A 40,814-nucleotide genomic window follows, 5' to 3' on the forward strand; every position below is an offset into this window, starting at 1 on the left:
TCCGACAGGAGGCCGTCCACACCCTCCCGGTCCGTGGTGTGGTCGTCCGCGAAACGACGGTCACCCGTCGCATCCGGCACGTACTTCACACAGACGACGATCCTCAAGCTCATGAGCGGTTTCTCCTGTCACGGGTGCACGGATGCACTGGATCCATGGCCTCAGGTCAGGCCGAGGGTACTGAGTGCCAACCCCGGCCCGGCAGCGGCCCGCGTGCCGCAAGCGCCACCTGGACCGGCATGCCGGGTCGGCTGTCTGCGACTGGCATCAGAGGCTCCACCGAGAGAATACGGCACTCAGTACCCCTGGTAAAGGCACTCAGTACCCTACCCGGTGTCCGGGACCGTGCCGGAGTGCACCAGAATGCCCGAGCGTGCCGCCCGCAGTGCCGAACCGGGGCCCGGGGCGGCTGATCGGCACCCCGGAGGAGGCGGAGGAGATGACGTCGGTGGACGTGCTGGTGGTCGTGCACACCACGGTCTACGGCCAGCGGCTGCGCAGCGTCCACGCCCTCCTCGACGCCGACCCGCGGGTGCGGGTCCGGTTCACGGTGGCGCCGCACACGTTCAACCGGGGTGCGGCCGCCCACGTCCGACGGCTCGGCGCCACCGTGCTGCCCTGGGCGGAGGCCGTCCGCCGGAGTTTCGACCTGGTGCTCGCCGCGGGTTCGCGAGGGCTGGAGCGGCTGCACGGCCCGACGGTCCGGCTGACGCACGGCGTCGGACACAACAAGCTGTCGCCGACCGGCGTCGGGGCCGGGCGGACCGTCGCCGGGCTCGGGCCCGAGTACGTCGTCTGGCAGGGACGGCTGGTACCCGCCGCGTACGCGCTCGCGCACCGGGACGACCGCACCGAGCTCGGTCGCGGCTGCCCGGAGGCGCTGTCGATCGCCGAGGTCGTGGGCGACGCCGACCACGACCGGATCGCCGCCGCGCTGCCCGACCGGGAGCGGTACCGGACCGCACTCGGACTGGCGCCCGATGAACGGCTGGTGCTGCTCTGCTCCACCTGGGGCAGCGGCTCGCTGTTCGCGCGGCTCGACACCGTCCTGCCGCGGCTGGCCGCCGAGCTGCCCCGCCACGGCCACCGCGCCGCACTGCTGGTCCATCCCAACGTGGCCGCCGCGCACGGCCCCCGGGCCGTCCGCGCACGGGTGGCCGCCACCGCACCCGGGGCGGTCAGCGTGCCCGGGCCGGAGGAGGACTGGCGCCCCCTGCTGGTCGCCGCCGACTTCGTCATCGGCGACCACGGCTCGGTCACCCTCTACGGCACCATGACCGACGCCCCGATCCTGCTCGCCGCCTACCCGCAGCACGGCATCAACCCGCGCTCGCCCGGCGCGCGACTCGCCCGCACCGCGCCGGCACTCAGCCCGTCCCGCTCGCTCACCGCCCAGCTCGACCGCGCCGCCGAGCGGTACCGGCGCGAGGACTACGCCGCTGTCGCGGCCCGGATCAGCTCGGAGCCCGGCCGGTTCGACCTCAGGATGCGTCAGCTGCTCTACCGCGTCCTCGGCCTGGCCGAACCCGCTCCTCCGCCCGTACCGCCCGTGCTGCCGCTGCCCTCGCCGTTGTGGTCCGCGGCCGACGACGGGGTCGGTGCACCGGCAGCCATCACGGCGGCGACACGGGCGGCATCGGGGGCGCCCAGCGCCCGATAGAGGTCGAGGGATTCCTGCCAGCGGGCGTCCGCCCCGGCGAGGTCGCCGCAGGCCAGGGCGAGGTTTCCGGTGAGTTCGAGGACCCGGGCCTCCCAGCGTCTCGCCCGGCCTTCCCGGAAGACCCCGAGCGCCTCCGCGAAGCACCGCCCCGCCTCCTCGTGGGCCCCGAGGACCGTGTGCGCCCGGCCGAGGAAGGCCAGCGCACGGGCGGCCTCGTACGCCGTGGGGAGGGTGGCGAGCTCCCGGTGGGCTCCGATGAGGACCGGAACGGCCTCGGCGGCCCGACCCTCCTCCAGCAGGATGCCGCCGAGGGCGAGTCGGGCCAGCGCCGTACCCCGTCGGTAGCCTCGGGCCGCCCGGATCGCGGCCGTCCTGCGCAGGCAGTCCGCCGCCTGGGCGAACCGGCCCTCCGCGTGGTGGGTCTGGCCGAGGCCGTAGAGGGCGTCGGCCTCGGCGAGTGCGTTGCCGGCGCCACGGGCCAGGTGGAGCGCCTCGGTGTACCACGAGGCGGCCTCCGCGCCCCGGCCGACGTTGCGCAGACCGGCGCCGCCGGAGGTGAGCATGCGTAGCTCGCCGTCGCGGTGGCCCGCCGAGCGGGCGGCGATCAGGCCGATCCGGTGGGCCTCGACCCACAGCGGGACGGGACGCAGCTGGAGGAAGAGCGGCCACATGGCGTCGACCAGCTGCCAGGCGGTGGCGGAACGACCGGTGTCGGCGGCCCAGCGGACGGCGTCGGCCAGCCGCCCGGTCTCCGCGTCGAGCCAGTCGACCGCCGCCGCTTCTCCGGCGAAATCCCCGGGCACCGGTCCGGTCACGAAGTCACGACGCAGGGTTCGATGACTCGGGGTCAGCAGGGCCTCCGCGGCCGTGGCAGTGGCCAGGTACCAGTCGAGGAGACGGTCGACGGCAGCCCGCCCCTCGGGGTGGTCGCGGATCTCCTCCCCGCACGCCGACGCGTGCAGCTTCACCAGGCCGTGGAACCGGAAGCCGTCCGCCGCCGCCTCCAGCAGGTGGACGTCGATCAACCGGTCGAGCAGCGGCTCGGCCTCGGCCCGTCCCAGATCGCCGAGCACCCGGACGACGTCCAGGGTGAAGACCGGGAACGGCAGGAGCCCCAGCAGCCGGTACAGCCGGACAGTCCCCGGGCCCAGTCCGGCCAGGGAGGCGTCCAGTGGCTGCCGCACGCCCTCTCCGTCGATGTCGAGTGCGACGAGCCGCCGGGCCTCGTCGACGACGGGTCCGGCGGCACCCAGGAGCGACTGCGCGGGCCGGGCGGCGACGCGGGCGGCGGCAAGACAGACGGCCAGCGGGAGCCCGGCGCAGCACCCCACCACCAGCTCCGCGACCGCCTGCTCCCGCGCCACCCGCTCCTCGCCGACCAGCTGGGCGAACAGTCGCGCCGAGGCCTCGTCCGACAACAGGTCGACCGGCCGGAGAACGGCACCGTCCGTGCCGAGCCGGGTGAGCCGACGACGGCTGGTGACCACGACCACGGCGTGCTCCGCGCCGGGCAGCAGCGGGCGGACCTGGGCGGCGCTGGAGGCGTCGTCGAGCAGGACGGCGATCCGGCGTTCGGCGGCGAGCGAGCGCCAGAGCGCGGCACCCTCGGCGGGGTCGCGTGGCACCGGCGAGACGCCGAGGGCGCGCAGGAAGCCCGCCAGCACCTCGGCAGGATCCGCCGGACCGCCGGGGGCGTGGGCCCGCAGGTCGGCGAAGAGCCGACCGTCCGGGAAGCGCTCGGAATGGCCGCGCAGCCAGTGGACGCCGAGGGCGGTCTTCCCCACCCCGGCGGGCCCGGTGAGCACCACGGTCAGGTCGACCGGACCGCCCGCCCCGCCCAACTCTCGGTCCAGGCGGGCGAGGTCGGCATCCCGTCCGACCAGCCGACGCGGCACGGCGGGAAGCTGCCGAGGTACCGGGGGCGAGGACCCGGCGGGCGAGGCGTAGACGGTCAGGTCACGGATCCGGCCCGCCTGGACGACCGCACCGGCGACCTCGCTCCCGGCAAGGGAGTTGCGCACCGTGGAACTCGGCTCACGGGTGGAGTCCGCCGCGGTCACCGGCCGCCGCCGCCGGACCGGCAAGGACGTCGAACTCGCGGCGCCCCGCACGAATCCGGTTCCATCGGCTCCCCTACCCGTCAGGCACGGCACGAACGAAGGACGGAGACGGCCGGAGAAGGCGCCGGAATCGTCCGGGCATCACTGATACCACGAGACATGACGGATCGTCAGCCTAATCGCCCCACGCCATCCGGCACCACTGGCCACGAGGTCAGGCAGCGGTCAATGGGACGGCTGCCTCTCCCGTGTAGACGCTGAAGGTCAACGACTCCTGCAGGTAGAGCCGTACCGAGTCGCCGTCGTGGGAGAGGTAGCCGACGGAAACGTCCTGGCCGAGATGGAGTTCGAAGTCGCCGCCGCGGGTGGAGAGCAGGAAGGCGCCGTCGATGGCGGGGGCCCAGATGATGTCCCCGTCGAGGAGGCGGGCGATGTGGCTGGCGACGGGGTAGCCGTGGTCGGAGGTCTCGTTGACGGCGGTGTAGGCGTCGGCGCCGAGGAGGAGGGCGTAGGGGCCGCCGACGCCGGCGAGGCGGAGAGCGGTGAGGGCCTGGCTGACCGCTTCGGGGTATTCGCGGACGTCGGGCGGGAGTTGGACCGGCGGGTTGGTGGAGTCGGCGCGGATGCCCTCGATGTGGGCGGCGGGGTAGCCGTCGAAGACGGTGCGGTCCTCGGCGCGGGCGAGGGTGCGGGCGGCGTCCTTGACGGGTTGCCAGTCGGAGTCGCGGGAGCCGCGTTCGACGTCGTCGACGGCGGAGCGGCTGACGGTGAAGGGGACGCGCAGTTCGACCACCGGGCGGCTGGTGCGGGCGTGGGCCTGGACGCCGTCGAGGGGTGGGTCGATGGTGGTGAGGTGGCCGGTGCCGACGGCGGCGAGGGTGGGGCCGTCGGGGCCGTCGAGGTCGACCACGCGGCGGCCGGCGACGTGCAGTTTGAAGGTCTGCCGGGCCTCCTCCTCGATCTCCTCCCAGGCGGCGGCGGAGACGGGGGCGAGTTCTCGGTGCAGGTTGCTCATGGTGCGGGTCCTGTTCAGGAGGTCGGCTGTTCAGGAGGTCTGCGGTTCAGGAGGTCGGTTTGAGGCTGCCGATGCCGAGTGAGCCGTCCGGGCGGGCCGCGGGCGCGGCCGGGGGTGGGGTGTCCAGGAGGTCGGCGGTCGGGACGAAGAACAGCGAACCGGTGACGGCGGTGGAGAAGTCGAGCAGCCGGTCGGTGGTGCCGGGCGGGCGGCCGAGGAACATGTTGCGCAGCATCTCCTCGGTGACCCCGGGGTCGCGCGCGTAGCCGATGAAGTAGGTGCCGAACTCGCCGCTGCGGTCGAAGGAACCGAAGGGCATGTTGAACCGGAGGATCTTCCGCTCGGCGCCGTCCGGGCCGGTGATCACGGTGAGGGCGACGTGCGAGTCGGCGGGTTTGACGTCGTCGTCCAGCTCGATGTCGGTGAGCTTGGTGCGGCCGACGGCCCCCTCCTGCTGCTCGACGGCGAGGGCGTTCCACTTGTCGAGGTCGTGCAGGTACTTCTGGACGATGACGTAGCTGCCGCCGGCGAAGCCCGGGTCCTCCTCCCCCACCACGGCGGCGGTCTCGGCCGCACGGCCCTCGGGGTTCTCGGTGCCGTCGACGAAGCCGAGCAGGTCGCGGTCGTCGAAGTACTTGAAGCCCTGGACGGAGTCGACCACGGTGGCGGCCCCGGCGAGCCGGTCGACCAGGCGGGTGGCGAGTTCGAAGCAGAGGTCCATCCGTTCGGCCCGCAGGTGCAGCAGCAGGTCACCGGGGGTGGCCGGGGCGCGGTGGCGGGGGCCGGCCACCTCCTGGAAGGGGTGGAGTCCGGCGGGCCGGGGGCCGGTGAAGAGCCGGTCCCAGAGGTCGGAGCCGATGCCGGTGACGCAGGTGAGGCCGCCCTCGGGGGCCCGGAAGCCGACGGCCCGGCGCAGTCCGGCGAGGTCGGGCAGCAGGTCGCGGACGGTGGGCTCGCCGCCGGGTTCCACGGTGAGGACCAGGAAGACCGCCGCACTGGTCAGCGGGGAGAGCACGGCTTGGGGTTCGGGCTGCACGGCGGGGGTCCTCCTCGGGAGGCGGCTCGCGGGGCGCTCTCTCACGGGGTGTGAACGGATCGCGACGGATCAGCACCAATCTGATCATGCCGATGAGGACCTCGCACGGCGGGCGGTCGGGCGCGGACCTGTGGAAGGGGCGGGGCGCACGGTCGCGCACCCGCCCCTCAGGTCCGGCCCTCAGACCCGCAACGCCGCCAGTTGCTCGGCGAACGGGACCACCTGCTCCGGCACCGCCGCCGCCTCCGCCGCCGGGGCCCGCCCCGCCAGCAGGGCCGCCAGCTCGCCCGCCGCGCGGTCGATCCGGCCCGGCAGGCCGTCGGTGAGCGCGTCGCCCGCCGTGCCCCAGTCGTCGGTGGCCGCGTACACGGCGGTCGGCAGTACCACCGCGCGCAGGTAGCTGAACAGCGGCCGGACGGCGTGCTCCAGGGCGAGCGAGTGCCGCGGCGTGCCGCCGGTGGCGGCGATCAGCACCGGCTTGCCGGTGAGCGCGTCGTGGTCGATCAGGTCGAAGAAGGACTTGAACAGGCCGCTGTAGGAGGCCGTGAAGATCGGCGTCACCGCGATCACCGCGTCCGCCCCCGTCACCGTCCCGATCGCCCCGCGCAGCGCGGCGGCCGGGAAGCCGGTGACGAAGTTGTTGGCGATGTCCACGGCGAGGTCGCGCAGCTCGACCACGGTGACCTCGACCTCCCGCCCCTCCAGGGCGAGCCGACGCACGGTCGACTCGGCGAGCCGGTCGGCCAGCAGCCGCGTCGAGGACGGCTTGCTGAGGCCGGCGCTCACCACGGCCAGCTTGAACGCGGTCACTCGGCCACCTCCACGGTCTCCTTGTCACGGGCCGCGACCAGCGCGGCGTGGGTCGGCCCGTCCGGGACCTCGGCCGGGCGGCCCTTGGCGAACTCCTCGCGCAGCACCGGCACGACCTCCTCGCCCAGCAGGTCCAGTTGCTCCAGCACGGTCTTGAGCGGCAGGCCGGCGTGGTCCATCAGGAACAGCTGGCGCTGGTAGTCGCCGAAGGTCTCGCGGAAGGTCAGCGTCTTCTCGATGACCTCCTGCGGGCTGCCCACGGTCAGCGGGGTCTGCTCGGTGAACTCCTCCAGCGAGGGCCCGTGCCCGTACACCGGCGCGTTGTCGAAGTACGGACGGAACTCGCGCACCGCGTCCTGGGAGTTCTTCCGCATGAACAGCTGGCCGCCGAGGCCGACGACCGCCTGCTCGGGGGTGCCGTGCCCGTAGTGGGCGTAGCGCTCGCGGTAGAGGTCGATCAGCTTCTGGAAGTGCTCCTTGGGCCAGAAGATGTTGTTCGCGAAGAAGCCGTCCCCGTAGTAGGCGGCCTGTTCGGCGATCTCCGGGCTGCGGATCGAGCCGTGCCAGACGAACGGCGGGACGTCGTCCAGCGGGCGCGGGGTGGAGGTGAAGGACTGCAGCGGAGTGCGGAAGCGGCCCTGCCAGTCGACGACCTCCTCGCGCCACAGCTGGTGCAGCAGCGCGTAGTTCTCGACCGCGAGCGGGATGCCCTGGCGGATGTCCTTGCCGAACCACGGGTAGACCGGGCCGGTGTTGCCGCGGCCCATCATGAGGTCCACCCGGCCGTCGGCGAGGTGCTGGAGCATCGCGAAGTCCTCGGCGATCTTCACCGGGTCGTTGGTGGTGATCAGCGTGGTCGAGGTCGAGAGGATGATGCGGTCCGTCTGCGCGGCGATGTAGCCGAGCATGGTCGTCGGCGAGGACGGGACGAACGGCGGGTTGTGGTGCTCGCCGGTCGCGAAGACGTCCAGGCCGACCTCCTCCGCCTTGCGCGCGATGGCCACCATCGCCTTGATCCGCTCGTGCTCGCTCGGGGTGCGTCCGGTGGTCGGGTCGGGGGTGACGTCGCCGACGGTGAAGATTCCGAACTGCATGCTGCTCACCACACTCCAGGAGGTCCAAGTCGTTCAACTTTCAACCACCCTAGCACGCAGGCGCGGATCGTTATTCCCGCGCCTCCCGCCGACAATGGGAGGCGGGCCCCGGCAACGGCCGGAGCCCGCGGAAGGACGGCGAACCGATGGCGCCGTACATCGCGGTGAGCGCACTGAGCCACGAGGGCCTGGTGCGGGAGCACAACGAGGACAGCCTCACGATCGGCCCGTGGACGCTCTGCGCCACCGTGACCACCAACCCGCAGACCCTGCTCTTCCCGCTCGGCCCGCCCTGCGTGGTCGCCGTGACCGACGGCCTCGGCGGCCACCCCGGCGGCGAGGTGGCCAGTGCCCTGGTCGCCCGTCGGCTCGCCGCCGCCGGGGGCGGACTGGACGGCGAGGAGGCCGTCCGGGCGGAGCTCCAGGAGTGCAACCGGGCGGTCTACGCGGCCGCCGCCGGGGAGCCGGAGCTGGCCGCGATGGGGACGACGGTCGCCGGGCTGGTGCTGCTGCCCGACCGGGCCGTGGTCTTCAACGTCGGCGACAGCCGGGTCTACCGGATCAGCAGCGACGGGCCGGAACCGTCACCCCCGGAGCGAGTAAGCCCGGAGCGAGTGAGCCTGGAGCGGGTGAGCGTGGACGACAGCCCGCCGCTGCCGCCCGGACAGCGCACCACCCCGCTGGTCACCCAGACCCTGGGCGGCTCGCTCGGACTCACCTTCGTCGAACCGCACGTACGGGTCTCGCCGCTCGCCGCCGGCGACCGCTACCTGGTGTGCAGCGACGGCCTGACCGACCCGGTACCCGAGGAGGAGCTCGCCGGACTGCTCGCCCGCGCGGACGGGCCCTCCGACCGGGCCGACGGCAGGGCCGCCTTCGAGCTGTGGAAGGCGGCCGTCGAGGCGGGCGGCCCGGACAACATCACCCTGGCGCTGGTGCGGATCGGCGAGTAGCCGCGCGCGATGCCCCTGGAAACGCCGGAGACCGGAACGCCGGACGCCGGAACACCGGAACACTGGAACACCGAAACGCCGGAAGCCGTGCCGACGGTTCGTCAGCACGGCTTCCGGAAGAGCGAGTTGAGTCGCCGCCGGGCGGCTACTTGCGCAGCAGCAGGATCACTCCGGCCGTCACCAGGCCGACCAGCACGGCGGCCGCGCCGTACGCCAGGCGGTGCGCCTTCAACACCGGCAGGAAGCGGTCCACCGCGTAGCGGCCCGGGCCGGTCAGCGCCAGGGCGGCGGCGCCCGCCGTCAGCAGCAGCTCGTACTCGCTGCCCTTCGGGGCGAAGAAGCCGCCGCCCCAGGTGACGGCGATCGCGTTGACCATCGTGCCGACGATCGCGGCGCCCGCCAGCGGGGTCAACAGGCCGACGGCGAGGCCGAGTCCGCCCAGGACCTCGGTCAGGCCGGCCACCACGGCCATGGCATTGCCGGCCGGGTAGCCGCTCATGGTGAAGAACTGACCGGTGCCGTCGATCCCGCCACCCCCGAACCAGCCGAACAGCTTCTGGCTGCCGTGCGCGGCCATGGTCAGGCCGAGCACCAGGCGCAGGAGCAGGAGTCCGGCGTCATAGGCGTGCGGGGAGGTCGTCGCGGGCCCGGAGCCGCCCCGTACGGAGCGGGCGGCGGGGCTGGTGGGACTGGTGGCGGCGGTCGTGCTCGGGCTGCTGCTCGGCATGCGCGTCTCCATCGATCGGGGTCGGTCGTAGGGGTGTGTGTGGTGATGCGGCCGGGCGGGGTGGGACACGCCGCGCCTTTTGTTCAAATTTGAACCGGCCACTCCTCGACCGTACCGTGGAGTTCGAATTTGAACAACTGACGGTGCATGGACGACTCGCGCACCCCACCGGGGCCGGGGCAGGGTGGAGACATGGCTCACCGCAGGCAACGCCGGCCGGCCGACCCGCCCGGCACGCCCTACCCCGAGGCGCTCGCCGCCTTCGACGAACGGGTCCGGCTGATCGCCCCCGGCCACTGGAACTCCCCCACCCCGTGCGCCGACTGGACGGTGCGGGACCTGGTCAACCACCTCACCGGCGAGCAGCTCTGGGTCCCCGACCTGCTGATGGGCGCCACCATCGCCGAGGTCGGCGGCCGCTACGACGGCGACGTGCTCGGCGACGACCCGGTCGCCGCCTGGAACTCCGCCGCCGAAGCCGCCCGGCAGGCCTGGGACGTGCCCGGCGCCACCGAACTCACCGTCCACCTCTCCTTCGCGGACGTCTCCGGGCAGTACTACCTGGACCAGCTCACCACCGACCTGGTCGTCCACGCCTGGGACCTCGCCGCGGGCATCGGCACCCGCACCCGGCTCCCGGCCGGCCTGGTGGACTTCGCGCTCGGCGAGATCGGCGGCTACGGCGACCTCTCCGGCAGCGGACTGTTCGACCCGCCGCTACCGGTCCCCACGGACGCCGCCCCGCAGACCCGACTGCTGGCCCTCACCGGGCGGCGGGACGGCGGCTGAGCAGGGATCTCCCGCGGAACCCGCACCCGGCAGCGGCCCGGACCGGGGTTCCGCGCGGCGGCGCCGGATACTGGACAGTACGGGGGGCGAGTCCTGATCCCGGACGAGAGGCGGGCACGCCATGAGCCGCAGGCCGGACATCCTCGGCGAGTTCACCGCCGACCACAAGGCGGCCACCGACCTGCTCGACCGCGCCGAGGCGGCGCCGGCCGGCTCGGCCGAGCGCGGCGAGCTGGTCAGCAGGCTGACCGACCTGCTGTTCAGCCATTGCGCCGCCGAGGAGGAGCACCTCTTCCCGCTCGTCCAGCACGACGTGCCCGAGGGCGGGGCCCTGGTGTTCAGCAGCATCCACGACCACCTCGCGATCGGGCAGTACCTCGCCGACCTGCAAGGACTCGGCCCGGGCGACCCGGCCTTCGACACCCTCCTGCACGGCCTCGGCGCCACCCTCCGGCGGCACCTCACCGGCGAGGAGAAGACGGTCTTCCCGGCCGCCCGCAAGGCCCTGCCCGCAGCGACCCGCGCGGAGCTCGGCGAACGACTCCGGGCCCAGCGGGCGGACACCGAGCCGACGGGCAGCGGTCCCGCGGACACCGAAGCGACGGACACCGAGGCGAGAGGCACCGAACCAGCGGGCACCGAACCGGCGGGCGCCGAGCCGACGGGCGGCGGCCCCGCGGGCTGAGGCCGGTCAGCCCTTCGGGCTGATCACCGCGAAGCGGGCGCCGTCACGGTCCCGCAGCCGGGCCACCCGGCCGTACGGGGAGTCGAAGACCGGTCCGATCCCCGCCCCGCCCAGCTCAACCGCCCGCGCCACCGCCCGGTCGGCGTCCGGGACGGCGAAGGAGACCTCCCAGTGCGGTGGCGGGCCCGCCGGTCCGCCCGCCTGCTCCTTGGCCAGCGCCGCGACGCTGTGCCCCTCCGCGCGCAGCACCACCCGGTCGTGCTCCCAGCGGACCTCGAAGCGCTCCGGGTCCCGGCCGTCCCAGCGGAACACCTCACCGTAGAACAGCGCCGCCGCGAACGGGTCCGGGGTGCGCAGCTCGATCCAGACCGGCGCTCCCGGCACGTCCAGCCGCCGGGCCCGGCCCGGCGGGCCCTCCCAGATGCCGAACACCGCCCCGGCCGGGTCCGCCGCGAAGGCCACCCGCCCGGCGTCGAAGGCCAGCGGGCCGACCGCCAGGGTCGCGCCGCGCTCGCGCACGGCGTCGGCGGCGGCGTCGGCGCTCTCCGTCCCGAAGTAGCTGGTCCAGGCGAGCGGCACCGCCCCGAGGCCCGCCACCCCCAGCCCGGCCACCGCCTCCCCGCCGGTCACCGCGTGCACGTACGGGCCGAAGCGCTCCGGGCCGGGCTCGAACTCCCAACCCAGCAGCGGACCGTAGAACCCCGTGGCGCTCTCCAGGTCCCGGGCCATCAGGCTCACCCAGCACGGAACGGCCGCCACGCAGCGCACCCTGGCGGTCGTCTCCTCGCTGCCCATCGCGGACCTCCTCGCCCACCCGGCCGCCGGGCCCCTCCCGACTCCCGCGGCCCACCGGCCGCCCGGGACGCCCACAGCCTAGGGCGGCCTGAGCAGCCCGTCCGGGAAGGCACGGCCGGGCTCAGCGCACCCAGTTCTTGAGCGGCTCGGTGTCGAGAACGATGCCGACCGGGTCGGGGAGGCGGACGGTCTTGCCGAACGACAGCGTCTGAACGGTCTCGTAGCGACCGCCGTCAGGCTGGCTGTGGACGATGACCTCGGCCGAGTCGCGATCGATCAGCAAGTAGACGGGGATACCGGTCTCGGCGTAGGCGCGGGGCTTCTCCACGCGATCTCGGCGCTCGGTGTCGGAATCGTAGGAGGTGACCTCGACGACCATCAGGACCCGATCGGCGTTCGCCCACTCACCTTGGCTGCCGAAAGTGCCGCTGGGCGCGAGCGTGCCATCAGGGCGCGCATGGCCACCGCGATAGGTCTCGACATTCAACCCTTGGTCGTACAGCCACAGTTCAGGACGCGACTGGATGCAGATCCGCATCAGCCACTCGATGATCAGGCCGTGGTCGCCGTCCGGCACGGGCTTGACCCCCAGCTTCCCGTTGATGAACTCCGGCCGCACACCTTCGACGGTGTCGGCCAGGTGACGAGCAAACTCCTCGAACTGCTCGGGCAGCATCTGCGGGCGGTCGGAGATCGCGGTCACGGGCTTTGCTCCTTCGCCTGGGCACCCTCCGGGGGAACGAGCAAGCCGGCGAGTGGTTACGGGGCATCCGGCTACTGACGATACCCACCACATCCGACGCCCGCTCGAATGTGACGCAGGTCACAGCATGGGAGGAAATTGCGGGGACAGATTCCCCGTTTGCGAGTACGTTGGAGAAAGCGGGGAGAACTTCCCCGGTATTCTGGAGGAGCACGTCGCCATGACCACCGTCGCCGCAGAGCCGGCCCGTTCCGCGGGGAGTGTGCGCACGCCGAAGTTGCGTGCGGACGCGAGCCGGAACCGGGAGCGGATCGTACTGGCGGCCCGGGACGCGTTCGTCGAGCACGGTGCCGAGGTGCCGCTGGACGAGATCGCGAAGCGGGCGGGGGTCGGCAATGCCACGCTGTACCGGAACTTCCCGGACCGCGCGGCGCTGATCCAGGAAGTGGCGCTGCTCGTCAAGAACCGCATCCTGGCCCTCGCCGAGACGGCGACGGCCGAGGCGGACGCGGGAGTGGGCGGCGGTCCGTTCGACGCTCTGCAGCGGTTCGTGCACGCGACCGTGGCGGAGAAGGTCGGCGGGCTCTGCGCCGTCTTCACCAGCACCGTCGATCCGGACGACCCGGAGTTGACCGAGACGCGGGAGCGCCTGCGGTCCGCCGTGAGCGGACTGATGGAGCGCGCCCGGGCCACCGGCGAGCTCCGGCCGGACGTCGACCACGGGGACCTGTTCGTCGCGATGAGCCAGCTGACCCGGCCGCTGCCGGGCACCTCCTGCCAACTGCTCGACGACTTCGTCCACCGCCACCTGCAGCTGTTCCTGGACGGCCTGCGCGCGCCGGCCCGCTCGGCGCTGCCCGGCCGGGCCGCGACCTTCGAGGACTTCCGCCCTCGGCACTGACCGACCACCTGGACCCAACCACTGATCCGACCCTGATCCGAGCCGATCCGCCCCCCTCGCACCCCACCTTCCGCGCGACTGACCGGAGTCGCCTCCGGGCGCGTCCGCGCGCCCTCGCACCCGTACGGCAACCTGCCGTTCCCGTACGGCAGTTGACCGTTCTCGCACACCACGCACCGTGAAATGGGTACCCCCATGTCTCAGACCGACTCCGCTCCGGCGACGATCCCCGATCCCAGGCGCTGGAAGGCGCTGATCTTCATCGGCCTGGCCCAGCTGATGGTCGTCCTCGACGCCACCATCGTGAACATCGCCCTGCCGTCCGCGCAGACCGACCTGGGCATATCCGACGGCAACCGCCAGTGGGTGATCACCGCCTACGCGCTGGCCTTCGGCGGCCTGCTGCTGTTCGGCGGCCGGATCGCGGACCTCTGGGGCCGCAAGCGGACGTTCATCGTCGGCCTGACCGGCTTCGCCCTCGCCTCCGCGCTCGGCGGCATGGCGGTCAACACCGCGATGCTGCTCGGCGCCCGCGCCCTCCAGGGCGTGTTCGGCGCGCTGCTCGCGCCGGCCGCGCTGTCGCTGCTCGCCGTGACCTTCACCGAGGCCAAGGAGCGCGCCAAGGCCTTCGGCATCTACGGGGCGATCGCCGGTGGCGGTGGCGCCATCGGTCTGATCCTCGGCGGTGCGCTGACCGAGTACCTGAACTGGCGCTGGACCTTCTACGTCAACATCCCGTTCGCCATCGCGGCCATCGCCGGCGCCGTCCTGGTGATCACCGAGCCCGTCGGGGGCCGCAACCGCAACAAGCTGGACATCCCCGGCGTGGTGCTGGTGACCACCGGCCTGGTCTCGCTGGTGTACGGCTTCACCCGCGCCGAGTCCAGCGGCTGGACCGCCGGCAGCACCCTGGCGCTGTTCGCCGCGGCCGTCGTGCTGCTGGGCGCCTTCGTGATCGTGGAGCGCGCGGTCGCCGCCCCGCTGCTGCCGCTGCGCGTGGTGCTCAACCGCAACCGGGGCGGGGTGTACCTGTCCCTGGGCATGGCCGTGATCGGCATGTTCGGCCTGTTCCTCTTCCTGACCTACTACCTCCAGGTCGTGCGCGGCTACAGCCCGGTGCTGACCGGCGTCGCCTTCCTGCCGATGGTGGCGGGCATGATCACGGGCTCGACCCAGATCGGCGCCCGGCTGATGACCCGCGTCCCGGCGCGCTACCTGATGGCGCCCGGCTTCCTGACCGCCTCGGTCGGCATGTTCCTGCTGACCCACATCGGCCTGGACACCTCGTACCCGGCGCTGATCCTGCCCGGTCTGGTCCTGATGGGCCTCGGCATGGGCACCGCCTTCATGCCGGCCATGAGCCTCGCGACCTACGGCGTCCAGCCGCGTGACGCGGGCGTGGCCTCGGCCATGGTCAACACCTCGCAGCAGGTCGGCGGCGCCATCGGCACCGCGCTGCTGAACACCATCGCGGCCAGCGCCACCACCGCCTGGATGACCTCGCACCACGCGGCCATGGCCGCCGCCGCCTCGCCGGAGGCCGGCAAGGCCCTGCAGTTCCAGGGCATGGTGCACGGCTTCTCGACCGCGATCTGGGTGTCCTTCGGGATCCTGGTGGCGGCCGCCGCCGTCGCCTTCACCTTCATCAACGCCGGTCGCCCCGACACCGCGGGTGCCAACTCGGGTGCGGCGAAGAACGACGAGGTGCCGGTGCTGGTGCACTGACCCTCGCGGGACCCCACGGGGTGACTCGGGTGCGCATGCGGCCCGTCCGGTGTCTTCCACGACACCGGGCGGGCCGCTCGCCGTTTCCGGGGCGGGCCGTCCGGGAACGGCGAGCCGCGGCGGAAGGGGCCCCGGGTGGAAGTGGGGATCAGTCCCCGATTATGGTGACCTCCGTACGAAGCGGGGACTGATCCCCGTTTCCTTCGGACCGAGGTGCGTGCACATGACCCGGAATCAGAACCCAGGGCGGGGGCAGCGGGCCGCCGACTGGGCGGACGGCCGACTGGGGATCCACTCCCTCGCCAGGGCCAACCTGCGCAAGATCTTCCCGGACCACTGGTCCTTCATGCTGGGCGAGATCTGCCTCTACACCTTCCTGATCATCATCCTGACCGGCGTCTGGCTGACCCTGTTCTTCAAGCCGAGCATGGGCGAGGTGGTCTACAGCGGCTCGTACGTCCCGCTCAAGGGCATCCGGATGTCCGAGGCCTACGCCTCCACCGTGGACATCAGCTTCGAGGTCCGCGGCGGGCTGCTGATCCGGCAGATCCACCACTGGGCGGCGATCGTCTTCGTCGCGGCGATGTTCGTGCACATGATGCGGGTGTTCTTCACCGGCGCGTTCCGCAAGCCGCGCGAGGTCAACTGGGTCTTCGGCTTCCTGCTGCTGTTCCTCGGCATGCTGGACGGCTTCTTCGGCTACTCGCTCCCGGACGACCTGCTCTCCGGCACCGGCATCCGGTTCATCGAGGGCGTGGTGCTGGCCGTGCCGCTGGTCGGCACCTACATCCAGATGTTCCTGTTCGGCGGGGAGTTCCCCGGGCACGACATCATCCCGAGGTTCTTCACCGTCCACGTGCTGCTCGTGCCCGGCATCATGCTCGGGCTGCTGGTGGCGCACCTGATCCTGGTCTTCTACCACAAGCACACCCAGTGGGCGGGCCCCGGCAGGACCGAGAAGAACGTCGTCGGCATGCCGCTGATGCCGGTCTACATGGCGAAGGCCGGCGGCTTCTTCTTCCTGGTCTTCGGGATCGTCGCCCTGATGTCGGCGATCGCCACGATCAACCCGATCTGGGCGTACGGCCCGTACCGTCCGGACCAGGTCTCCACCGACGCCCAGCCCGACTGGTACATGGGCTTCGCCGAGGGCCTGATCCGGGTGATGCCAGGCTGGGAGATCGGCCTGTGGGGGCACACCCTCAACCTCGGGGTGCTGATCCCGTTCACGCTGTTCCCGGTGATCCTCGGCGCGATCGCGGTCTACCCGTTCGTCGAGGGCTGGGTGACGAACGACGCCCGGGAGCACCACCTGCTCGACCGGCCGCGCAACGCGCCGGTCCGCACCGCCCTCGGCGCGGCCTGGATCAGCGTCTACCTGGTGATGCTCGCGGGCGGCGGCAACGACCTCATCGCCACCCATCTGCACCTGTCGCTCAACGCCATCACCTACGCCGTGCGGATCGGCTTCTTCGTCGTCCCGGTGGCCGTCTTCGTGGTCACCAAGCGCTGGTGCCTGGGCCTGCAACGGCGGGACCGCGACAAGGTGCTGCACGGCCGGGAGACCGGCGTCGTCAAGCGGCTGCCGCACGGCGAGTTCACCGAGGTGCACGCCGGGCTCGCGCCCGCCGAACTGCACCGGCTCACCGCACACGAGCAGCCCCGCCCCCTCGAACTGCCGCCCGAGGTCGACGAGAATGGAGTGGCCCGGCCGGCGGGCGTGCTCACCCGCACCCGCGTACGGCTGTCCCACGGGTTCCACGGCGAGCACGCGCGGATCGGGAAGCCCACCGCCGAGGAGTACCGCGAGCACCGCGAGATCACCGAGGGCGAGGGCCACGGTCACCACTGACCCCGCCCCCCTGTGCGAGGGAGGAGATCATGCACGACCCCACCGACCGGCTCGCCGACAGCAGGTACCTCCTGCTGACCACCTTCGGCGACGACGGCAGCCGACTGGACACCCAGCTGTGGGTGGTCGCGGACGGCCGGGCGCTCGGCGTCTGGACCCCGGCCCACTCCGGTGAGGCCGAACGGATCCGCCGCCACCCCCGGGTGCTGATCGGCCCCTGCGACGCCCACGGGCGCCCCACCGGCCGCCGGCTCCCGGCCCGCGCCCGGCTCTGCGACGCCGACGCGACCGCGCGCTACCGCACCTCACTGATCAACAAGTACGGCCTGACGGCCCTGCTCACGCTGGCCCGGAGTCGGTTCCGGGTCGGGCTGTCCGGGACGGTCGGGATCCGGATCACGCCGAACGAGCTGGAGCAGCGGCTGGTCGGGCCGGAGTGGCGACCGCCGGGGACGTACTGCGTCAACTGAGCGGCGCGGAAGGGCTTCGGGCACCCCGGAGCGCGTCGAGTGCCGGGAACCGTGGGAACGGGGCCCGGCGCTCGGCGTTTCCGATGCTCAGCGCTTCCCGTGCTCGGCGTTTCCGGGCCTGGTGTTCCGGCGCCCGGCGTTCCGGCGCCGGCGTTCGGGGCGTCGCCGGTCAGGCCCCGTCGTCCGGGGCCCGGGCCAGGTCCCCCGGTTCGCAGGCTTCCCGGCCGGTCCCCAGGTGCACGACCCTGACCGCCCGCTCCGGGCCGCCGGGGACGACCCGCTGCTCGTGGCCGCAGCGCGGGCAGATCAGCGGGATGCGCGGCCGGTTCGGGTCCCGTCCGGCCTGGCTTTGGCCGCCGTCCGGGTGCGGGGCGGTCACGAGAGCGGGTGGGTCGGGACCGGGCTGACGTCCTGGATCTCGCCGTGGGCCTTGGTGAGCAGCTGCGAGGCCAGGTCGTTGAGCGCGCGGGCGCCCGCGATCTCCTCGCCCACCCGCAGCTGTTCCGGGTCGGAGGGGTGGCGGCTGCTGTAGCCGTGGGCCCGCACCTCCGTCCCGTCGCCGAGCCGCAGCAGGGCGGCGGCGGTCGTCCGCGCGCCCTCCTCGCGGAACTCCATCTCGATGTGCCAACCGACCAGAGTCTGCATGGCGGATCACCTCCATCGGTTACTCCTCCAGAGTGCGCCGCACCCAGCGTGATCACCAGGCCAGCCGGTCCGGGGTCAGGTTGAACATGTTCAACTCGGCGACGTAGAGTCGCGGACGAAGGGTATTTGAACGCGTTCAAGAGGGGGTGTGCCCGCCATGGACAAGGGCACGACCGAACTGGTCGACCTACTGGTCCTGCTCGGCATGGGCGCCGTCCTGCCGCTCGGCCTGGCCCTGGTCGACGAACCCGGGCTGGCCCGGATCCGCCGGCTCTGGCCGCTCGCCGCCGTCCCCGGGGCGCTGTCGCTCTGGCTGCCCCGCGGCGGCCTCGCCACCGCCACCGCCGTCCTCTACGCCCTCGGCACCCTGGCCGTCGCCCTGCACGCGCCCCGGCGACTGGCCCGCACCCGCTCGCTCGCCCCCGCCGAGATCGCCGTGCTCACCGCACTCGCCGCGCCCTCGGTGGCCGGGGTCGCGCTGGTCGCCGAACGCTCCGGCTACCCGCTGTTCGGCTTCGAACCGCACATCCTGGCCCTGACCGTCCCGCACTTCCACTACGCCGGATTCACCGCCGCGCTGGTCGCCGGACTGGTCTGCCGCGCCTCGGCGCCCGGCTCCGCGGCGGCCCGCTGCGCGGCACTCAGCGTCCCGGCCGGCACCCTGCTGGTGCTCGCCGGGTACTTCCTCGGCAACTGGTGGCAGTTCGCCGGGGCGGTCGTCCTCAGCACCGGGATGTGGCTGGTCGGCCTGGTCAGCTGGCGCGACCTGCGCCCCCGCGCGGCCGACCCGGTCACCGCCGGACTGCTCACCGTCTCCTCGGGCGTGCTGGCGCTCACCATGCTGCTCGCCCTGTGGTGGGCGCTCGGCCGGGCCGCCGGACTCCCCCACCCCACCCTGGCCTGGATGGCCGCCACCCACGGCCTCGGCAACGCGCTCGGCTTCGCGCTCTGCGCGCTCCTCGCCTGGCGCCGGATCACCACCGCGGAGGACGCCCGATGAACGACCGCAGCCACCCCGGGACCGGCCCCGGCCGTCCTGGGGGCGACCACAGCCACCCCGGGACCGACCCCGGCCACCCCGGAGCCGACTACAGCTACCCCGAGCAGGGCGCCAGCCGCACCGGCGAGCTGCCCGCCGGCTACCACCACCTGCGGCACCGGGCCCCGATCGGCCACGGACGCGCCGCCCTGGAGGTCGCCGGGGCCGCGCTGCTCGGCTGGCGGATGCACCGGCTGGCCGGGGTCCGGATCGACGCGGAGGCCGACCGGGCGGCCCCGGGCGTCGCCGTCCGCTGCGCGATCGGCGTCGGTCCGCTGCGGGCGGGCGCGCCCAACCGGGTGCTGGCCGCCGTGGACGGCCCGGACCGGTACGGCTTCACCTACGGGACCAGGCCCGGGCACCTCGGCCGGGGCGAGGAGACCTTCCTGGTCGAGCTGGCGCCCGACGGGACGGTCTGGTTCGGCGTCACCGCGTTCAGCCGGCCGGTCGCCTGGTGGGCCCGGCTGGTCGGCCCGCTGTTCCCGCTCCTCCAGCACGCCTTCGTCCGGCGCTGCGGGCGGGTGCTGGCGGCGATCGCGGCGGACGCCGCCCAGGGCGGACCGCGCTGAGCCCCGCCCGGCGACGGCGTGAATCCGCTCGCCGCGCGGCCCGGGTCTGCGGCATGATCGCCGGATGACACCGCCGCCCACGGTGCCGGTTCCGGCCCCGGGGGCGGCCACCCCCGAGGACGGCGAGGAGCCGGCGCCGTGACCAGCTTCCACACCCACCAGGCCCTGGTCCTCGACGCCGCGCTGCCCGTCCACCGCCGCCACAGCGCCCTGCGCACCTGCCTGACCGGCTTCGCCCCGTACGGCCTGCGGGCGACCTACCACCACCTGACCGTCGGCGCCCGGATGCCCCGGCACCTGGAGGCCGACCCGGAGTCCCTGGTGCGAGCGGTGGAGGAACTGCACGAGGCGCGGCAGCTGTGGCTGGCCCGGGCGGAGCAGTACGCGGCGCAGCGGCGGGCCGAGAAGCGGGACGGCCGCCGGGCGGCGACTCCGGTGTGGTGGAACCAGCCCTGGTGGACCTCGCCGAACGACGCCTGGCGCCACGACCCCTTCCTGCACCCGGCGTTGCGCCTGCCCGACTACGTCCGACGGCAGAACGCGCTGCTGGACGGGGCCGAACTGCCCGGCTGCCCGGCCTGCGGGGAGGAAGGACCCACGGTGGAGGTGTCGACCGGCCACGACCGGGCCGAACTGTGCCGCACCTGCGCCCGGGTGCTGGTGCCGTGCCCGTGCGGCCGGTGGCACAGCTTCCAGCAGGAGCTGCGGGTCGGCTGGGGCCGGACCTGGCGGCGGGAGCACATGACCGGTGGCGGCGAGCCCAACCCGCACTGGCCCGCCCACCTGGGCGCGGCCCGGGTGCGGCGGCTGATGGGGTACGTCGTGCTGCACCTTCCGGGCTGAACCGGTCCTGACCGGTCACGGTCGGTGCCAGGTCACCCCGGGTGCGCGGTCACGATCGGTGCCCGGTCACCCCGGGTGCGCGGTCACGATCGGTGCCCGGTCACCCCGGGTGCGCGGTCACGATCGGTGCGCGGGGACGGAGACCAGCAGGGCGTCGGAGTTCTGGACCCGCACCTCGAAGTGGTCGATGGCGCCCGGCTGCATGGCCGCCCCGCCGGTGGTGCGCAGCACGCCCGGGGCGTCGGGTTCGCCGTAGCCGTCCGCCGGGACGTACCAGGTGGTGACGGTCTGGTGCTCGCCGCCGTGCGAGACGGCGACCAGGCGGCAGGTCAACGGACCCTGTACGCCGGAGAGTTGCAGGCTGACCCGGCTGCCCCAGGTGGTGCCGTCGACGCCGACGGTGGCCTTGGCCCCGGTGGCCGGGTCGCTGGCGCTGAACTGCTCGGCGACGGCGACCACGGCGGGCGTGGTCTCCGCGGTGAGCACCGCGGCCGTGACGGCCGGGCCGGCCGCGACCATCGCGGTCGCGGCCAGGGCGAGCACCAGCCGCCGCACCCGGCCACGCCGCCGGCCGGCCGCGACCTCGGCGACCAGCCGGTCCAGGAGCCGCCCGTCCGGCGCCGGCGCGAAGTCGGCCGGGTCCAGCCCGGCGGCCCGCGCCGACGCCACGTACTCGCCCAGCATCGGCTCCACGAAGCCCAGTTCGCCGACCTGCCCGGTGCACTGCGGGCAGTCCGCCAGGTGCCGCTCGAAGGCCGCGCGCTCGGCGGGCTCCAGCAGGCCGAGGACGTACGACGCGACGTCCAGGTGCTCGGGGCCACCGGACGGGCCGGGGCGGAGGTCGGGCCGCTCGGTCACGATGTCACTCCCCGTTCCTCCAGCGCGAGCCTGAGCGAGCGCAGTGCGTAGAACACCCTCGACCGGACGGTTCCGGCCGGGATGCCGAGGACGGCGGCCGCCTCCTTGGCGGTGCGGCCCTTGAGGTAGGTCTCGACGATGATCTCGCGGTGGGCGGGCGAGAGGTCGGCGAGCGCGTCGGCGACGGTCATCATCCGCAGCGCCCGGTCGATCTCGTCCTCGGCGGGCAGTTGTTCCAGGGCCGCCGCGTCCACCTCGCGCGGGCGGGCGCCGGCACTGCGGTGGCCGTCGATCACGATCCGGCGGGCCACGGTGACCAGCCAGGGGCGCAGCGAGCCGACCTGCGGGTCGAGCCGGTGGATGTTGCGCCAGGCCCGGACCAGGGTCTCCTGGACGACGTCCTCGGCGCGCTGCCGGTCCCCGGCGACCAGGTGGAGCACGAAGCCGAACAGCGGTCCGGCATGCTCGCGGTACAGGGCCCGCATCAGCTCCTCGTCCGCGGCCCCCTGGCCGTGTGCGGCGGGGTGCTCCTCGGTCACCACTTCATGGTTGCGCACCCGGGCCTCCCGGTCGAGGGCGATGGTCAGTGGTGGTCATCGGTCGGTCAGTAGTGACCGATGTTGGTCGGTCGTGGTCGGGCGGCCGTCGGTCAGTAGCCCGACGACGGCGGGGTGGGCGTCGGTGTGGGGGTGGCGGGTGCCGGGGTGGCGGGTGCCGGGGTGCCGCTCGGCATCGCCTTGCCGCCGGTCGGGGTCACCGCGAACCACTGGCCGGCCACGCCCTCGCCCTTGGTGTCGCCGGGCTTGGCGTCCGGCGAGTAGCGGTAGACCGGCCAGCCGTTGACGGTGACCTGCTTGGTGCCGTCGTCGCGGGTGAAGCTGCCGACCAGCTTGCTGTCGATGCCCTTGACCGTGATGTCGCCGCCGGCGTGCTCGGGCGGCCACAGGGTGGCGCAGTTACCGTTGCAGTACGAGTCCGAGGGGTTGCTCTGGTCCTGGTCGAAGCGGTAGAGCGTGAAGCCCGCACTGTCGGTGACGATGGTGCCGAGCTTGGGGTCGTCGGCGGTCCGGAGGGTGGCCGCGGCCGGGGCGCTCGAGCTGCTCGACGGGCTCGGCGCGCTCGACTTGCTCGATCCGGAGGACCCGCAGCCGGCGACCAGCGCCGCCGCGGCGAGGCCGGAGGCGGCGAGCACGACGGCCCGGCGGGTGCGGGGTGGGGTGCTGCGCATGGGGAGCCTCCCGCGTCGGTGAACGGACTGGACACCCCTCAGTACGGACGGTGGCCGCCCGGTGCTCAATCCCGGCCGGGCCCGGAATACCCCGGCGGGCATCACCGTTGTCCCGGGCGCATGATCCGTACCGGCACCTTCGGAAGGGAAGGACCCGCGAGATGAGCAACACGGTCGAGCTGACCAAGGAGAACTTCGACGACATCGTCCCGGGCCCGGAGGGCAAGGACTTCGTCCTGATCGACTTCTGGGCCGGGTGGTGCGGGCCGTGCCGCCAGTTCTCCCCGGTGTACGAGAAGGCCGCGGAGCGCCACTCGGACCTCGTCTTCGCCAAGGTCGACACCGAGGCCCAGCAGGAGCTGGCCGCCGCGTTCGGCATCCAGTCGATCCCCACGCTGGCCATCATCCGCGAGGGCGTGCTGATCTTCTCCCAGGCCGGGGCGCTGCCGGAGCCGGTGTTCGAGGACCTGATCGGCCAGGCCCGCGAGCTGGACATGACCGAGGTCAAGCGCAAGGTGGCGGAGGAGCAGGCGGCCGAGGGCCAGGCCTGATCTCCGAGCCCTGAGTCCTGGGCCGTGAGCCCTGGGCCCTGGGCGCTGGGTCCTGGGGCGTCCTGGGGCGTCCGGGGGCCCGGGGAGCTGCGGCTCTCCGGGTGTTCCGCCGGGGACGCCCCTCCCGGGCCGGGTCATCCGGTGGGCTCCGCCCCCGATCCGCTCCTAGAGTCGCGGATGACGGGGGTCCCCACCGCGGAAGGACGGTCCACCATGAGCACCTTCGTACTGGTTCCCGGATTCTGGCTCGGCGCCTGGGCCTGGGACGGGGTGGTCGCGCCGCTGCGCGCGGCCGGGCACCGGGTCCACCCGGTGAGCCTGCCCGGGCTCGCCGAACGGGCCGGTGAGCAGGGCGACTTCGGGCTGGAGGAGCAGATCGCGGACCTGGCCGACCTGCTGGTGCGTGAGGACCTGTGGGACGTGGTGCTGGTCGCCCACAGCGGCGCCTGCGCCCCGGTCGGCGGGGTCGCGGACCGGATGCCGGAGCGGTTCCGGCGGGTGGCCTACCTGGACAGCGGGCCGATGGCCGACGGCGGTTCGGTGTACGACCTGTGGCAGCCCGACTTCCGCGCCGAGGCCGACGCCACCGCGGTCGACGGCCGGCTCCCGATGCCCTCCTGGGAGTACCTGGCCGCCCACGGGTCCAGCACCGAGGGCCTGGACGGGGCCGCGCTGGACCGGATCCGCACCCGGGTCACCCCGCAGCCGGTCGGCTCGTACCGGGACCGGCTCCGGCTGACCGGCGCCGGGGCCGCCCTGCCGCAGGCCCTGGTCTCCTGCTCCTTCCCGCTCGACCGGGTGCGGGAGATGATCGCGGCCGGCCACCCGTGGTTCGTCGGGCTGGACGGGCCGAACTGGGAGCTGCGCGAACTGCCCACCGGGCACTGGCCGATGTTCTCCCGCCCCGCCGACACCGCCGCGCTGCTCGCGGAACTCGCGGCGATCTGATCACGGTTGGCGTGTTCGCCCGTACTCCGGCCGGTCCGCGTCGCAGGATGGGGCGCACGCCGCACCCGGTCGGGGACCGGGCGACCCGCGAGACCACGGAGGACCGGACATGACCAGCAGCACCACCGGGGAGTACGACGTCATCGTCCTGGGCGCCGGGCCGACCGGCGAGAACGTGGCCGACCGGACCGTCGCCGCGGGCCTGAGCACGGTGATCGTGGAGGCCGAACTGGTCGGCGGCGAGTGCTCGTACTGGGCCTGCATGCCGAGCAAGGCGCTGCTGCGCCCGGCCGCCGCGCTGGACGACGCCCGCGCGGTGGGCGGCGCCCGGGAGGCGGTCGGCGACGGACGGCTGGACGCGGCGGCGGTGCTCGCCCGCCGGGACTCCTTCGCCTCGCACTGGAAGGACGACGGCCAGGTGCAGTGGCTGCGGGACACCGGCATCGAGCTGGTCCGCGGCCACGGCCGGCTGGCGGGCGTGCGGACCGTCACGGTGGAGGCGGAGGACGGCACCGAGCGGGTGCTCACCGCCCGGCACGCCGTCGCCGTGTGCACCGGCAGCCGCCCGGTGCTGCCCGCCACCGTGCCCGGGCTGGCGGAGGCCCACCCGTGGACCAACCGGGAGGCGACCGGCTCGCCGACCGTCCCCGGGCGGCTCGCGGTGGTCGGCGGCGGGGTGGTCGGCGTGGAGATGGCCACCGCCTGGCGGGCGCTCGGCTCCGAGGTGGTGCTGCTGGTGCGCGGTGACACCCTGTTGCCGCGGATGGAGCCCTTCGCGGGCGAGCTGGTGGCCGAGGGGCTGTGGGAGGCCGGCGTGGACCTCCGCTTCGGCACCGAGGTGACGGCCCTGGAGCGCGCCGACGCCACCGGGCCGGCGGTGCTGACGCTCTCCGGCGGCGAGCGGCTGACCGTCGACGAGGTGCTGTACGCCACCGGCCGGGCCCCGCGCACCGCCGACATCGGGCTGGAGCAGGTCGGACTGCGGCCGGGCAGCTGGCTGGACGTGGACGACAGCTGCACGGTGCTGGGCGTGGACGGCGAGTGGCTGTACGCCGCCGGGGACGTCAACCACCGGGCGCTGCTCACCCACCAGGGCAAGTACCAGGCCCGGATCACCGGCGGGGCGATCGCCGCCCGGGCCGAGGGGCGCGCACTGGACACCTCGCGCTGGGGCGCGCACTCCGCGTCCGCCGACCTCGCCGGAGCGCCGCAGGTGGTGTTCACCCGACCCGAGGTCGCGGCCGTCGGCCTGACCCTGGCCGAGGCCGAGCGGCTCGAACTGCGGGTCAAGGCCGTCGACCACGAGATCGGCAACGTCGCCGGGGCCTCGCTCTACGCCGACGACTACCGCGGCCGTGCCCGGGTGGTCTTCGACCTGGACCGGCAGGTGATCATCGGCGCCTGCCTGGTCGGCCCGGCCGTCGCCGAACTCCTGCACTCGGCGACCGTCGCGGTGGTCGGCGAGGTGCCGGTCGACCGGCTCTGGCACGCCGTCCCCGCCTACCCGACGATCAGCGAGGTGTGGCTGCGGCTGCTGGAGGGCTGCCGGGGGTGATCCCCCCGGCACCTCCGGACGCCCCCCGGGGCACCCCCCGGGGCACCCCTCCCCCTCAGGGGGCGCGGCGCGGCGAGATGTGACCGCCGGTGGACGGCGGGACACTGGGCGGTGGGGTCGCGTCGCCGCGTCCCGGGGGGCCGTCGCGGGGGGCCGCTCGCGATCAGGTGGTGTGAGACATGACCGAGGTGCTGTTGGCCGTCGGAACCGAGAAGGGCCTCTTTCTCGGCCGCAGCCGCGACCGGCTGGACTGGAAGTTCAGCGGGCCGCACTTCCCGATGAACGCGATCTACTCCGTCTCGATCGACCGCCGCGAGGGCCGCACCAGACTGCTGGTCGGCGCCGACAGCAGCCACTGGGGGCCCTCGGTGTGGCGCTCCGACGACCTCGGCGCCCGCTGGCACGAGCCGGCCCGGCCGGCGATCCGCTTCCCCGAGTCCACCGGAGCCTCGCTCACCCGGGTCTGGCAGCTCCAGCCCGCCGGACCGGAGGCCCCCGGGGTGGTGTACGCGGGCACCGAACCCGCCGCACTGTTCCGCTCCACCGACGGGGGCGAGAGCTTCACCCTGGTCGAACCGCTCTGGAACCACCCCCAGCGGTCCGCGTGGGGCGCCGGCTACGGCGGCCAGGGCCTGCACACCGTCCTCACCGACCCGCGCGACCCGCAACGGCTGCTGGTCGCGGTCTCCAGCGGCGGCGTCTACCGCAGCAAGGACGGCGGCGACAGCTGGGAGCCCTCCAACACCGGCCTGCGCGCCGAGTTCTTCCCGGAGGAGCGCCAGTACCCCGAGTTCGGCCAGTGCGTGCACAAGATCGCCGCCGACCCGGTCCACCCCGACCGGCTCTACCTGCAGAACCACGGCGGGGTCTACCGCAGCGACGACCGGGGCGGGAGCTGGCGCTCCATCGCTGACGGCCTGCCCGCCGAGTTCGGCTTCGCGGTCGCCACCCACCCGCGCCGCGGCGACACCGCCTACCTCTTCCCGCTCGGCGGCTCGGACGACCGGATCCCGCCCGGCCGCCGCTGCCGGGTCTTCCGCACCACCGACGGCGGCACCAGCTGGCAGCAGCTGGCCGACGGGCTGCCCGGCGAGGACCACTACGGCATCGTGCTGCGCGACGCCCTGCGCACCGACGACGCCGACCCGGCCGGGATCTACTTCGGCAACCGGACCGGCGACGTGTACGGCAGCCGCGACGAGGGCGAGACCTGGTCACTGCTGGTCTCCCACCTGCCGGACGTGCTCTGCGTCCGGGCGGCGGTGGTGGGCTGAGCGACCCGCAGCTGGTCCGGTCGAAAACCGGTTGCCGGGACGCTCCGGTTCTGGTGAGCATGGGCCGCCGACGAACGATCTCGTGATTCTCGTGATTCTCGCGAAGTGGGGTGGGGCCATGCCCGAAACGGACTGGGTGATCAGGCACGACGGCGCCGGAGCGCCGGTGCTGCGGTACCAGCAGGGCGAGCGGGAGGGACGCCCCTGGGCCGACCTGCTGGAGGTGCTGGACGACTCGGCGGACGCCGTGGCGTACGTCCGCGCAGAACTGGCGGGCTGGGTGGTCTCCGGCAGCCCCGAGCTCGGGCAGCGACTGCTCGCGCAGGGGGCGACGGCCCTGCGCCACGCCCACACCTTCCGGCGGGACCTGCGCGCCGATCCCCCGCCCGCCGACTGGGCCGGGGCGCCGCTGCGGGAGGGGCTGCGGGCGGTGCCCTGCGACCGCGCGCCCGAGGAGCTGCTGGAGCCGTGGCGGGCCGCCTTCGACCCGGCGCACGTGGACCACTTCCCCGGGGACGACGCCCGGGCCCTGGCCGAGCGGATCGGCCCGCTGCTGGCCGGGAAGGCCATCGGCCCGGTGCTGCCGTCCAGCCTGCTCGCCGTGGACGCCGAGGACCGGGTGGTCGGCGCCGCCGTGCTGACCGACCGCGACGGCCTGCCCTGGGTCGCGGAGGTCTTCCGCCACCCGCGGCGCGGCTACCGCGGCCTCGGCGCCGACCTGCTCCGCCGGGCGGTCGCGGACGCCGCCGGGCGCGGGCTGGCCGACGTGCACCTGGTGGTCTCCGAGGGCAACCCGGCCCGCCGGGTCTACGAGGCCCTGGGCTTCGAGCTGCGGGAGACCTCGCTGACCGTGATCGTGCCGGACGCCGCCTGAGGCCTCCGGGTCCAGCCCTGAGCCCAGGGCCCTGACCCTGAGCCCCGGGCGCCAGGGCTCAGGGCCGGGCCAGTTCCAGGACGGCGATCCCGCCGAGGACGGTGAACGCGGCGGTCAGCCGCAGCCGGCCGAGGCGCTCGCGGAACACCACGGTGGCGATCAGCGCGGCGATCACGATGCTGGTCTCGCGCAGCGCCGCGATCGTCGCCAGGTTGCCCCGGGACTGCGCCCAGACCACCAGGCCGTACGCCGTCAGCGAGAGCACCCCGCCGAGGACCCCGACCGGCAGCACCCCGCGCATCCCGGTGAGCAGGGTGCGGCCGCGCCGGGCCCAGACCACCGCGACGAGCGCCGGCCCCTGGAGCAGGAACAGCCAGGCCACGTACCCGCCGACGGTACCGGCGTGCCGGACGCCGCTGCCGTCCAGCACCGTGTACCCGGCGATCATCGCCCCGGTGCCGGCGGCGGCCGTGAGAGCGGGCAGCTGCGCCCGCCCGGGTATGCCCTGGGCGAAGGCCAGCCCGATCAGCCCGCAGGAGATCACCACCACGCCCGCCAGCTCGCCTGCGCCCAGGTGCTGGCCGAGCACGGTGACCGACAGCAGGGCGACCAGCAGCGGCGCCGAACCGCGGGCGATCGGGTACATCTGCCCGAAGTCACCCAGCTGGTAGGCCCGCAGCAGCAGGACCGTCGAGACCGTCTGGACCACCGTGGAGGCCAGCAGGTACGGCCAGGCGGCGGCCGCCGGCAGCGGGTTGACCGCCACCAGCACCACCGCGCAGGCGGTGTACGTCAGGTTGATCAGCGCGAAGCCGACCATCTTGTCCGGGATCCGGTGCGCCAGGCCGTTCCACACCGCGTGCAGCACGGCGGCCGTGAGCACGGCCAGCGGCACGGCCGATCCGATTTCTGACATGGCGAAGCTCCCCTCCCGTCAGCCTGCCGGATTTCCGGCGGCGCTGGAACTGGATTCCACGCTACCCTAGAGCCATGGAAGAACGTTCCGAATTTTTCACGCCCCTGGAATCCCAGCTGGCCGCGCAGATCCGGGCCAGGCTCGGCGAGCTGCGCGGCACCGAGGCGCGGGTGGCCCGGGTGGTGCTGGACCGGGGCGCCGAACTGGTGCACCTGAGCGTCAGCGACGTGGCGGCGCTGGCCGGGACGGCACCCTCCTCGGTGGTCCGGGCCTGCCAGCGGCTCGGCTTCCGCGGCTTCCAGGAGTTGAAGATCGCCGCCGCCCTGCACGCCCCGGCCGCCCCCGCCGCGGAACCGGCCCCGGACGCCGACGACCCGGCCGCCCGGGCCCTCGCCGACACCCTGCGCGCCGCCCGGGCCGCCCTGGAGGGCATCACCGCCACGCTCGGCCCGGACGACCTGCGGGCCGCCGCCGAACTGCTGGACGACGCCCCCCGGGTGCTGCTGGTCGGCACCGGGCTGTCCGGCGCCGTCGCACTGGACATCGCCTACCGGCTGCGGGCGCTCGGCCTGGTGGTGGACGCCCCGGCCGACTCGATGACCGCCCAGCTGGTCGCCGCCGGGCTGCCGCCGGGCGCCGTCTGCCTGGCCGTCAGCCACACCGGCGCCACCCACAGCGTGGTGGCCGCCGCCCGGGCCGCCCGGGCGTCCGGGGCCGAGGTGCTGGCGCTCACCAGCTACGCCCGCTCGCCGCTCACCGAGACGGCGACCTGCGTCCTGGTCGCGGGCGGGCAGGACCTGGTCTTCGGCCTGGAGACCACCGCCAGCCGGCTGGCCCACCTGGCCGCGGTGGACGCGCTCGCCCAGACCCTGCTGGCGCTGCGCGGGCCCCGCGCGGAGCAGGCCCTGCGGCTCGCCGCCGACGTCTGCGCGGACTACGTGTACTGACCTCCCCGGCAGTACTACGTGCCGGGCCGGTGGGCGCCCTCGATCCGGGCGCCGCGCACCACGACCATGGTCAGGCCCACCGCGACCAGCAGCTCCGCCCAGAAGAACGCCGCGTAGTCCAGCAGTGAGCCGATCGGCGGGCTGCCGGGCGCGGCGTTGCGCATGCCGACCAGGGCGAACAGGGTGGCCGCCATCCAGCTCAGGGCCGGCCAGACGATCCCCCGCCGCTGCCGGACGATCAGCCAGGCCGCCACCAGGACGGACAGCGCCAGCGCCCACATCGCCGCCATCATGAACCAGGCCAGGATGTAGGTGCTGCGCGAGCGGCTGATCTGCTCGGTGACGGCGATGCCGAGGCCGTCGGTCTCCTTCTCCCCCTGGGTGAAGGCGAAGAACGGGTCGGCCTCCTGGATCCCGATCGTCACCGGGACCGGCCGCCCCCCGACGGTGGCCCGGAAGCCGACCTGCGCGCGGTAGCCGTCGAAGGGGTAGTCGGTGACCCGCCCCTCGGCGAGGCTGAACGACACCGGGCTGGAGGGGATCGGCTGGCCGGCCGGGTACTTGAGCACGGTCTGCTCCAGCGAGGTGGTCTCCAGCGCCACGTCCTGCGCCGGGATCTGCTGGATGCCGGACGTCCCCAGGGCGCCGTGCGGCACCACCAGGATCTTGGCGGCGACGGTCTGGGCGGCCGCGTCGACCCGCTGGAGCACCACGTCGACCTCCAGGAAGTCCGACGGGTGGTCGACGCCCACCTCCTGGGCCCGACCGCGGGTGGAGCGCTCGTCGGAGTAGAGCACCAGCCCGGCGGCCACGAACAGCACGATCGCCACCAGCACGGCGTACGCCCGCCAGGGGCGGACCTTCGGCCGGGTGGCGCTCGTGGCGCGCACCCGCGCGTCGATGCGGACCTTGGGCCGGGCGGTCGGACGCAGCGGCCGGACGGCCCTGCGGTGCGGCGGCGTGCTCATCGACCTGCTCCCACGGTCGGCGGCGGCGGCACCTGCTGCCGCCCGTCCCGCCAGCGTCGGCACGCTACCACCTGCTCCGCAACCGGGGCGGGCCGCCCGGGGCCTCCCCGCGGACGCGGAAAACACGCTGGTCGGAGCCGCTGTGTAGGCTCATCCGTCATGGCGAGGGTGACACGGGACGATGTGGCGCGGGTGGCGGGGACGTCCACGGCGGTCGTGAGTTATGTGATCAACGACGGACCGCGTCCGGTGGCACCGGCCACCCGGGCGCGGGTGCTCGCGGCGGTGGAGGAGCTCGGCTACCGGCCCAACCGGGTCGCCCAGGCGATGGCCCGCCGCCGGACCGACCTGCTCGGCATGGTCGTGCCGGACGCCCGGCAGCCCTTCTTCGCCGGGCTCGCCCACGCCGTGGAACAGGCCGCCACCGAGCACGGCCGGCTGCTGCTGATCGGCAACTCCGACTACGCGGACGAGCGCGAGGCGCACTACATCCGGGCCTTCCTGGGGATGCAGGTGGACGGGCTGATCCTGGTCACCCAGGACCCGGCCGCCCCCGGGCTGAGCGGCTTCGACTCGGCCGACGGCACCCCGGTCGTGCTGCTGCACCACCGCACCGAGAGCGTCGACGGCGTGGCCGTGGTGGCCGACGACGAAGGCGGCGCCCGCGAGGTGGTCCGCCACCTGCTCGGCCACGGCCACGCCGAGGTGCACTGCTTCGGCGGCACCCTGGCGCTCAGCCCGCTCGACCCGGTCACCGGGCGGACGGCCGGCTGGGCCGAGGCGCTGGCCGAGGCCGGACTGTCCACCGACGGCCGGCTCACCCCGGCGCCCTTCGACCGGGTCCGGGCGCACGCCGAGGCGCTCACCCTGCTGAGCCGGCCCGACCGGCCGTCCGCCGTCTTCTGCGCGACGGACGACCAGGCGATCGGCCTGCTGCGGGCCGCCGACGACCTGGGCATCCGGGTGCCCGAGGAGCTCGCGGTGGCCGGGTTCGACGACATCGCGGAGGCGGTGATCGCCGGACCGGCGCTGACCACCGTCACCACCGCGCAGGACGAGATGGCCCGGGCCGCGGTGGACCTGGTGCTCGGCGGGCCGGAGCGCCGCGCCGCCGGGGCCCGGACCTTCCCGGCCCGGCTGGTGGTGCGGCGCTCCTGCGGCTGCCCGGCCGGCGGTGCCGGGCAACAGCCCTAGGCCACAGGTCAGTTGAGCTGGAAGGTGGCCTCGACCGGGTAGTGGTCGCTGGGCGCGTTGGTGTCCGTCTGCCCCGGCACCCAGCCGGCCTGCGGGTCGAAGTCGACCTTCACGTCGGACATCGAGCTCGGCACCGGGCGGCCCGGGGCGTTGAGGTAGCCGAGGTAGTCCAGGTCGTCCCGGTAGTCGGTCGGGAAGGTCTCCACGCCCGCCATGTACTGGCACCAGGCGGAGACCGGGCAGTCCATGGTGGTGCGGGTCTGGTTCGGGACGGTGGCCGGGGTGCCGAGCACGCCGTTGACCGCGTTCTGGGCGTTGGCGTAGTCGCCGCGGGCCTGGCCGTGGAAGTACTCGACGTTGAGGTCGCCGCCGATCAGCACCGGCGCGCCGCTGCCCACGATGCCGTCGACCCAGGCGCGGATCTCGGCGAGCTGGCCGAGCCGGGTGGACTGGGTGGTGTCGGTGGAGGTGTCGGCCTCGTCCGCCTGGAGGTGGGTGCCGACCACCCACGCGGTGCTGCCGTTCTTCTTCACCTGCACCAGCGCCGCGCCCTTGTTGGCGTGGTAGTCCCAGGTGCCGTAGGTGGAGTTGCCGAACACGTGGGCGTACTGGGCGGTGATCGGGTACTTGGAGAGGATCATCGTGCCGCCGTTGATGACGAACCACGAGCTGGAGCAGTTGCCGCTGACGCCCGTCCAGCCGCCGCCGGAGCAGGTCCCGCCGACCACCGGGGTGCGGTACGGGTAGAGGTCGGCGAGCTTGGCGTTGATGTCGGCGGTCGAGCTGTTGTTGAACTGCTCGTCCAGGACGACCACGTCGGCGTTGTGCTGCCGGACGATCTGCTCGATCACCGGGGTGCGGCGGGCGGCCTGCTCGTTCTGGGTGCTGTCGACGATCGCGGTGCCGAGGTCGACGTTGAAGGCGAGGACGGACAGCGCGGTGGGGCTCGCCGCGGTGGTGGCGGAGGCGCTCGGGGCGGTGCCGCCGAGCAGCAGTGCGGCGGCGGCCGCCGAGGTGAGGGCGGTGGCCGTGCGGCGCGAGAGCATGGGCGTTCTCCTGGGGGTCCGTCAACCGGTGGGGTCCGGACGGGCCGGGGTGACCGGCCGCCGGTGATTGGCGGGGGAACGCTAGCTACTGCTCGGTACGTCGGGAAGAACGCCAGGCGATCAGTTGCGATCGCTCCTGTGGCGCTGAGGTGTCTGTACAGCTCAGGGCGGTCGGCTGACAAGATGTCTGTACACCCTGGCATCCGCCGCCGGGCGGCCGGCGAGCGGCCGTCAGCCGTCCGACAGTTCGTCCGCGAGCAGGTCCATCAGCAGGTTGTCGTGCCAGGTGCCGTCCGAGCCGCGCTCGTACTGGCGCATGGTGCCGACCGGGCGGAAGCCGACCTTGGTGTAGCAGCGGATGGCGGCCAGGTTGTCCGCGGCCGGGTCGATCACCAGCCGGTGGTAGTGGTGGTCGTGCACCAGGTACCGGGCCATGGTGCGCACGGCGTCCGTCCCCAGGCCCAGACCGTGCACCGAGGGGTCGAGGAAGATGTCCATCCCGGCGTGCCGGTACTCGTCGTCGTTCTCGGCGTACCACTGCACGGCGCCGACCACCCGGCCGCCCACGTCGATCGCGAAGGTCTCGGTCTCGGGCGCCTCCAAGTCCCGGGCGACCTCGTCGACCAGGTCGTCACCGCCCCGCCAGCGGGCGAACACCTCGGGCGTGCTGCGGATCGCCACCAGCGCCGGGATGTCGTCGGCGGTGGCCGGGCGGAGGGTGACCAGGGTGCCGTGCAGAATCGTCCCCATATGGGGCATGTTGGCACGGAAAGCCGCCCCTGGCCAGCGGTTTTCCAGGGGCCTCACCCGGCACCGCGGCAAGGGGCGGGCCGGGGCCGCGAGCCGGGCGGTCAGCCCGTGGCGGGCCGCTCCTGGTCGCCGAGCGGGCCCAGCCAGACGGCGGTGACGGCGCTGACGTAGCGGGCGCCGCAGTGGTCGTCCGGCACGACCAGCTGCGGGCCGTCCGCGTCCAGCGGGGCGCCGTCCATGCTGGTGGCGAGCAGGATCCGGCGGCCGCCGAAGTCCGGGTCGATCTCGGCCCAGGAGACCACCGCCCGGTGGCCGTCCGCACCGACCACGTTGAGCAGGAAGCGCAGCCGCTGCTTGCGGCCGGAGAAGTCGATCCGGGGCCGGGCGGCGAGCAGGACGTCCAGCAGGGCCGGACCCTCGTAGCCGTGCCGCTGCTCGCCCTCGGTCAGGCAGTCGAAGCTGACCTCGACCCGGTGCGCGGGGAGGGTGCGCAGCTGCTCGACGGTCAGCTCGGCCGGCTCGTCGAGGTGGCCGTGCAGCCGGACGGTGGGTGGTGCCGGGGTCACGCCGGGGCCGGCCTGGATCATGGCGCTCCTTCCTCCCGGGCCGCGCCACTGCGGCCCGGGAGGAGGACTACCCGAGGGGCAGCTCCGGCATTCGCGGTTGCGGCGCTGAATGCCCTCATTCAGCGGCAGCTGAGATGACCGGGCGACGGTTCAGCTCGCAGGTGCGAGACCGGTCGCGGTGCACGCCGGAGGCCGCGGCGCCCGCCGGAGGAGAAGGACCGGCGCGCCCCGCACACCGATTCAAGCAACCCGGCAATCGGGTGGACCACTGGTTCCGCACACCGGTCACGGGGCCCTCGACTGGATGATCCGACAAGAAGATTCGCGGTTGTTCCACTGGCATTTACGATGCTCATGCGTCGACATCCCTCTCATCTGCGAGAGGAAGTGACGCGGCGCACCAGAGCGACACCCGGGCGAGAGCGAGCGAAAGATGATCGTCGGCGACCTGCTGCACCTCGACGACCTGTCCATCCGGCTGGCCTGGGGCACCCCCGACCTGCTCGACCGCCCGGTCACCGGCGTCAGCTCCACCGACCTCCAGGACCCGGCCCGCTACCTCCAGCCCGGCGAACTCGTGCTCACCGGCCTGGTCTGGTGGCAGCCCGCCGACGCCTCCGGCGCGCTGCGCTTCGCCACCGCGCTGCGCAGCGCCGGGGTGGCCGCCCTGCTGGCCGGCGAGGGCACCCACGGCAGCATCCCGGACGGCCTGGCCGAGGCCTGCCGCACCCACGCCATCCCGCTGCTCGCGGTGCCCGCCGGGGTGAGCTTCCGGGCCGTCACCGACCGGGTCTACCTGCGGCTCTGGGGCGACCTGCGGGCCGGGGCGCAGGACACCGCGGCGATCCCGGAGACCGTCCGCAGCGAACTGCTCGACCTGGTCCGCACCGAGGCCGCGCCCGGCCAGGTGCTGGCCCGCGCGGTCGGCCGGCTCGGGCTGCCCGAGTGCTCGATCGCCACCGCCGGCGGCCGCCCGGTGGCCGGCCCGCCCCAGCCCGCACCGGCCGCCGGGCGCGGCGGGCCCGGACTGCCGGTCGGCCCGCAGGACGCCTCCCCCTTCGACGGCTGGCGGCTGCGCGCCCACCCGCACACCCCCGCCGTGGAACCGGCGCTCCAGGGCCTCGCCGACCTGCTCGCCCCGCTCGCCGCCCGCGCCCGGGCCGCGGCCGGCACCCGGCGGCGGGCCGCCGGACGGCTGCTGGACGCGCTGGCCGACGACGCCGGACTCACCGAACCGCTCGCCGCCTGCGGGCTGGCCGAGACCGGCCCGCTGGTGGCGGTCACCGCGCGGATCGAGCCCGGCCGGGCCGGCGACGAGGCACCGGCCGACTGGGCGGCGCACGCGCTGGCCGAGGCCCTGCACCCCCTGGACGCCCCGTACGCGGCCGGCACCGACCGCACCGGGCTCACCGCCGCACTGGTGGCCGCACCCGCCGAGCGGGTCGCCGAACGGCTGCGCCGGGCCCGGCCCGCCCTCCAGGCCCGGCTGACCGGCCGGCGCACCCTGCGGATCGGCGTCGGCCCGGCCGCCCCGGCCACCCCCCAGGCGCTGCGGGCGGCCCTGGTGCAGGCCCGGTACGTGCTGGCGGGCGCCACCGGCCCGGTCGGCAGCACCGCCGAACTGGACTCCCTGGACGGGCTGTTGCGCGGCATCCCGCCCGAGGTGACGGCCGCCTTCCACACCCGGCTGCTGGCCCCGCTGACCGCCCACGACGCCGAGAACGGCGTCTCGCTGCTCGGCACCCTGGCGGTGTTCCTGGACCACGACGGCTCCTGGGCGCGGACGGCCGAGCAGCTCCACATCCACGTCAACACCGTCCACTACCGGATCCGCCGGATCGAGGAGCTGACCGGCCGCAACCTGGCCCGCCTCCGCGACCGCACCGACCTGCGGGCGGCACTGCTGTGCGCGCCGGCGGCGGCCGTCCGGTGATCGTCCGGTGACCGCCCGGTGACCGTCCGGTCGGCGAGCAGGGCCCGGACGGATGACAGGTAGGAAAAAGATTCTTCCCGGCCGATGTCGATCCGGCGCCGGCCCGATCGACGCAGGGGTGAGCGGCGGGGAACGGCCCCGCCCGCAGGACCGAGGAGTCACCATGCCGCGCTTCATGTCACTGATCCGGATCGACGAGAGCGCCCGGGGCGACTGGGAGCCCGACCCGGGGTTCGAGCAGCGGATGGGGGCCCTGTTCGAGGAGATCACCAGGGCCGGGGTGATGCTGGACACCGCCGGGCTGACCCCGACCGCCCAGGGCACCCGGGTGAGCTGGACCGACGGGAAGGTCGGCTACACCGACGGGCCGTTCACCGAGACCAAGGAGGTCATCGGCGGCTACGCGATCATGCAGTGCAAGGACAAGGCGGAGGCGCTGGAGTGGACCAGGCGCTTCCTGCAGACCCACCCGGCGCACTGGCAGGTCGAGGCGGAGGTCCGGCAGCTCGACGAGGCGCCGCGGCCGCCGCAGTAAGGGCCGTAAGAGCAGTCAGGGCGTAGCGACCGTGGCGCACGTTGCCTCCCGCTCCGCCGGCTGCTCTGATGGGTGGCCGTGACGGAGAGGGAGGCGACGGCGGTCGTCGAGGCGGCGTACCGGATCGAGTCCGCGCGGATCATCGCCGCGGCCGCGCGGATCGTCCGGGACGTCGGCCTGGCCGAGGAGTTGGCGCAGGACGCGCTGGTGGCCGCGCTGGAGCAGTGGCCGCGCGACGGCGTGCCGGACAACCCGGGCGCCTGGCTGACGGCCACCGCCAAACGGCGGGCGGTCGACCTGGTGCGCCGCCGGGAGGTCTACGCCCGCAAACTCGCCGAGGTGGGACGGTCGCTGGAGGACGCGCCGGAGCCACCGGAGCCGTCCGACCCGGACGACATCGACGACGACCTGCTGCGGCTGATCTTCACCGCCTGCCACCCGGTGCTGTCGGCGCAGGCGCGGATCGCGCTCACCCTGCGGCTGCTGGGCGGACTGACCACCCCGGAGATCGCCCGCGCCTTCCTGGTGCCGGAGGCGACGGTGGCCCAGCGGATCGTCCGGGCGAAGCGGACGCTGGCGAAGGCGGGCGTGCCGTTCGAGGTGCCGTACGGCGAGGACCGGGCGCAGCGGCTGTCCTCGGTGCTGGAGGTCGTCTACCTGATCTTCAACGAGGGCTACTCGGCCACCGCCGGGGACGACCTGCTGCGCCCGCAGCTGTGCGAGGACGCCCTGCGGCTGGCCCGGGTGCTGGCCGCGCTGGTGCCCGGGGAGCCGGAGGCACACGGGCTGGCCGCGCTGCTGGAGTTCCAGGCCTCCCGGACGGCCGCCCGCACCGGGCCGGACGGGCGGCCGGTGCTGCTGGCCGAGCAGAACCGGGCGCGCTGGGACGGGCTGCTGATCCGGCGCGGCTTCGAGGCGTTCGGGCGGGCGGGCAGCGGGCCGTACTCGGTGCAGGCCGCGATCGCCGCCTGCCACGCCAGGGCGCGGCGGTACGAGGACACCGACTGGACGACGATCGCCGCGCTGTACGAGCGGCTGCTGGTGCTGACGCCCTCGCCGGTGGTGGCGCTGAACCGGGCGGTGGCCGTCTCGATGGCCCGGGGCCCGGCCGCCGCCCTGGAGTTGGTGGACGCCCTGGCGGCGGAGCCGGCGCTGCGCGACTACCACCTGCTGCCGAGCGTGCGGGGGGACCTGCTGGCCCGGCTGGGGCGGACGGCCCAGGCCCGGGCGGAGTTCGAGCGGGCGGCGGGGCTGACCCGCAACGAGCGGGAGCGGGAGCTGCTGCGGGAGCGGGCGGCCGCACTGGGCGACGGTTAGGGGGTGTCGTCCTGGCGCAGGCGGGCGCTGACCGCGCCGAGGCCCTCGGCGAGGACGGCGAGCTGCTCGCGGGTGAGCACGTCGATCAGCAGCTCGCGCACCAGGGCGACGTGGCCGGGGGCGGCCTGGCGGAGCGTCTCCCGCCCCTGGTCGGTGAGTTCGGCGATGACGCCGCGCACGTCGCTGGGGCAGGAGCGGCGGCCGACCAGGCCCATCCGCTCCAGTTGGGTGACCTGGTAGGTCAGGCCGCTCTTGGAGGTGACCAGCTTGTCGGCGAGTTCGGTCATCCGCAGCGAGTCGCCGGGGGCGGCGGACAGGTGCACCAGGATCTCGTACTGCTGGTGCGAGAGGCCGGAGTCGTCCTTGAGCTGGCGCTCCAGCCGCCGGTTGAGCAGGTTGCTCGCGACGACGAAGCCCCGCCAGGCGGCCATCTCGTCCTGGTCGAGCCAGCGGGGTTCGTTCAGTGAGGACATGGGGTGAAGCCTACTCCTGTTGTTCAAATTCGAACGAAGGTGTACCGTCCCGGAGTAGAGGTTCAAATTTGAACTACCCACTCGTTCCCTTGAGGAGGACACCTTGAGCACCGCGGCCCCCGAGCGCATGCCCGCCCTGTACCTCTCGCACGGCGCGCCGCCGCTCGCCGACGACCCGATCTGGCCGGGCCAGCTGGCCGCCTGGTCCGCCGACCTGCCCCGACCCAAGGCCGTCCTGATGGTCTCCGCCCACTGGGAGGAGGCCCCGCTGGCCGTCGGCGCCGTCACCACCGTCCCGCTGGTCTACGACTTCTGGGGCTTCCCCGAGCACTACTACGCCGTCCGGTATGCCGCCCCCGGCGCCCCCGAACTGGCCGAGCGCGTGCGCAAGCTGCTGCGCGCCCCCGGCACGCCCGTCCAGGACATCCCCGACCGCGGGCTCGACCACGGCGCGTACGTCCCGCTGGTGGAGATGTTCCCGGAGGCCGACGTCCCGGTGCTGCAGATCTCCCTGCCCACCCTGGACCCGCAGCGCCTGCTGGAGATCGGCCGCCGGCTCGCCCCGCTGCGCGACGAGGGCGTGCTGATCATCGGCAGCGGCTTCTTCACCCACAACCTGCGGGCGCTCAACAGCGACGGCCGGACCAGCTCGGTGATGGCCGAGTTCGACGACTGGGGCAGGCGCGCCCTGGACGCCCAGGACCTGGACGCGCTGCTCGACTTCGAGCACAAGGCCCCGGCCGGACGGCTCGCCCACCCGCGCACCGAGCACTTCGCGCCGCTGTTCGTGACCCTCGGCGCCGGCGAGGCCGACCTCGGCAGCCAGCGCAGCGTGATCGACGGGTTCTGGATGGGGCTGGCCAAGCGGTCGATCCAGCTGGGCTGAACGGGTGAGCCCGGCGCGCTGAACGGGTGAGCCCGGCACGCTATAGCGAGCAGCAGGTGAAGCGCTCGCCGATGTGCTCGGGCTGCTCGATCTCGTCCACCAGGGCGACCGCGTAGTCCGGCACCGAGATCCGGCTGTGGCCCCCGGCATCCGTGAGCAGCTGCTCCAGGCCCGTCCGGTAGCGGCCGGTCCGCTCCCCCGGGCCGATCTCGGCGGCCGGGCTGAGCACCGTCCAGCGGACGTCGGAGACGGTCCGGTAGTAGTCCAGCGCCTCGCCGTGGGCGTGCATGATCTGCAGGATCGGCTCCGGCAGGCCCGGGGTGTCCCAGACCCGCACACCCGGGGCGGTCTCCAGACTGCCCGCGCCGCCGACCGCGATCAGGCGGGGCGCGGCGCCGTCGGCGACCGCCCGCAGGCCCTCGACCAGTGAACGGGCGGCGGGCTCGATCAGCGCCAGGTGGCCCGGGCCGTCGCCGCCGCCGACGGCGCTCACCAGGACGTCCCGGCCGGCCGCCACCCGGGCCACGTCGGCCGGGTCCAGCACGTCGCCGCGCTCCACCCGGGCCGCCGCGCCCCGGTAACGGCCCGGCTCGCGGACCACGGCGGTGACCTCGTGCCCGCGGGCCGCCGCCTCCGCAACGACGGCGCTGCCGATGCCGCCATTGGCGCCGATCACGGCGATTTTGGCCATGGGATACCTACCTGTCCATTCGGTGGCGGTGTGCGGTGTTATGACTTTCCGTCAGTCACCGGCGATTATCGGCCAACCGGCCGCCCCCGGGGCCTGCGACAGCCCGGCCGGAGGCCCCCATTCCGCCACGCGGGCGGATCCGGCCCGGCGGTCGGTAAAGACTTCGGATGGCAGCAGGCCAATACGTCGACCATTGTCGAACTTCACCGACCGACCGCCCGGTCGGCCCCCATCCGCCCGAGCCGACCCGGCACCGCCCCCGAACACCCCTGCGCCTTACGGGCTTTCGGCCAACCCGGTCGGCGGGTCTGGTCCGCGGCGGCAGGACGGCGCACGATCGGAAGCGGCAGGAGTGAAACCACAACTCTCCTGCTTCCCTTGCGGATTGTGCGACTGAGGAGACTCGACATGCAGAAGAAGTGGGCACTTCGCGCAGCCACCCTCACCCTCGGAGCGGGCGCCGCGCTCGGGCTCGCCGTCGGCACGGCCAACGCCGCCTCCCTCATCCAGTGGGGCAGCACCGGCCAGCCGGTGGTGTGCGTCCAGCAGGCCATGAACTACCTCGAGAACGCCAGCCTCTCGGTCGACGGCCAGTTCGGCCAGAACACCTACAACGCGGTGTACTCCTACCAGGGCTCGAAGGGCAACCTGCAGCAGGACGGCCAGGTCGGCCCGAACACCGGCTCCGCCATCAAGTCCGACATCTACAACGTCTACGTCGCCGCACACCACTCCGGCGACTACAACACCCAGAGCCTGATGAGCTCCTGGATGAGCAACTGCAACAGCCAGCTCCCGGGCTGATCACCGCCGCCCCACCGACGGTGACCAACTGACCGGGGGCCGGCGGGCACTTCAAGGTCGGCGGGGTCCGGCAGACCATGGTGGAGCTGGACGAGGCGTTCCTGTTCATCACGGCCGCGGGCGACGGCA

General features: G+C 73.9%; 42 protein-coding genes and 3 pseudogenes. 24 read left to right on the forward strand and 21 right to left on the reverse strand.

The window, feature by feature from the left end; all coding sequences use genetic code 11:
• Window positions 1-113 (reverse strand): annotated as a pseudogene (locus ACFV8H_RS33365) (electron transfer flavoprotein subunit beta); the annotation flags it as partial.
• A 260-nt stretch (window positions 114-373) separates the two neighbouring features.
• Here ACFV8H_RS33365 and ACFV8H_RS33370 point away from each other — a divergent pair.
• Window positions 374-1,660 carry a hypothetical protein gene (locus tag ACFV8H_RS33370; RefSeq protein ID WP_380407395.1) on the forward strand — a complete coding sequence of 429 codons (1,287 nt, stop codon included), beginning with the start codon at window positions 374-376 and terminating at the stop codon, window positions 1,658-1,660.
• 1,295 nt (window positions 1,661-2,955) lie between these two features.
• Here ACFV8H_RS33370 and ACFV8H_RS33375 read toward each other — a convergent pair.
• The 5 genes and pseudogenes from ACFV8H_RS33375 to ACFV8H_RS33395 all read right to left on the reverse strand — a co-directional run.
• Window positions 2,956-3,813: pseudogene (locus tag ACFV8H_RS33375) on the reverse strand (NB-ARC domain-containing protein); the annotation flags it as partial.
• A 121-nt stretch (window positions 3,814-3,934) separates the two neighbouring features.
• Window positions 3,935-4,735, reverse strand: a complete 801-nt coding sequence (locus tag ACFV8H_RS33380; RefSeq protein WP_380407397.1) for a family 1 encapsulin nanocompartment shell protein — start codon at window positions 4,733-4,735, stop codon at window positions 3,935-3,937.
• 46 nt (window positions 4,736-4,781) lie between these two features.
• On the reverse strand, window positions 4,782-5,771 hold the full coding sequence (locus ACFV8H_RS33385; protein ID WP_380407399.1) for a Dyp-type peroxidase: 990 nt from the start codon (window positions 5,769-5,771) through the stop codon (window positions 4,782-4,784).
• A gap of 180 nt (window positions 5,772-5,951) precedes the next feature.
• The gene (locus ACFV8H_RS33390; RefSeq protein WP_380407401.1) at window positions 5,952-6,581 is read right to left on the reverse strand and encodes an FMN reductase; all 630 of its coding nucleotides are present in this window, start codon (window positions 6,579-6,581) and stop codon (window positions 5,952-5,954) included.
• Window positions 6,578-7,675, reverse strand: coding sequence for an LLM class flavin-dependent oxidoreductase (locus tag ACFV8H_RS33395; RefSeq protein WP_380407403.1), 1,098 nt, complete (start codon window positions 7,673-7,675; stop codon window positions 6,578-6,580). Before ACFV8H_RS33395 ends, ACFV8H_RS33390 begins: the two co-directional genes overlap by 4 nt.
• Before the next feature lie 146 nt (window positions 7,676-7,821).
• On the opposite strand from ACFV8H_RS33395, the gene ACFV8H_RS33400 reads away from it, so the two are divergent.
• The gene (locus tag ACFV8H_RS33400; protein WP_380407405.1) at window positions 7,822-8,628 is read left to right on the forward strand and encodes a PP2C family protein-serine/threonine phosphatase; all 807 of its coding nucleotides are present in this window, start codon (window positions 7,822-7,824) and stop codon (window positions 8,626-8,628) included.
• Between the two features lie 145 nt (window positions 8,629-8,773).
• Here the strand turns inward: ACFV8H_RS33400 and ACFV8H_RS33405 are convergent, their stop codons facing one another.
• Complete coding sequence (locus ACFV8H_RS33405) at window positions 8,774-9,355, reverse strand: DoxX family protein (protein WP_380407407.1); 582 nt, start codon at window positions 9,353-9,355, stop codon at window positions 8,774-8,776.
• Between the two features lie 192 nt (window positions 9,356-9,547).
• Here ACFV8H_RS33405 and ACFV8H_RS33410 point away from each other — a divergent pair, with 192 nt between their 5' ends.
• Together ACFV8H_RS33410 and ACFV8H_RS33415 are read left to right on the forward strand one after the other, a co-directional pair.
• Entirely contained in the window at window positions 9,548-10,144 is a 597-nt protein-coding gene (locus ACFV8H_RS33410) for a TIGR03086 family metal-binding protein (protein WP_380407409.1), read from the forward strand.
• Between the two features lie 121 nt (window positions 10,145-10,265).
• A complete protein-coding gene (locus ACFV8H_RS33415; protein WP_380407411.1) occupies window positions 10,266-10,829 on the forward strand; it encodes a hemerythrin domain-containing protein in 564 nt (187 codons plus the stop codon).
• Between the two features lie 6 nt (window positions 10,830-10,835).
• Here the strand turns inward: ACFV8H_RS33415 and ACFV8H_RS33420 are convergent, their stop codons facing one another.
• Both ACFV8H_RS33420 and ACFV8H_RS33425 read right to left on the reverse strand, forming a co-directional pair.
• A complete protein-coding gene (locus tag ACFV8H_RS33420) occupies window positions 10,836-11,624 on the reverse strand; it encodes a VOC family protein (protein WP_380407413.1) in 789 nt (262 codons plus the stop codon).
• 121 nt (window positions 11,625-11,745) lie between these two features.
• Window positions 11,746-12,327, reverse strand: a complete 582-nt coding sequence (locus ACFV8H_RS33425; RefSeq protein ID WP_380407415.1) for a Uma2 family endonuclease — start codon at window positions 12,325-12,327, stop codon at window positions 11,746-11,748.
• A gap of 220 nt (window positions 12,328-12,547) precedes the next feature.
• Between ACFV8H_RS33425 and ACFV8H_RS33430 the strand changes: the two genes are divergently transcribed.
• From ACFV8H_RS33430 to ACFV8H_RS33445, 4 genes are all read left to right on the forward strand, one after another.
• Window positions 12,548-13,228: a TetR/AcrR family transcriptional regulator gene (locus ACFV8H_RS33430; RefSeq protein ID WP_380407417.1), complete on the forward strand. Its 681-nt coding sequence runs from the start codon at window positions 12,548-12,550 to the stop codon at window positions 13,226-13,228.
• A 195-nt stretch (window positions 13,229-13,423) separates the two neighbouring features.
• The gene (locus ACFV8H_RS33435; protein ID WP_380407419.1) at window positions 13,424-14,953 is read left to right on the forward strand and encodes an MFS transporter; all 1,530 of its coding nucleotides are present in this window, start codon (window positions 13,424-13,426) and stop codon (window positions 14,951-14,953) included.
• Window positions 14,954-15,176: 223 nt separating this feature from the next.
• Window positions 15,177-16,805, forward strand: coding sequence for a cytochrome bc complex cytochrome b subunit (locus ACFV8H_RS33440; protein WP_380407421.1), 1,629 nt, complete (start codon window positions 15,177-15,179; stop codon window positions 16,803-16,805).
• Between the two features lie 29 nt (window positions 16,806-16,834).
• Entirely contained in the window at window positions 16,835-17,275 is a 441-nt protein-coding gene (locus tag ACFV8H_RS33445) for a PPOX class F420-dependent oxidoreductase (RefSeq protein ID WP_380407423.1), read from the forward strand.
• Window positions 17,276-17,444: 169 nt separating this feature from the next.
• Here ACFV8H_RS33445 and ACFV8H_RS33450 read toward each other — a convergent pair whose 3' ends face one another.
• Together ACFV8H_RS33450 and ACFV8H_RS33455 are read right to left on the reverse strand one after the other, a co-directional pair.
• A complete protein-coding gene (locus tag ACFV8H_RS33450; protein WP_380407425.1) occupies window positions 17,445-17,654 on the reverse strand; it encodes a hypothetical protein in 210 nt (69 codons plus the stop codon).
• On the reverse strand, window positions 17,651-17,920 hold the full coding sequence (locus ACFV8H_RS33455) for a DUF1876 domain-containing protein (protein ID WP_375891271.1): 270 nt from the start codon (window positions 17,918-17,920) through the stop codon (window positions 17,651-17,653). The genes ACFV8H_RS33450 and ACFV8H_RS33455 overlap by 4 nt, the downstream gene beginning before the upstream one ends.
• Before the next feature lie 157 nt (window positions 17,921-18,077).
• Between ACFV8H_RS33455 and ACFV8H_RS33460 the strand changes: the two genes are divergently transcribed.
• From ACFV8H_RS33460 to ACFV8H_RS33470, 3 genes are all read left to right on the forward strand, one after another.
• A complete protein-coding gene (locus ACFV8H_RS33460; RefSeq protein ID WP_380407427.1) occupies window positions 18,078-18,920 on the forward strand; it encodes a YndJ family protein in 843 nt (280 codons plus the stop codon).
• Entirely contained in the window at window positions 18,917-19,528 is a 612-nt protein-coding gene (locus ACFV8H_RS33465; protein WP_380407429.1) for a DUF1990 family protein, read from the forward strand. Before ACFV8H_RS33460 ends, ACFV8H_RS33465 begins: the two co-directional genes overlap by 4 nt.
• A gap of 138 nt (window positions 19,529-19,666) precedes the next feature.
• Window positions 19,667-20,371 carry a hypothetical protein gene (locus tag ACFV8H_RS33470; protein ID WP_380407431.1) on the forward strand — a complete coding sequence of 235 codons (705 nt, stop codon included), beginning with the start codon at window positions 19,667-19,669 and terminating at the stop codon, window positions 20,369-20,371.
• A 117-nt stretch (window positions 20,372-20,488) separates the two neighbouring features.
• Here ACFV8H_RS33470 and ACFV8H_RS33475 read toward each other — a convergent pair whose 3' ends face one another.
• The 3 genes from ACFV8H_RS33475 to ACFV8H_RS33485 all read right to left on the reverse strand — a co-directional run bounded on the left by ACFV8H_RS33475 (window position 20,489) and on the right by ACFV8H_RS33485 (window position 22,457).
• The gene (locus ACFV8H_RS33475) at window positions 20,489-21,229 is read right to left on the reverse strand and encodes a zf-HC2 domain-containing protein (protein ID WP_380407433.1); all 741 of its coding nucleotides are present in this window, start codon (window positions 21,227-21,229) and stop codon (window positions 20,489-20,491) included.
• Window positions 21,226-21,786, reverse strand: a complete 561-nt coding sequence (locus ACFV8H_RS33480) for a sigma-70 family RNA polymerase sigma factor (RefSeq protein ID WP_380407435.1) — start codon at window positions 21,784-21,786, stop codon at window positions 21,226-21,228. The genes ACFV8H_RS33475 and ACFV8H_RS33480 overlap by 4 nt, the downstream gene beginning before the upstream one ends.
• A gap of 92 nt (window positions 21,787-21,878) precedes the next feature.
• Window positions 21,879-22,457 carry a hypothetical protein gene (locus tag ACFV8H_RS33485; RefSeq protein ID WP_380407437.1) on the reverse strand — a complete coding sequence of 193 codons (579 nt, stop codon included), beginning with the start codon at window positions 22,455-22,457 and terminating at the stop codon, window positions 21,879-21,881.
• Window positions 22,458-22,564: 107 nt separating this feature from the next.
• Between ACFV8H_RS33485 and ACFV8H_RS33490 the strand changes: the two genes are divergently transcribed.
• The 5 genes from ACFV8H_RS33490 to ACFV8H_RS33510 all read left to right on the forward strand — a co-directional run bounded on the left by ACFV8H_RS33490 (window position 22,565) and on the right by ACFV8H_RS33510 (window position 27,659).
• Complete coding sequence (locus tag ACFV8H_RS33490) at window positions 22,565-23,008, forward strand: thioredoxin family protein (protein WP_380407439.1); 444 nt, start codon at window positions 22,565-22,567, stop codon at window positions 23,006-23,008.
• Between the two features lie 213 nt (window positions 23,009-23,221).
• Window positions 23,222-23,956 carry an alpha/beta fold hydrolase gene (locus ACFV8H_RS33495; RefSeq protein WP_380407440.1) on the forward strand — a complete coding sequence of 245 codons (735 nt, stop codon included), beginning with the start codon at window positions 23,222-23,224 and terminating at the stop codon, window positions 23,954-23,956.
• Window positions 23,957-24,065: 109 nt separating this feature from the next.
• Entirely contained in the window at window positions 24,066-25,511 is a 1,446-nt protein-coding gene (locus tag ACFV8H_RS33500; protein ID WP_380407442.1) for a dihydrolipoyl dehydrogenase family protein, read from the forward strand.
• Between the two features lie 179 nt (window positions 25,512-25,690).
• Window positions 25,691-26,785, forward strand: a complete 1,095-nt coding sequence (locus ACFV8H_RS33505; protein ID WP_380407444.1) for a WD40/YVTN/BNR-like repeat-containing protein — start codon at window positions 25,691-25,693, stop codon at window positions 26,783-26,785.
• A gap of 118 nt (window positions 26,786-26,903) precedes the next feature.
• Window positions 26,904-27,659 (forward strand): GNAT family N-acetyltransferase, encoded by a 756-nt coding sequence (locus ACFV8H_RS33510; protein WP_380407446.1) that lies wholly within the window; start codon window positions 26,904-26,906, stop codon window positions 27,657-27,659.
• A 58-nt stretch (window positions 27,660-27,717) separates the two neighbouring features.
• Here ACFV8H_RS33510 and ACFV8H_RS33515 read toward each other — a convergent pair whose 3' ends face one another.
• The gene (locus ACFV8H_RS33515; protein ID WP_375891249.1) at window positions 27,718-28,575 is read right to left on the reverse strand and encodes an EamA family transporter; all 858 of its coding nucleotides are present in this window, start codon (window positions 28,573-28,575) and stop codon (window positions 27,718-27,720) included.
• Window positions 28,576-28,649: 74 nt separating this feature from the next.
• On the opposite strand from ACFV8H_RS33515, the gene ACFV8H_RS33520 reads away from it, so the two are divergent.
• On the forward strand, window positions 28,650-29,522 hold the full coding sequence (locus ACFV8H_RS33520) for a MurR/RpiR family transcriptional regulator (protein ID WP_380407448.1): 873 nt from the start codon (window positions 28,650-28,652) through the stop codon (window positions 29,520-29,522).
• A gap of 14 nt (window positions 29,523-29,536) precedes the next feature.
• Here ACFV8H_RS33520 and ACFV8H_RS33525 read toward each other — a convergent pair whose 3' ends face one another.
• Window positions 29,537-30,490 carry a DUF4436 family protein gene (locus tag ACFV8H_RS33525; protein ID WP_380407450.1) on the reverse strand — a complete coding sequence of 318 codons (954 nt, stop codon included), beginning with the start codon at window positions 30,488-30,490 and terminating at the stop codon, window positions 29,537-29,539.
• Between the two features lie 159 nt (window positions 30,491-30,649).
• On the opposite strand from ACFV8H_RS33525, the gene ACFV8H_RS33530 reads away from it, so the two are divergent.
• Complete coding sequence (locus tag ACFV8H_RS33530; RefSeq protein ID WP_380407452.1) at window positions 30,650-31,684, forward strand: LacI family DNA-binding transcriptional regulator; 1,035 nt, start codon at window positions 30,650-30,652, stop codon at window positions 31,682-31,684.
• An 8-nt stretch (window positions 31,685-31,692) separates the two neighbouring features.
• Here ACFV8H_RS33530 and ACFV8H_RS33535 read toward each other — a convergent pair whose 3' ends face one another.
• The 3 genes from ACFV8H_RS33535 to ACFV8H_RS33545 form a co-directional block, all read right to left on the reverse strand.
• A complete protein-coding gene (locus ACFV8H_RS33535; RefSeq protein ID WP_380407454.1) occupies window positions 31,693-32,730 on the reverse strand; it encodes a sphingomyelin phosphodiesterase in 1,038 nt (345 codons plus the stop codon).
• Between the two features lie 231 nt (window positions 32,731-32,961).
• Window positions 32,962-33,480, reverse strand: coding sequence for a GNAT family N-acetyltransferase (locus ACFV8H_RS33540; protein WP_380407456.1), 519 nt, complete (start codon window positions 33,478-33,480; stop codon window positions 32,962-32,964).
• 101 nt (window positions 33,481-33,581) lie between these two features.
• Window positions 33,582-34,067: a molybdopterin-dependent oxidoreductase gene (locus tag ACFV8H_RS33545; protein WP_380407458.1), complete on the reverse strand. Its 486-nt coding sequence runs from the start codon at window positions 34,065-34,067 to the stop codon at window positions 33,582-33,584.
• 412 nt (window positions 34,068-34,479) lie between these two features.
• Here ACFV8H_RS33545 and ACFV8H_RS33550 point away from each other — a divergent pair, with 412 nt between their 5' ends.
• From ACFV8H_RS33550 to ACFV8H_RS33560, 3 genes are all read left to right on the forward strand, one after another.
• Complete coding sequence (locus ACFV8H_RS33550) at window positions 34,480-35,979, forward strand: PucR family transcriptional regulator (protein ID WP_380407460.1); 1,500 nt, start codon at window positions 34,480-34,482, stop codon at window positions 35,977-35,979.
• Between the two features lie 163 nt (window positions 35,980-36,142).
• The gene (locus ACFV8H_RS33555) at window positions 36,143-36,514 is read left to right on the forward strand and encodes a YciI family protein (RefSeq protein ID WP_380407462.1); all 372 of its coding nucleotides are present in this window, start codon (window positions 36,143-36,145) and stop codon (window positions 36,512-36,514) included.
• A 78-nt stretch (window positions 36,515-36,592) separates the two neighbouring features.
• Window positions 36,593-37,831 (forward strand): RNA polymerase sigma factor, encoded by a 1,239-nt coding sequence (locus tag ACFV8H_RS33560; protein ID WP_380407464.1) that lies wholly within the window; start codon window positions 36,593-36,595, stop codon window positions 37,829-37,831.
• Here ACFV8H_RS33560 and ACFV8H_RS33565 read toward each other — a convergent pair.
• Window positions 37,828-38,295: a MarR family transcriptional regulator gene (locus ACFV8H_RS33565; RefSeq protein WP_360237449.1), complete on the reverse strand. Its 468-nt coding sequence runs from the start codon at window positions 38,293-38,295 to the stop codon at window positions 37,828-37,830. The genes ACFV8H_RS33560 and ACFV8H_RS33565 overlap by 4 nt on opposite strands.
• 112 nt (window positions 38,296-38,407) lie before the next feature.
• Between ACFV8H_RS33565 and ACFV8H_RS33570 the strand changes: the two genes are divergently transcribed.
• On the forward strand, window positions 38,408-39,190 hold the full coding sequence (locus ACFV8H_RS33570; RefSeq protein WP_375891230.1) for a dioxygenase: 783 nt from the start codon (window positions 38,408-38,410) through the stop codon (window positions 39,188-39,190).
• Between the two features lie 40 nt (window positions 39,191-39,230).
• Here ACFV8H_RS33570 and ACFV8H_RS33575 read toward each other — a convergent pair whose 3' ends face one another.
• Window positions 39,231-39,881, reverse strand: a complete 651-nt coding sequence (locus ACFV8H_RS33575) for an NAD(P)-dependent oxidoreductase (protein ID WP_380407466.1) — start codon at window positions 39,879-39,881, stop codon at window positions 39,231-39,233.
• A gap of 408 nt (window positions 39,882-40,289) precedes the next feature.
• Here ACFV8H_RS33575 and ACFV8H_RS33580 point away from each other — a divergent pair, with 408 nt between their 5' ends.
• Together ACFV8H_RS33580 and ACFV8H_RS33585 are read left to right on the forward strand one after the other, a co-directional pair.
• Window positions 40,290-40,685: a peptidoglycan-binding protein gene (locus ACFV8H_RS33580; protein ID WP_380407468.1), complete on the forward strand. Its 396-nt coding sequence runs from the start codon at window positions 40,290-40,292 to the stop codon at window positions 40,683-40,685.
• Window positions 40,686-40,720: 35 nt separating this feature from the next.
• Window positions 40,721-40,814, forward strand: a pseudogene (locus ACFV8H_RS33585) (roadblock/LC7 domain-containing protein); the annotation flags it as partial.

Origin of the sequence: Kitasatospora sp. NPDC059827, from assembly GCF_042731675.1 — a bacterium.
GTDB lineage: Bacteria > Actinomycetota > Actinomycetes > Streptomycetales > Streptomycetaceae > Kitasatospora.

Bases quoted from the DNA above. Each gene is read 5' to 3' on its own strand.
- ACFV8H_RS33380 (WP_380407397.1), bottom strand. From the start codon at position 4,735: ATGAGCAACCTGCACCGAGAACTCGCCCCCGTCTCCGCCGCCGCCTGG.
- ACFV8H_RS33395 (WP_380407403.1), bottom strand. From the start codon at position 7,675: ATGCAGTTCGGAATCTTCACCGTCGGCGACGTCACCCCCGACCCGACC.
- ACFV8H_RS33400 (WP_380407405.1), top strand. From the start codon at position 7,822: ATGGCGCCGTACATCGCGGTGAGCGCACTGAGCCACGAGGGCCTGGTG.
- ACFV8H_RS33405 (WP_380407407.1), bottom strand. From the start codon at position 9,355: ATGCCGAGCAGCAGCCCGAGCACGACCGCCGCCACCAGTCCCACCAGC.
- ACFV8H_RS33410 (WP_380407409.1), top strand. From the start codon at position 9,548: ATGGCTCACCGCAGGCAACGCCGGCCGGCCGACCCGCCCGGCACGCCC.
- ACFV8H_RS33415 (WP_380407411.1), top strand. From the start codon at position 10,266: ATGAGCCGCAGGCCGGACATCCTCGGCGAGTTCACCGCCGACCACAAG.
- ACFV8H_RS33420 (WP_380407413.1), bottom strand. From the start codon at position 11,624: ATGGGCAGCGAGGAGACGACCGCCAGGGTGCGCTGCGTGGCGGCCGTT.
- ACFV8H_RS33430 (WP_380407417.1), top strand. From the start codon at position 12,548: ATGACCACCGTCGCCGCAGAGCCGGCCCGTTCCGCGGGGAGTGTGCGC.
- ACFV8H_RS33435 (WP_380407419.1), top strand. From the start codon at position 13,424: ATGTCTCAGACCGACTCCGCTCCGGCGACGATCCCCGATCCCAGGCGC.
- ACFV8H_RS33440 (WP_380407421.1), top strand. From the start codon at position 15,177: ATGACCCGGAATCAGAACCCAGGGCGGGGGCAGCGGGCCGCCGACTGG.
- ACFV8H_RS33445 (WP_380407423.1), top strand. From the start codon at position 16,835: ATGCACGACCCCACCGACCGGCTCGCCGACAGCAGGTACCTCCTGCTG.
- ACFV8H_RS33455 (WP_375891271.1), bottom strand. From the start codon at position 17,920: ATGCAGACTCTGGTCGGTTGGCACATCGAGATGGAGTTCCGCGAGGAG.
- ACFV8H_RS33460 (WP_380407427.1), top strand. From the start codon at position 18,078: ATGGACAAGGGCACGACCGAACTGGTCGACCTACTGGTCCTGCTCGGC.
- ACFV8H_RS33465 (WP_380407429.1), top strand. From the start codon at position 18,917: ATGAACGACCGCAGCCACCCCGGGACCGGCCCCGGCCGTCCTGGGGGC.
- ACFV8H_RS33485 (WP_380407437.1), bottom strand. From the start codon at position 22,457: ATGCGCAGCACCCCACCCCGCACCCGCCGGGCCGTCGTGCTCGCCGCC.
- ACFV8H_RS33495 (WP_380407440.1), top strand. From the start codon at position 23,222: ATGAGCACCTTCGTACTGGTTCCCGGATTCTGGCTCGGCGCCTGGGCC.
- ACFV8H_RS33500 (WP_380407442.1), top strand. From the start codon at position 24,066: ATGACCAGCAGCACCACCGGGGAGTACGACGTCATCGTCCTGGGCGCC.
- ACFV8H_RS33505 (WP_380407444.1), top strand. From the start codon at position 25,691: ATGACCGAGGTGCTGTTGGCCGTCGGAACCGAGAAGGGCCTCTTTCTC.
- ACFV8H_RS33510 (WP_380407446.1), top strand. From the start codon at position 26,904: ATGCCCGAAACGGACTGGGTGATCAGGCACGACGGCGCCGGAGCGCCG.
- ACFV8H_RS33515 (WP_375891249.1), bottom strand. From the start codon at position 28,575: ATGTCAGAAATCGGATCGGCCGTGCCGCTGGCCGTGCTCACGGCCGCC.
- ACFV8H_RS33520 (WP_380407448.1), top strand. From the start codon at position 28,650: ATGGAAGAACGTTCCGAATTTTTCACGCCCCTGGAATCCCAGCTGGCC.
- ACFV8H_RS33525 (WP_380407450.1), bottom strand. From the start codon at position 30,490: ATGAGCACGCCGCCGCACCGCAGGGCCGTCCGGCCGCTGCGTCCGACC.
- ACFV8H_RS33530 (WP_380407452.1), top strand. From the start codon at position 30,650: ATGGCGAGGGTGACACGGGACGATGTGGCGCGGGTGGCGGGGACGTCC.
- ACFV8H_RS33535 (WP_380407454.1), bottom strand. From the start codon at position 32,730: ATGCTCTCGCGCCGCACGGCCACCGCCCTCACCTCGGCGGCCGCCGCC.
- ACFV8H_RS33540 (WP_380407456.1), bottom strand. From the start codon at position 33,480: ATGGGGACGATTCTGCACGGCACCCTGGTCACCCTCCGCCCGGCCACC.
- ACFV8H_RS33545 (WP_380407458.1), bottom strand. From the start codon at position 34,067: ATGATCCAGGCCGGCCCCGGCGTGACCCCGGCACCACCCACCGTCCGG.
- ACFV8H_RS33550 (WP_380407460.1), top strand. From the start codon at position 34,480: ATGATCGTCGGCGACCTGCTGCACCTCGACGACCTGTCCATCCGGCTG.
- ACFV8H_RS33555 (WP_380407462.1), top strand. From the start codon at position 36,143: ATGCCGCGCTTCATGTCACTGATCCGGATCGACGAGAGCGCCCGGGGC.
- ACFV8H_RS33575 (WP_380407466.1), bottom strand. From the start codon at position 39,881: ATGGCCAAAATCGCCGTGATCGGCGCCAATGGCGGCATCGGCAGCGCC.
- ACFV8H_RS33580 (WP_380407468.1), top strand. From the start codon at position 40,290: ATGCAGAAGAAGTGGGCACTTCGCGCAGCCACCCTCACCCTCGGAGCG.